We start from the raw sequence: 49,333 nt of genomic DNA, 5'->3' as shown, positions 1-49,333 counted from the left end.
CTTGGGCTTGGGCTTGGGCTTGGGCTTGGGCTTGGGCTTGGGCTTGGGCTTGGGCTTGGGCTTGGGCTTGGGCTTGGGCTTGGGCCAGGGCCAGGCATCAGTATTGTGCCCACGGCTGGGTCCATAGGCCGGGGTCAATCAGGACACCGACTCTCCAGAACCCTTTTGATCAGCTGCCCGGCCCACTCCCGCTGCTCGTGGCCAAAGCTCTCGGTGATACTGTCTGCTCCGAGTATCGATCCTGTAGCCAGTCTCCCCAATAGTGCGACAGGAGGTGAAGCCGATAGAGCCTCGCCCTGTACGGCCACAGACCCTTCTCGCGTCGACGCTCCCAGGCTCTCACTCAAGGGAATGAGCCGTGCTTCGTCCAGCAACTGCCGGATCAATGGTGTGCCGACCTTGCTCAGAATTGGCGACGACAACACGGTATCAATCATGACAGTAGCGAGCATCCGGTCAGCTCCCTTCACCAGCTCCCACCCCTCTTCCACCAGTCTTGTCTCCGGGTCGTCTACGAAGGCGAAAGTGAGGTGTCTTGAACGCAGCAATGCCAGCAGGCACTGTGCATTGTCGACGGGAGGGCCATAGGTGTATCTCTTCATGCGCTCATGCAACTCGACCAGATCGCTGATTGCCTCTACCGACAAACTGGAATGGGAAAACGCTCGAAACATGATCTTCTGCAGATGTCGCCACACCTGCCCCAGGCAGTAGTCGAAACCGGGTGGTTCGAGGCCGCAAGCCATGTCGATAAACAACTGCATGCCATGCTCTGCAGGCAGGTCGCGATCGACGATGAGTTCATGGCGATAGTCTTCATCTCGCAGCCAGCTGACTGCGATGTCGAAGAGCCGGGATGGTGAGTAGTGATCGACGACATCCGGACGAACCCGGAGAAAGACGGCTACCTGTATATGTGAAATCAGATTGATCAGCTGTCTGCAGGCTCTCTTGCCCTCACCATGCTCGGCCAGTATCGAACATTGCTTCTCGAAAAACTGCTCCTGCAGGGAACCGGGCCTGAAACAATCATCCAGGTGACGATTCAGGGGTTTGGGCGCCATGGGCAGTCCATCCAGTGAAAATGGCGCAATTCTCCCCGGTTCCCGACCCGATGGCTCATAGATCATCGTGCGTCTATCGTCATCCGCCACCACAAAGCGACCGCCTCGCCCCTCGGTCAGCCCTTTGACAACATCTATCATCGACAAACCGAACCCACGCAGCGCCACCGTGCATCCCGGGGCGATGGACTCATCCCGCATATGGCTTTCCAGTGGATAAGGCTCTGTGACAAGACGGCAATCGGGATGCTGATCTGCATGTTGCATCCAGGCTCTCATGTCCTTGCCCGGTGCTGTCGGTTGATGTCCAATGGCCAGTACCACTTCGTCGACTCGCGCGACGGCACCTGCAGCATGCTCGATGACATGACATTCAACCGTCGCGTCCCATCGTACCTGCAGAACTTCGGATTCCACGATTGTCAGCCAGCCCGCGCTTTCCAATGGCAAGGCCATGCTGTTGAAGCGAGACTGTAGATAGTGTCCCAGTCTGGCACGTGCAGGATAACGATCCACTCGCTGATTGCCACCTTCTGCATGATCAGCGTCGGCCCACTTCTTGTAGGATGGAAAACCGGCAACTACCTGTCGAGCAATGCGCATGTCAGCTCTTGGGGGAATATCCAGCTCTCTTTCCGGCAAGTTCAGCAGACTTCCGGAAAACTGGTCTGGCGCATAGTTCGGACCACTGCCGCGATAAGTACTGGCTTCGAACAGGATCACCTGCATCCTGGCCGCCAATGCCGAATCAGTCAGAGCAGAGCACAGACTTTCCAGCGCGGCAAGACCTCGGGGACCGCCGCCAATGATTGCCACGCGAAAGTGGTCTTCACGAATTGCACACATGATTGCAACACTCGGCAGACAGGCAACTGGCGTGGACCGAGAGCATGGCCCCAGAAACCGAAACGGCCACTGTCACCTGGTGATAGCGGCCGCCCTTGGACAAATACGCGAACACTGCCTCCCGTTCAGGAGAGACAGATGGCGATCAATACATGTGTTGGCCACCGTTGACAGATACCGTTGAACCGGTAATGAACCCGGCATCATCGGCAACGAGAAACTTCACTGTTCTGGCAATATCTTCAGCCTTGCCCAGACGGCCAACCGGGATCTTGGCAATGATCTTCTCCAGAACCGCTTCCGGTACAGCTCGAACCATGTCGGTGTCTACATAACCGGGAGCAATGGCATTGACCGTAACGTTCTTGCCAGCACCTTCCTGTGCCAACGCCTTGGTAAATCCATGAATACCGGATTTGGCAGCGGCATAGTTGACCTGACCATACTGGCCAGCCTGACCATTGATGGAACCGATATTGACGATACGCCCAAAGCTCTTCTCGCGCATTCCGTCGATGACACAGCGACACATGTTGAAGCAGGATCCGAGATTGGTATCGATGACGGCTTGCCAGGCTTCCTGATCCATGCGATGCAATGTGCCATCACGTGTGATGCCGGCGTTGTTGACCAGCACATCCACGGACCCACCCAGGTCCTCTTCGATTTTCTTTACGCCTGCCTGACAGGCGGCATAGTCCGAGACATCGAATTTGTATACAGCGATACCCGTGGATTCTGAAAAATCTCGCGCTCGCTCGTCATTTCCAGCGTAATTCGCTGCAACATTGTAGCCCGCCTCTTTCAGGCCCTCGGAGATGGCTGCACCAATCCCGCGAGTTCCGCCAGTCACTATTGCAATCTTTGCCATGATCAATCCTTCTCCTGCTGGTTGTTGAGTTTTCTGCTTGAATCCGACGCGCCCACTCGGGCGCATCGATCTATCATCCTGCTGTCAATCACGCTCTACGCACATTGCGATACCCATACCACCGCCAATACACAAAGTGGCCAGGCCTTTCTTTGCATCACGTCTCTGCATCTCATGCAGCAGCGTGATGAGTACGCGAGCACCGGATGCCCCGATGGGATGGCCCAGTGCAATGGCGCCACCATTGACATTGACCTTGTCGGTATCCCAGCCCATGTCATTGTTGACGGCACAGGCCTGTGCAGCAAACGCTTCGTTTGCTTCCACCAGGTCGAGGTCTTCGACAGACCAGCCCGCTTTTTCCAGAGCCGCCCGGCTTGCAGGAATGGGACCTGAACCCATGATTTCAGGCTCTACACCTGAAGTTGCCCAACTGACGACGCGTGCCAGAGGCTTTGCCCCTCGACTGGCCGCTTCATCCGAACTCATGAGGACCAGTGCGGCGGCACCATCGTTCAGACCTGAGGCATTACCGGCCGTGACAGACCCTTCCTTCGAGAATGCTGGACGCAGTTTTGCCAGAGTTTCGGCAGTTGTACCGGGCTTGATGTATTCATCCTTGTCGACAACAATGTCGCCACGACGATTCTTGACCGTGACAGGTACGATTTCCTCTTCGAACTTGCCCGCTGCCTGTGCTGCTTCTGCCTTCTGTTGCGAAGCAGCGGCAAATGCATCCTGTGTTTCACGAGAAATGGTCCATTTCTCGGCAACATTTTCAGCAGTGGTTCCCATGTGATATCCATGAAAGGCATCCCACAGACCGTCCTTGATCATGGTGTCGATGAACTCTGCACTGCCCATCTTGTAGCCACTGCGAAGCGGGGCACAATGGGTTGACAGGCTCATGCTCTCCTGACCACCAGCCACGACAATCTTGCTGTCGCCCGCCTTGATTGCCTGGAAGGCCATGGCCACCGTACGCAGGCCGGAACCGCAGACCTGATTCACCGTGACCGCGGTACGCTCGGCAGGAATGCCGGCTTTCATGGCAGATTGCCTGGCCGGATTCTGACCACTTCCCGCAGTGAGCACCTGTCCGAAGATGACTTCGGAGACGTCTTTCGCTTCGACGCCACTGCGCTTCAGTGCTTCTTCAATGGCGGTCGCTCCCAGATCAACCGCCGACACGCTGGACAGAGCTCCGAGAAAGGAGCCGATGGGAGTCCTGGCTGCGCCAGTAATGACTATGTCGTTCATGATGCGAGATTACCTCTGCTGGGAATTAATGCTTCTTTTTGGGTGGAATGAGATCCGTGATGGTCCCTTCGAACATCTCTGCTGCGAAGTTGACTGTCTCGGACAGAGTGGGGTGCGGATGAATGGTGTGACCGATGTCGGTGGCATCAGCTCCCATCTCGATGGCCAGCGCCACCTCAGCGACGAGGTCGCCCGCGTTGGGTCCGACAATGCCAGCTCCGATGACGCGATCATCCGTCGGATCGAACAACAGCTTGGTGACACCTTCGGAACGACCGAGGCTCAGCGAACGACCTGAAGCCGCCCAGGGAAAGACGCCCTTGCCGACCTTGATGCCCTGTGCCTTCGCTTCCAATTCAGTCATGCCAACCCAGGCGACTTCCGGATCGGTATAGGCTACCGATGGAATGACCCGCGCGTCAAACACTCGTTTCATGCCGGAGCAGACTTCAGCCGCCACCTTGCCTTCATGTACCGCCTTGTGCGCCAACATGGGCTGACCCACGACATCGCCAATGGCGAAGATATGCGGAACGTTGGTTCTCTGCTGATTGTCCACCGCGATGAAACCACGCTCATCCACGGCGACACCAGCCTTGTCCAGACCCAGCGTGGCACCATTGGGACGACGCCCGACAGCCACCAGCACCTTGTCGAACGTGTCGACATGTTCACCATCAGGGCCACTGAATACCACCTTGAGGCCATCCGCCTCAGCCGTGACCCCGGTCACCTTGGTTTTCAGATGGATGTTCTCGTAACGCCCCTTGATGCGATTGTGCAGCGGCTTGACGATATCCTTGTCTGCTCCTGGAATGATCTGATCCATGAGTTCGACCACCGTGACCTTCGAGCCCAGGGCATCATAGACCGTACCCATTTCCAGACCGATGATGCCACCACCCAGAATCAACAGGCGTTTCGGGATATCTTCCAGTTCGAGCGCCCCCGTGGAATCGATGACACGCGGATCATCATGCGGCACGAATGGCAATTTGACAGGTTCTGAACCGGCAGCAACGATGCATTGATCGAAGGTGATCAGGGTCGACTTGTCGCCGTCCGTGACCCGCATCGATTTCGGGCCGTCAAACTCTCCCACACCATTGACCACCTGAACCTTGCGCGCCTTGGCCAGCCCCTGGAGTCCACCGGTCAGCTTGTTGACCACCCCTTGTTTCCAGTCTTTCAATTCAGCGATGTTGACATCGGGTCGGACGAAGGTGAACCCGTGCTCCCCCATCTCCTCGTACTCGGTGATGACTTTTGCCGCGTGTAGCAAGGCCTTTGACGGAATACAGCCAACGTTCAGGCAGACACCACCCAGCTGGCTGTCCTTCTCTACCAGTACCGTTCGCAGACCGAGATCTGCCGCGCGAAAGGCAGCCGTGTAACCCCCGGGACCGGATCCCAGTACCAGCACCTCGGCGTGAATGTCACCATTCAGCGGCGCTGTCGGGCTACCCGCTGCGGCCGGTGCAGCTGACGGCGCTGCCGAGCCTGCAGCCGGTGCCGCCGCAGAGGCTGAAGCCGGCTCCGCTGCGGCTTCCGCCGTTTCGATGGCCATGATCACCGATCCTTCCGAACACAAATCGCCTTCGGCAACATCGATCCGGGTGATCTTGCCTGCCACCGGCGAGGGTACTTCCATCGTGGCCTTGTCGCTTTCCAGCTCGATCAACGGATCTTCCGCGCTGACCTCATCACCCACTGAAACCAGTACCGAGACGACAGGTACATCCGTGAAGTCTCCAATATCAGGGACCTTGATATCCATGTAGTCTACCTCTTAGTGCATCAGACGACGCACGTCGCCCAGCAAGTGTTTTAGAGTGGCTGCAAAGCGCGCTGCGAGTGCTCCGTCAATGGCTCGGTGATCGTAACTGAGCGACATGGGCAACATGTTGCGCGGAACGAACTGTTCACCGTCCCAGACAGGAGCCATTTTCGAGCGAGTCAGACCCAGGATGGCAACCTCAGGTGCGTTGACGATAGGTGTGAAACTTGTTCCACCAATGCCACCGAGTGAAGAGATGGTGAAGGTGGCACCCTGCATGTCAGGGGCCTTGAGCTTGCCTTCGCGAGCCTGAGCCGACAGATCCGCGAGTTCCCTGGAAATTTCGATGATGCCCTTGCGATCAGCATCCTTGATGACCGGAACCATCAGGCCATTCGGGGTGTCTGCGGCAAACCCGATATTGTAATACCCCTTGCGAATCAGCTTGTCGCCATCAGGGTGGATCGACGAGTTGAATTCCCAATGTGCTTTCAGAGCAGACACGCTGGCCTTGACGATGAAGCTCAGCAAGGTCACTCGATATCCTTCGGTCTTGGCCTGGTTGTCCATCTCCTTGCGGTACTTGTCCAGATCCGTGATATCGGCTTCTTCCTGATGCGTGACATGAGGGATGTTCAGCCAGGAGCGGTGCAGAGCCGGACCCGACAGCTTCTTGATACGGGACATCTCCACATCTTCGGTGGGCCCGAACTTGGAGAAATCGACCACGGGAATGGGTGGAATGCCCATGCCGCCGGATGCACCGGCAGGCGCGCCCGAGGCAGCAGCAGCAGGAGCCGTGCCCTTGAACCACTCGGTAACATCTTCACGCAGAATGCGACCACCGCGCCCACTGCCCTTGATCTGGGAAAGATCAGCGCCCAGTTGGCGGGCAAAGGCACGTATGGAGGGTGACGCATGCGCCTTCTTGAAGCCGGACTCGTTGACGTTGGCCACACCCGATTTACTGGCCTGTGTCTCGGCAGGCGGTGCCATACCGACAGGAGCCTTGTCGACGACAGCTGGTGCCGGTGATTCGGCAGGAGCCTGTGCAGCAGGTGCGGCATCTCCAGCGCCTTCGGTTTCGAGGATCAGTACCAGAGACCCCATGGAAACCGTATCACCTTCACTGACCTTGATTTCCTTGACGACACCAGCCACCGGGCTGGGCACTTCCATCGTGGCCTTGTCGCTTTCAAGCTCGATCAAGGGGTCTTCCGCATCAACCGAATCCCCTACTCCCACCAGAATGCTGATGACAGGGATATCCGTGAAATCCCCGATATCTGGAACGGTTACGTCAAGCGCTGACATGTCTTTCTCCTGAATGTCTTGTGTATGGGCGATGATCAGGCACGATCACACCAGCCTCGGATTGGGTTTGTTGCCGTCAATGGAATACTTGGCCATGGCCGCTTCGAGATCACTGCGGCTTACGGCATCCTGCTTGTACAGTTCTACCATCGCTGCGGCAGCGATGTGGTTGGCATCGACTTCGAAGAATCGCCGCAGGTTGACTCGGCTGTCCGATCGACCAAAGCCATCGGTACCCAGCACCGCGTAGGACTGGGGCACGTAGGCACGAATCTGCTCGGCGTAATTCTTCATGTAGTCCGTTGCGGCGATGACGGGACCGCTAGCCTTGGACAATATGTCGGTAACGTAAGGCACGCGTGGGGTTTCCAGCGGATTCAGGCGATTCCAGCGCTCGGCGTCCTGACCATCTCGCGCCAGTTCATTGAACGAGGTGGCAGACCAGATATCGGAGCTGACGTCGAAATCCCGCTTGAGCATCTCGGCCGCGTCCATGACCTGCTTCAGAATCGTTCCCGACCCCATGAGATTGAGATGACGCGCAGCAGGTGTCTCTGCCGACAACTTGTAGAGTCCCTTGATGATTCCTTCTTCGGAACCTTCGGGCATGTCCGGATGAATGTAGTTCTCGTTCATCAGCGTGAGATAGAAGAATACATCTTCCTGGTCGACGTACATCCGCTGCAGTCCATGATGAACAATGACCGCCACCTCGTGGCTGAAGGTCGGGTCGTAACTGATGCAGTTCGGGATGGTGCTGGCAAGAACATGAGAATGGCCGTCCTCGTGCTGCAACCCTTCACCGTTGAGTGTCGTCCGACCAGCGGTGCCGCCCAGCATGAAGCCTCGAGCACGACTGTCACCGGCAGCCCAGGCCAGATCCCCGATACGTTGAAACCCGAACATGGAATAGTAGATATAGAACGGGATCATCGGCACACCGTGAACGCTGTAGGAGGTCGCCGCGGCAATCCAGTCGGCCATGCCTCCCGCTTCGTTGATGCCTTCCTGCAATATCTGACCAGTTTTGCTCTCTTTATAGAACATCATCTGCTCGGCATCTTCCGGCGTGTACATCTGCCCTTTCGGATTGTAGATACCGACCGAACGAAACAGCCCTTCCATCCCGAAGGTGCGCGACTCATCAGGCACGATGGGTACGATCTGCTTGCCGATCTTCTTGTCTCGCAACAAGGTGGTCAGTACTCGCACGAAGGCCATGGTCGTGGAGATTTCGCGTTGACCGGTACTCTTCAGTTGCGCCCCGAATACCGACAGATCCGGAATTTCGAGTTTCGGCGAGTCTTTCCATTTGCGTGCCGGGAATGCACCACCGAGCTCTTTTCTACGCGCTGCAAGATAAGCCTTCTGCTCATCGTCCAGCTTGACGAATGGTGCCGAGCGCAAGTCGGCATCGCTGACCGGAATCTTGAATCGATCACGGAAGGCATGCAGTTGATCTTCCGCCATCTTCTTCTGCTGGTGAGTGATGTTCTGCCCCTCACCGGCGTTACCCATGCCGTACCCCTTGACGGTCTTGATCAGCAGGCAGGTCGGCTGTCCCTTGGTCTCCGATGCATTCTTGAACGCCGTGTAGACCTTTTCCGGATCGTGTCCACCGCGCCGCAGACCGAATATCTGCTCATCGGTCCAGTCCTTGACCAGTGCTGCCGTTTCCGGGTATTTGCCGAAGAAGTGCTCGCGTACATAGGCACCATCCTTCGACTTGAAAGTCTGGTAATCCCCATCAACAGTCTCTTCCATCAAGCGCCGCAACATGCCGCTGGTGTCATTCTCCAGCAGTTCGTCCCAACCCTGGCCCCAGAGAAGCTTGATGACATTCCAGCCGGAACCCCTGAATTCGCCTTCCAGTTCCTGCACGATTTTTCCGTTACCTCGCACCGGGCCGTCGAGCCTCTGCAGGTTGCAGTTGATGACGAATATCAGATTGTCCAGATCCTCTCGCGCTGCAAGAGATATCGCGCCCAGTGATTCGGGCTCATCCATCTCGCCATCACCAAGAAAACACCACACCTTGCGATCGGCCATATCGATATGACCACGGTTGTGCATGTACTTCATGAAGCGCGCCTGGTAGATGGCACACAATGGCCCCAGCCCCATCGATACCGTCGGGAATTGCCAGTAGTCCGGCATCAGCCAGGGATGTGGGTATGAAGACAGACCCTTGCCATCGACTTCGGATCGGAAGTTGAGAAGTTGCTCTTCGGTCAGCCGTCCTTCCATGAAGCTGCGAGCGTAGATGCCGGGTATGACATGTCCCTGAAAGAAGACAAGGTCGCCACCGTGGGACTCACCCTGCGAACGCCAGAAGTGATTCAGGCCGATGTCATACATGACCGCAGATGACGCGAACGAGGCGATATGGCCACCGTATTCGGAACTGATTTTATTGCGGCGCACAACGGTCGCCATCGCATTCCAGCGGTTGATGGTCCGTATACGCCATTCCATTTCGAGGTCGCCCGGGTAGGGCTCCTGCATATCCGCGGGTATCGAGTTCTGGTAACTCGTTGTTGCAGAGAATGGCAGATTGCTACCTTGCTCTCGAGCCTCTTGTACCGTCTTGTCCAGTAGAAAGTGCGCCCGCTCCGTTCCGTCGCGCTCAATGACATCCGCTACCGCGTCTCGCCATTCAGCAGTTTCGATCGGATCGATGTCGTGAATCGGACCATTCATTCAACGTACCTCTTTACGATTTTTGTCATTATGACTCAAGTTGACTGCTGCTTATCAAGTCGATTTTCCAATGCTGCAAGTGCAACAAATGGAAGACGGATAACTTGCAGGAGTAGTAGGACCGACATGAAGCTTTGCGACTGACATGAACTCCTTATTGCAAGGAGTGACTCCTGCAGATTGACCACCGGATGCTGCGCAAATTGCTTCATCATTAATGAGCGTATAGTTTAACCATCAACGTCATGACGAACCATAACAGCACCGATTCATGAATGGTATCCAATCATGGAAGGAAGATACAAGCAGTTGAAATGGAGATCATGGCAACACCGGAAACGCGGCTGTCATTCGCTGCGACAGGCGATGGGCATCGATTGATGAGTGGGTCGAAATCAAGCTGCCAACCTTCCGACCGGTAGAGCAATGGCCCCGGCCAATCCATCGCATCGAAGATGAAGGATGGACTGTTCAGCTTGCCAGCAGAGCACCTGACAGACGTTCGAGCGAATGGCGGATCACCTTGCCCGATGCCCCGACGCCTCTCGGCTCAACCTGGCCGCCACGACACTGCCAGACCTGGTTCGGCTATCGATGAACAACGAGTGAGAAGACCGGGATGGATGTAATCACCAGCCCGAACTGTCGGGCGAGTGGGCAGCTTCAAGCTGCCAGCCTGCAAGCATGGGCCCGAACAGCTTGAGCCGCTCAGCCTCGATCAAACAGTCTGATGCGAACCGATAGCGCGCTGAACGGGAAATGACCGCTGCGCACCGGTGTTGGGTAACCCTGCTGTGATCATTCCTGCCGAGGATAGAGAAAATCAAGCAGGATGTTTCGAACGATGCCATCGTGCAAATCGCGGGCGGCTTGAACATTCCGCCAGAACGATGTGAGCGAGACAGTTAACCTCAATGAGGTCAAGGCAGTTCAGTGGCGCGACTCATCGGCACCGCAACCTGCCCGTACGCCGCGGGGCAGTTATCGCCCCAGACCTCGCAACAGATCTCGCACCCGCACCCCGAGCGCAGATCTCGCACCCTGTCCACGGGCACGGGCACGAGCGCACAAGCACGAGCACGAGCACGAGCACGAGCACGAGCACGAGCACGAGCACGAGCACGAGCACGAGCACGAGCACGAGCACTACAGCTTACGCACCTTTCAAAACCAGCAACAGTACAATCTTGACCCCAAATTACCACAGGAATCATGACAACAGTATGACAAACCAAGGGTGGTAACACTCATGCTATTGCAATTTTGGCCCCTCTCCTCCTCTGGCTCAGCCTCATACGAAAGGCACAACACTGCAATACCGATACAATGCATCGAGGCAGTGAGGCAGTGAGGCAGTGAGACACGAGACACGAGACACGAGACACGAGACACGAGACACGAGACACGAGACACGAGACAGTAAAGCAGCAAGGCGGCGAGACAATGAGGATCGATTGCCCGAAAGCCTCTGCCGCTCGAAAAAAGTGCCGATCGAGGTGCCTTGCACAGGCACCTCTCAAGACCGAATCGGAATTCCTCAGAATTCCTTCTTCAGCCTGTACTCTTCTTCACTCTCCGTCATCAGGCGTTTACCACGGCGCATCATGGCTTCGCCTTCACTGATATTTTCGTTACCATCCTTGATTTGCTCCCGCCCTTTTCGGATCCTTTTCTCGCCTTTGGATACCAGCTTCTGACCATCCGCCCACTTGTCGCTGATGGCACTGTACTGATCCCCTTCACTGGCTACCGAATCGGCAAAATCCGGGGAACGGGTCGCACAGCCGGAAACCACCAACGACAGGGAAAGCGCAAGTGGCATGAGCACCGATGGAGAAAGGAAACGGTGTGAATTCGAGTTGTGTATTTGTGTCTTCATGATGATTGGAAAAACCGAGTAAGCAAACGAATTGCGCTTGCCAAAGGGTGATGTGGACCGGCCCGAGCCGATCCACGTGACGGGATCCAGATGTCGGGATGTAACCTATTTGACGCGGTAACGGACCGCAAGATTGGCCGAGGTCGCTACATCGTCATTGCCTGTATTCGTATTGGGCTTCTCATCCGTATCGATTGCTGCCAACGTCAAGCCGAGGTCGAGTTGGTTGGTCAGGTGATACAGAAACGTGGACGTCAGCAGGTTGGTGGTAAAACCACTATCGTCCGCATCATCGGCGCGCTGAACCGAGAGATCCCAGGCATTGATCCAGTCGATCCTGTCTGACACCTCATGGGAGTAGCTGAGTCGATTGTTCAGATTCTGCACGGTATTGTCTCCGAAGATCGGCTCGTAACTGGCGACATTGATCAGCTGCCCTTTCAAACCATAGGGTTTTGCGTATTCAAGCTGAAAGGTCAACTTGGGATCGTTGTCTGTCAGCCCGGAAAAGTCGCTCGACTGAAATCCGGCACCCGCACGCACCAGCCAACCATGACGTCGCGCGCTGATCGGCTCATCGAACAGGACATCGTCCAGCTCGACAACGGCAAGCGCAGACAACTGTTCATTGACCAGCGCACCGGATTCCACCAGCACCGACTCCATGTCCGAGTACCAGACACCACGGTATTCGCTCGCCCCTTCCCTTGATCGATACTCGGACTCCCGACCGATGATGGCAGCCAGTTGCATCAATGAGTCATCGCTCAATTCGGATCGCAGTAGCGACCTTGATTCGAGAGCTTCCTGAATACGCAGCGCCTTGGCCAGTGGGGTGGCATTCCACACGCGGCCATAGCCGACACCGGTGGTCACTCCGAGATTGTCATCGACTGCGCTGTCCTGATGGGCGAAATCTCCACTGACGAAGTAGAAAAGTGCATCATTGGTTTCGCTGAAGTAGGCATCACGACTTGCTGCTACAGAAAACCCGAAGTCATCGACTGACTCATCAGTGGCATTCGGCCCCCTGGACGCATCCAGATTGCCATCGACCCGCAACCCGATGACGCGTGCTGCGGAACTGTCCCTCTTGTTATAGAAGCCAGTGAGCAGGGCATCGTAGCTTGTCTGATCCTGATTACCGGAATTGGCATTGGCATTGAAATCGACGTATGCCTCATCGAATGCGGTATCCGGATCGGTGAAATCCGTGAGCTCGATCGCCTGGACGCTCAAAGGCAATGAGAACAAGGCTGTCGTTGCAAATGTCTTGAAAGTCATGATGGAAGTTTCCTCTGCTGATGCCGGCTTGTATCAACCAGCTGCCAACAGTATGGAGACGCCCATTCAATAAGAAAAACTATATATAATTGTCGAATTGGATGATATTTTTTATCAGATTCGATGGCTGCGTAATCTGTCCACTCTGCGCAGATGCGCACAGAGCAGATACTGTCCGCCCGCAATGATCGGCTCCGCGACACCCGGATGAAACATATGACAGCATCAGATCACGGCTGAACTCGCCAGTCCCGCTTGTGCCGTCCAGACTGTCACTGCTCGCGCAAGGCTCGCAAGGATTCCTCCCAGGCAGAATCCACTGGTGCCTGCACGGTGATGCGCTCGCCCTGCCAGTCGAAGGCGAGTTCCGAGGAATGCAGAAAGAGGCGTGACAGCCCCGCCTGTCTGAATCGGGTGTTACTGCTGTTGTCCCCATAACGCGTGTCACCCACAATCGGGTGACCACTGTGCCTGGCATGAACGCGAATCTGATGAGTACGTCCCGTATCCAGTTCGACTTCCATCAGCGTGGCCTGCTCGAAGCGCTGACGAATGAAGAACCGGGTGCGCGCTTCCTGCCCCTGGGAATCGACAGTGACCCGCCGCTCACCGGCCTTCTCGACATTCTTCTTGAGGGGAGCATCAACCAGGCGGATGTCATCCGGCCAGCAACCGTCGACCAGTGCAATATAACGCTTGATCACCGTTCTCTGACGAAACAGATCCTGCAGCTGTCGATTGGCCTTCAGGCTTCTGCCTATCAGCAGGCAACCACTGGTCGCCCTGTCCAGGCGATGTGCCAGCTCCAGTTTCGGCTCTTTCAGATGCTGCCTGATGGCGTCGATGAAGCCGAATGCCAGCCCACTGCCACCATGCACGGCAATACCGGCGGGCTTGTTGACCAACAGGAAATCCGGGTGCTCGACGATGATCGCCTTACCGGCCGCTGCCGCCAGCTTGTCGGGGACCGTCACATCCTGCTGTGGCTGCAACTGTATTGCGGGGATGCGTACCTGCTCCCCGGCTACCAGCTTGCGTGTCTGCTTGACCCGCCTGCCATCTACCCGCACCTCACCCTTTCTGATCAGACGATAGACATGGCTACGCGGCACCCCGGTGCACCGCTTGATCAGAAAGTTGTCGATGCGCTGCCCGTCTTCATCAGCCGTGACACGCTCATGACGTGGTCTTGACGCTTCCATGGGTACCGCCTCATCGGACGGTTGCCGACCGCTGGCCATCAGCAAGATCCGCCCTTGCGCCAAACCTGAGTGCTATGCGATTGAATTGACATGCTTTTTGCTAGTGTTCATGTATAGTCGCCCTGCTGACGAAGTGCCGAAAAGGTTAGATGGCACGACAGCGACCGCGACGAGGATTGCCGAATCTCTCAGGCACTGCTATATTGAAGAGTCGGCGCACGAATGGATTCCTTACGCTGACTATTCTGACAGTATCGTTCATTACACGGGTAGTTGCCACTTTCACGACAGGCAGAAACCGCCTTCTCGGCCAGGACTGTACAACGGACCGAACCGATGTGCGGATGCCCGACTGGACAGATACGGAAAACTAGACAGACTTACTCGCTCGATCATCTGAGGCCGGAGGCCCGCCATGATCGCAGAATTGCGAAGTACGCAAAACCAGCGTGCTTCATCAGATAAATAACTAGCACGGATTCCGCCTGTTCGGCCAACGAAATGCTGAGCGCATATATCAAATATTGCCTGTCCCTCCTTTTCTGGTATTGCACCAGCAAGGACGAGGCGTGCGCGCATTCGCCGGATGTTCCGGCCAAGGCAGGGTCCGTCATGGACCAAAACAATAATGAAGAGAATGTTGATCAACGCGACTCACCCAGAGGAGTTGCGTGTTGCCATCGTCGATGGGCAGAAACTGGTTGATCTGGATATAGAACACAAGTCACGCGAACAACGAAAATCCAACATCTACAAAGCCAGAATTACCCGTGTCGAACCCAGCCTCGAAGCGGTTTTCGTTGATTATGGCGCTGATCGCCACGGCTTCCTGCCGTTCAAGGAAATTGCCAAGGAGTTTCTGAACGGCAACGGCAAGAAGTCCGAAAACGGCCGACCCAACATCCGCGATTGCATCAAGGAAGGCCAGGAAATCGTCGTTCAGATCGAAAAGGAAGAACGCAGCAACAAGGGCGCTGCACTGACAACCTTCATCAGCCTTGCCGGTCGATTTCTGGTTCTGATGCCCAACAACCCACGTGCCGGTGGCGTTTCCCGACGAATCGAAGGCGATGACCGTTCAGAGCTGAAAGCGGCCATGTCCGAGGTCGAAGTCCCGGAAGGTATGGGCACCATCGTACGCACGGCAGGCATCGGTCGCACCACCGAGGAATTGCAGTGGGACCTGGACTATCAGGCGGCAATCTGGAAAGCCATCCAGGAAGCAGCCGGAGAGAAGAAAGCCCCCTTTCTCGTCTACCAGGAAAGCAACATCATCGTTCGCGGACTGCGTGACTACTTCCGCGGTGACATCGGCGAAATCATTGCCGATGAACCAGCCACGCATCAGCAGGCCGCCGACTTCATCAAGCTGTACATGCCTCAGAACGAACGCAAACTGAAGCTGTACCAGGACGATGTTCCCTTGTTCAACCGCTACCAGGTGGAGTCGCAGATCGAATCTGCCTTTCGCCGCGAGGTACGCCTCCCATCCGGTGGTGCGCTGGTCATCGACCACACCGAAGCGCTGATATCCATCGATATCAACTCCGCCCGTGCCACCAAGGGTTCGGACATCGAGGAAACGGCAACCAATACCAACCTGGAGGCTGCAGACGAGGTGGCTCGTCAGTTGCGGCTGCGGGACCTCGGCGGCCTGGTTGTCATCGACTTCATCGACATGATGGCCTCCAAGCACCAGCGCGCCGTGGAAAACCGCCTGCGAGACGCCCTCAAGCAGGATCGTGCACGGGTACAGATTGGCCGCATATCCAAATTCGGCCTGCTGGAGATGTCCAGACAACGGCTACGCCCTTCACTGGGCGAATCCTCGGAGAATGTCTGCCCTCGCTGTCAGGGTCACGGCACCATTCGCGGCGTGGAATCCACAGCTCTGTCCATCCTCCGCCTCATGGAAGAGGAAGCCATGAAGGACAATACCGGTCGCGTCATGGCCGATGTTCCCGTGGAGGTCGCGACCTACCTGCTGAACGAAAAGCGCCAGAGCATCACCGAAATCGAAGCGCGCAACAAGGTTGTACTGCTGATCGTTGCCAACCCCACGTTGGAAACGCCCAACTATCACATCGAACGTATCCGCATGACAGAGGCGGAACACGAGATGATGCAGAAAAAGAGCTACGAGCTCGCCTCCGACAACAGCGAGAGCTTCTCCCCGCAGAGCGCTCGGGATGAAAAGATTCCCGAAACGGCAGCCGTCAGCACCGTTACCCCTCTGGCACCGGCTCCAACTCCGGCTCATCGCATGCCGCAGCCCGAACCACAGACGGTTGCCCCCCCTGTAGTGCAGGGACCCGGCGGGTTCCGACGCATCTTCGGTGCCGTCACGTCCCTCTTCGGTGCCCCTGCCGCACCTGCCGTTGCCGATACCGCAGCCGAGTCCAAGGCTGACACCGATTCGAACAGACGATCTGCCCGCAGCGATGCTCAGGAGGAGGAATCCCGGGGTCAGAAGCGAGGCAACAAGCGCTCCGGAAATCGCAATGGTCGGGGCCGCAACCGCAACGATGGCGACAAGAGCGAGGCGGCGTCGGAAAACCGCGGCAATCGCAACAACCAGCGTCGCAGCAAGAACAATGAGGACGGCGCTGAAGGTAGCGAGCGCAAGAACGGCCGAGGACGTGGCAGAGGTCGCAAGCAATCCACCGATGCCACCAACGACGGTAGCAGCGGAAACAACAGGACCGAGCAGGAGACTGCAACCGCGGAGGCAGCGGAAACGACGGCGAAAAAGCCCCGCAATCCGAAGCGAACGAAGGAATCTGTCGACAACAAGGCTGAGACTCCAACAGAGGCAGTCATTGTCGACGCGGAGAGCTCTTCTGGCGAGTCCACAGGAACGGATAACGGAGAAGCGCGCAAGACTGAGGAAGGCGGCCGCAGCCGGGGCCGACGTGGTGGTCGACGCCGTGGTGGCCGCGGACGTGGACGCAACAGCGAACGCAACGAGAAGACAGCGGACAGCACCGAGTCCGACCAGACAGTCGCCAATGCCGACGCCGCCGAAAACAGCTCGCCGACAGAGACCCGGACAGACGCACCGGCAGGAAAGTCAACGGATGACGACAACAAGGACAAGCCGACCCGAAACGTAGCCGCTACCAATGAGTTGCAGCAGGCATCAGAACCTGCAGACAATGTCGCCACGGACAAACCTGCCACAGGTGTCGAACAGGATGCCTCGCAAGGTCGGGAAACCCGTCAGCAACACTCGGATGACGCACAACCTTCCCAGTCCCGCACGGAGAATCTCGATACGACCAGTGCAGAAGCGCCTGCAAAACTCGATGAGCCAGCCACAGTTCGGCAAGAATCCGGCAGCAACAAGACGTCAGTAGCCACCGATACCACTGAAGAACCCGCCGGATTGGCCACACCTGAGCCTGCGCCCGTCCCGACCGGGCAATCGGTCGACACGGCAAGCGCACCCGACGATGACGTGCCTTTCGCCGCAGCATCCGGTGACCGCTCAGCTGTAAATGCTTCGGCAGAGGCGAAAGCTGCCGAGACGCCAGCCTCTGAGCCGCAACCCGAGGAAGCTACGCAGCAGGCGGTTCCAGACGCGCCAGCAGAGAAGAAGACAGCTGATACCGTTTCGGACAACACCACAGCAGCCGCCAGCCAGCCGACCAATGCTGATGAAACGGCAGGTGAAGTTGCCACGGCGGATGTGCCGTCGAACGAGGAGAGCTCGGATGATTCCGACAAACCTCGCAGACGAGGTGGAAGCCGTCGACGTGAACGCGTGAACAGCAAGAAAGCGGCCGCTGCCAAGGCGAGCCCGGTAGACACGACGGTCGATTCAAGCGACGCACTCGCTGAAACGGCGACCGCCAGTGCGGACACCACGGTGTCGGTGGCCCGAGAACAGGCTGCCGAGAAACCCGCTGCATCGGAGATTGCAGATACCGCTGACAAGACGCCCGAACCGCTGCCTACCGTGCGTGAGTCGTCGCCAACAGAGGTCGCTGCCAGTCAGGCCTCTGACAACAAGCAGGAAACCGGAATCAACGGGAGCGGACAGTCCAGCGAGGCCAGGGTATCCCAACGACAGCCCAGTCAGCTGAAGAGCACCGTACGCTCGTTGGCCAACAAGGACGAAGGAGCGTCAGGCGGCATGTCACTGGCTTCCCGGAAGGTACCCGACGTCACCCCTGAAACGGTCGTTGGCGTACAGGCTGACAGCCTGCCAGGCAGCAATCAGTCAGAAGAGAAATCGCCGGAACGGGACGAGCCTCGGGATACCGGCGTGGCAAAGCCTGAAACTGAAATGACCGAAAAGCCGGCTGATCAGTGATGGTCAGCTACTGACTGCCTGCGACAGATGCGGGCAGTCTTGCAGTCACCCTTCCACGCCCCCGCGTGGAGGGATTCGTATCAGGACAGGACGACGCTCATGTAGCTTCGGAATGGCAAGAAAAAACCGGTCATCGACCGGTTTTTTCGGATCTTCAACGGGTCTAACGGCTGGAGACAATGGCTGCACGGTAGCAGCCACTACCCGTGTCAGCCATCCACTCTGTCGGGAAGCTTGCCCGACGGATTGGTGAATTGATCATTGAGCTTCTGCACGAATTCGGAGGCGTGTTCGATGACCTCATCAGTCGTTTTTCTGGATCGACTGTTCCAGCCCACCGGATCCTTGCTGAATACGGAACGAAAGAAGCGCGTATTGAACTTGAATGCCTTCGTATAGGGTTCATCCGGGGTGTTCTTCAAACGGGAAGCCATGAACTGCGTCACCAGTTTGCGTATGAAGAAGTGCACGATGAGAAAAACCAGAAGAATGCCAAGCAGGGTACTCAACATCGCCACCGGATCAGCAAACAGGCTCAGTATGAAGCCCATCAATGACCCCATGGTACCCATCATGATCGCACTACCGAACAGACCCAGAGCCGCAAGCCCGAACACCAGCGCATCAAGTCGCAAGACTCTGCGCGACCAGGTCGCCTTCAATCGAGCAATGGCCGGAATTGCCTGATCACGAATGGTGTAAGCCTGTTTTTCCATGGAGCCGACTATGCGATAGGCTCGCTCGACTTCAACCTGCCGGATACGATCCTCGATTTCCGTCATGTCTGCATCGCGCTTTTCCTCGAACCGGCGCCGGCGAGATTCATCATCGATGGGAATCGACACTTCCTTGTTGTAGATGGTGAAGAACCTGCCTGCCGTCAGCCCTTTCTGCGATAGTGCGCGCTGCCAGGCACCAACAATCTCTTCGGTGTTGTCCTCTCTGGCTGCGGTATCAATCTGATTGAGAATGAACAGAAACTTGCTGCTGTCATTGCGGGCGATGGTGTTCTCGACCAGATGGGTCAGCGTATCCTGCATGGCACCGGGTTCTGGATGACGAGCATCGAAGAACACCAGTACCAGATCCGAGATCTCCATGATGTGATTGGTCAGTTTCAATGTCGAGGTGCGTTGAGCATCGGCATCAAACCCGGGGGAATCGATCAGGATCTTGCCTCGCACGACTTCGGAATCCGTGACCTTGAGCTGCAGATAGGCATCGATCCGGCGCCCCTCTCCTTCGGTGACTTTCTCGATCTCGTCACTGATCCGGTAGAACGGGAATCTCATGTCGGCATCCAGCGCCAGCCCTGGCAGGACACGACCGGCATTCTCCTCGCCATAGCACACGACCGTGAACTTGTCGTCGACCGCCTGATTGCCGGTCTTCTGCAGCTTCTGCCCCAGATAACTGTTGATGAACGAGGACTTTCCGGCAGAAAACACTCCCAGAATGGACACCAGTGGCCACCAGGAGATCTGCATGGCATAGGAATCATCCGTGTCGATCAGGCCAGTCTTGTAACCGATTGCATCGAGTTTGCGAAAACCTGCAATGGCATCAATCAATACCGGGTTCTCACGCTCAAGATGGGTTTTCAGGCTGTCGAAACGTTTGACAATTGATTTGTCGGGTCGGACCATCAGGTTTCAGGGCTCCGGAACATGAAATATCATTGGAAACAGCATATGAGCAAGTGATAGCTGTTCAACAGGGGATCCAGACGCATCTGCCGCGTTCTGGCGACTCGGCAGCAACAGAAGCGGCTGAACATTGCATCAATTCTATCAGTCGCAACCACTTGTACGGCCTATGACCTATGTTTATATGTGTATTGAACGTTATGCATTCACACAAAAGGAGATCAAGACATGTGGTTCATTACCTTGCTTGTACTGGCCGTTGCAGCCGTACTGATCGTCAAAGCGGTCAAGGCACATTCCGAGAGGCAATCCAGCAGCGCTGCTGATCAGGAGCCCACGTCCGGGCTGCACGGCTCGTTGAGACGAACCGAGAACGCCGATCAGACCAGACAGTCACCTCCAGCAGCCGACGACATTCCGGAAAATGTCTCGACAACGACTGCGACGAACACGGCGTCCAGCGAACAGGTAATCGACCAGCCCGATTCTTCGACTACACTCAATGACATTCGGGAAATGATCAAGACTCTCAACCTGACGGACAGTGACTCCGCCCGACTGGGAATCAGCAGTGAAGAATTCAATGCTCTCAGAAATCGCGAGAATGCTGATACATCAACCCTCCCGCTGCCGGACGCCACTACTCAGGCAGATATTGCAGAGCGACTACGACGAATGTTGAATTGAATCCATGAACGGCCTGATTGACTCGCGAAACATACACTCCATCAAACGTGATCTGGCAGGGGTTTGTATTTTCATTGCGATCATCTGGGTCGTCTTTTTTCTCGACCGCTTTCTGCCATTGGAAAATCTGGGTCTGATTCCGCGAACCTTTCGTGGACTCACGGGGATCGTGGCAATGCCCTTTCTGCATGGCGATTTCAAACATCTGCTGGGCAATACCATTCCATTGGCGGTGACCATGTTGCTGATGGCCGGTTCGAGAGCCAATAGCGGTGCAATCGTGGCGATCATTGCGTTGTTGTGTGGTATTGGACTGTGGCTCTTTGGTCGAACCGCTCTGCATATCGGTGCAAGCGGCGTCGTATTCGGCCTGATCACCTTTCACGTGTTCGCTGGAATATTCGAGAAGCGGCTGCAGTCTGTACTGATATCCGTTGTGGTCGGGCTACTCTACGCATCTACCCTGGTACAGGGTGTTGTCCCGTTTCAGCCGGGAGTTTCCTGGGAAGGCCACCTGATCGGGGCATTGTCCGGAGCCCTGGTCGCGTCGCTGGTATCACGCACACTCAAGAAGACACCCACCTCTGCCACCGTCTGAGACGAGCACCGGGACATCAGGAGAATTGAGGTCTTGAGGTCAGCGGCAATGAGCCTGCCAGAACTTGACGGTCAAGGGATCACCGATCAATGAGTCTACCGGTCCCGGCTCCAGCGATGCCTGAATCATCGCCTGATGAATTTCACGATCACTGAACCCCAACCGCTGGTGCTTGTGCTCGGTTCGCAACCGCTCCTCTTGATGTGAGGCGAAGTCCACGATGATCAAGCGCCCCCCAGGCGCCAGCGTACGCGCAGCCTCGGCGATTACCAACCCGGGCTCGAGACTGTAGTGCAGCACCAGGTGCAGAGTAGCGAGATCGATCGATCGATCATCGATGGGCATGTTGTACATATCGCCTTTGCGGACCTGCAGATGCCTGAATTCATCGCGTTCCAGCTGCGTTCTCGCTATCGCCAGCATCTCACTGCTCAGGTCGATGCCCACGCCCCTTTCGATCTGCCTGGCGAACAGTTCCAGTATGCGCCCGGTTCCAGTGCCGATGTCCAGAAAATTGCCGACTGGCTCAGGCCCGACCAACTCTTGCAGACGAGCTTCGACATCAGCCTCGGGCACGTGCAAGGCTCGTATCTTGTTCCATTGCCCGGCGTTTTCCTGAAAATAGTTCTCGGCAAGCTCCGCCCGCTTTTCCCGAATCTTGTCCAGACGCACCAGATCACGGCTGAGCTCGGTGTCGTCATCAGGCAGCAGATCGACCAGCGTTCTCGCCAGATAGGCAGATTCGCCATTTTCGGCAATCCTGTAGAACACCAGCGAACCTTCCCTGAAGCGGGTCAGCAATCCGGCTTCAACCAGCAGCTTCAGATGTCTGGAGACTCGGGGCTGGCTCTGGCCCAGTATCAGGGTCAGTTCCGTCACACTGAGCTCCCCATGCGCACACAACGCCAGAAGTCTCAGGCGCGTGGGCTCACCTGCCGCGCGCAATCCGGCCAGTAACACTTCCATACACGTATAAACATATGTGGATATGACCGGCAGTATGCACCAGCGTGACCGTTACGGGGTCAATCTATCCGATTCCACCGGCGCAGATAACGAATGGCGGAGGGCACGGTAAACAACAACGCAGCGCCGAAGGCCATCACGCTCTGCGACAGACTCAGCAGGGATGAGCCTCGACTGGCATTCATGTAGCTGTCAATCAGGACAAGCAACAGTAGAACCAATGCCGGAAAGTACATGCCGGGACCCGGACGCGGCTCATCGAACGCCCTATCCTCTTCTTCCGGATCCAGAACAGCAGACGATTGCGCGGGACTCGGCGCAGAGCCGCTGATCACCAGCTTTCTGGCTACGCGCAGGGTTTCCAGGTCTGGGAACGACTTGCTGGACAGCTGCTGCAGGGTACTGTTGGGCCAGATTCGGTAGAACTGCACCTGTTCTTCTTCCGTGTGTCCCCTGACATCGACCCGGATGACAAAACCCTGAATGGTACGGCCGGCCAGTCTGGACGCATATGCCCCTGTCTCGATGGCGACCTCTCGCAGGGCATCACCGTCAATGGCATCCACGACATCGATGACGGCAAGCAGTTCTGCGGTATCCGGATCGACGATGACGAACGATGGAGCACGCATGTGCTCGCTCGCCTTGCCAGCCGAACCCAGCAAGTCCAGGTCAAGCACTATGGAGGCTCTCGGGAAGTCCGATTGCAGTAGAAAGCTGTAAATGAGATCGTCCAAGATTTCGCCGCCACACTGTTGTTAATGTGTTGCCGAGAAGAGTACTCAGCAGCACGTCGGACGTCAATATTTTGCCGTATAACGTGAAGTAACACACAATATATTGACACTTGCCACCAATGATAGCAGTGAGCTCATGTCCTTGCCGGATTCCGCTTCTCTACCTCGATAGACTGCGCACATGACCACAACATCAAGCTCCTGAGCTGCCATGCCGTCATCGCTCCGTTCGCACCAGGATCAGCCAGGATGGCAGCCATCGACACAGCCAGTGAGCTATTCGCTAGAATGCTGCGCCATCAAACAGGAAATTGAATCCTCCTGCATGCCCTGTGTCGGGATGACACACGAAACCGGCATTGAGGCTTTGTTCCACTTGAACCGCCTGTGGTGCTGATGTGGAAAAACGAGTCGAAACCGAGTTTTCAATGTGAAAGTTTATGTACATCGAACCAAACGACCTCGAACATGGTTAGATAGTACAAACCAACGTTATTTCATAGGCCTGATCGGCACAGGCCGAACAGGGCACAATGCGTCAGCGTAGTGCCGGTAAAACCAAGCGGATTGCCATGACTAACAAGAATGAATCGAATTCGTCTCCGAAGTCAGGAGCACACAAGTCGTCCGAAGTAGGTAATACAGTGACGGAAAACTCTGTCACTGCAACTAACACCACTCAGGCTGTCGGCAATTTTGGCGGCTCTGGTGGTAACTCTGGTAACAATGGAGGTCAGTCCCCAATGTGGAAAAAAGTAGTCCCGATTGCAGCTGTATTGATCATAGGCTGGATCGGGTTAAATCTTTTCGGCGGCAAGGACGCTGAAGAACCGGTAGCTGATGTAGCAGAAACAGCTCCAGCCGAAGTTTCCGAGGCCACAGATGTTGCTGTGGATTCTGTTGCCGAGGCGACCGATTCCGCCAGTGATACGGCTACCGCTGCGGCGGATGACGTTGAAACTGCGGCCGAATCCGCAACTGATACTGCCAGCGATGCAGTTGATAGCACCGCAGAGGCCGTGAATGACGCGGCATCGTCTACCGAAGAAGCCGCCAGCGATGCGGTTGATGCGGTAGCGGAGACCGCGAGTGACGCAGCGGCTGCTACTGATGAGGCGCTCAGTGATGCCTCGGATTCAGCGTCGGAACTCGCGTCTGATGCCAGCGAAACAGCTGCCGATGCTACAGACGCGGCCGGCGATGCCTTGAGCGACGCCACCGACGCCGTCACCGAGACTGCTTCCGCGGCTGCGGCCGCCGTTGCCGGTGCAGCTGCCACAGCGACTGATGCTGTCGCAGATGTGGCCTCGGATGCCGTCGATGCGGTGACCGATGCGTCCGAAGAGACCGCTGCCGATGCAAGCGAAATGGCTGATGAAGTCGCTGATGCAGCAGCCGATGCTACAGACGCGGCCGCTGAAACTGCCGAAGAAGCCGGTGATGCAGTAGCTGACTCTGCTGATGAAGCCACTGATGCAGCAGCTGATGCCACTGACGCAGCAGCCGAGACTGCTGAAGAAGCAACCGATGCGGTAGCTGAAACTGCTGACGAAGCCACTGACGCTGCGGCTGACGCCGCTGCCGAGACTGCCGAAGAAGCAACCGACGAGGTAGCTGAAACTGCTGACGAAGCCACTGACGCTGCAGCTGATGCGACTGACGCCGCTGCCGAGACTGCCGAAGAAGCAACCGACGCGGTAGCCGAAACCGCTGACGAAGCCACTGACGAAGCCACTGACGCTGATGCTACAGATGCAGCTGCCGAAACTGCCGAAGAAGCAACCGACGCAGTAGCTGAAACTGCTGACGAAGCGACTGACGCGGTAGCAGACTCTGCTGAGGAAGCCACTGATACTGCAGCTGATGCCACTGACGCCGCTGCCGAGACTGCCGAAGAAGCAACCGACGCAGTAGCTGAAACTGCTGACGAAGCGACTGACGCGGTAGCAGACTCTGCTGAGGAAGCCACTGATACTGCAGCTGATGCCACTGACGCCGCTGCCGAGACTGCCGAAGAAGCAACCGACGCAGTAGCTGAAACCGCTGATGAAGCTACAGACGCCGCAGCTGATGCGACTGACGCCGCTGCCGAGACTGCTGAAGAAGCAACCGACGCGGTAGCTGAAACTGCTGACGAAGCCACTGACACCGCAGCCGATGCTACGGATGCAGCAGCCGAGACTGCTGAAGAAGCAACCGACGCGGTAGCTGAAACCGCTGACGAAGCCACTGACGCCGCAGTTGATGCGACCGACGCTGCTGCCGACTCTGCTGATGAAGCCACTGATGCTGTAGCTGAAACTGCTGACGAAGCCACTGACGCGGTAGCCGACTCAGCTGAAGCAGCAACTGACGCGGTAGCTGAAACTGCTGACGAAGCCACTGATGCAGTAGCCGACTCAGCTGAAGAAGCAACTGACGCGGTAGCTGAAACTGCTGATGAAGCCACTGACGCTGCAGCTGATGCGACTGACGCCGCTGCCGAGACTGCCGATGAAGCAACTGATTCCGTTGCCGACTCTGCTGAAGAAGCAACTGACGAGGTAGCTGAAACTGCTGATGAAGCCACTGACGCTGCAGCTGATGCGACTGACGCCGCTGCCGAGACTGCCGATGAAGCAACTGACACCGCTGCCGAGACTGCTGAAGAAGCAACCGACGCGGTAGCTGAAAACGTTGACGAAGCCACTGACGCTGCAGCCGATGCAACTGACGCCGCTGCCGAGACTGCTGGAGAAGCAACCGACGCGGTAGCTGAAACCGCTGACGAAGCCACTGACGCCGCAGTTGATGCGACCGACGCCGCTGCCGACTCTGCTGACGAAGCCACTGACGCCGCAGTTGATGCGACCGACGCCGCTGCCGACTCTGCTGACGAAGCCACTGATGCAGTAGCCGACTCAGCTGAAGAAGCAACTGACGCGGTAGCTGAAACTGCTGACGAAGCAACTGACGCTGCAGCTGATGCGACTGACGCCGCTGCCGAGACTGCTGAAGAAGCAACCGACGCAGTAGCTGAAACTGCTGAGGAAGCGACTGATGCCGCTGCCGAAGCCACCGACGCAGCTGCCGAGACTGCCGAAGAGGCAACTGATGCAGTAGCTGAAACAGCCGACGAAGCTCCGGCCGCGATGACAACTGCCGAGCGTGGCTCGTTCAGCCTGGCCGGAATCAGTCGGAAACTGGGCGGCGTTATCGGAACGGCAACGACCGTACTTGGCAACGTGGAAGACGAAGAGTCAGCGCAGAAAGCTCTGCCACGTCTCGAGAGTGCCAGTGCGACTCTGACGGAAGTGGCAGAAACCTATGCCAACGTTCCTGAAGCGGCAAAGGTGCCACTGGGCAAGGTCATCTCCAGGGGTCTGGCACGCCTGAAGCCGATGGCCGACACTACCTTGACCAAGGAAGGCGTGGGCTCGGTACTGACCCCGGTCATTGCTCCCATGCTCGACACGCTGCAAGGCATGATCGACTGAGCAAGTCGTGATACAACGGTTGCCGACTGACTGTTCGGCAACCGTAGACCAGAAAAAGGCGCCCTTGAGGCGCCTTTTTTCATGGAGCCATCCGCGACTCCCTGATCGGTCTGCCCGGTCTCACCTGACAGACTCGGTTCGGCAAGAGTGCCACTACATGATTACAGAACGGCGTGGCGTCCCATGGCATTGTCAATGGCCGTGATGATCTGATCGATATCGGCTTCATTGCAGATCAATGCCGGACTCAGACAGATCGTGTTGTTGAACCCTGTCAGACTACGATTGGTACGCCCGATCACGACTCCTTGCTCCATACAATCCGCAGCGATAGCCATCAGCATCTGCTCTTCCACCGGCTCCTTTGTCTGTCTGTCCTTCACCAGCTCCATGCCGCAGAACAACCCCTTGCCTCGAACATCACCGACCACCTTGTACTTGTTCTGTAGACCACGCATTTTCTCCATGAGGTATTCCCCCATGCGAGTCGTGTTCTCCAGCAGGTTTTCATCCTCGATGATTCGCATGGTTTCCAGAGCTGCCGCGGGACCTGCCGCGCAACCACCAAACGTACTGATGTCACGAAAATAGTCCATCGTGTCATCACTGTCCTTGAACTGATTGAAGACCTCTTCCGTGGTTACCGTGCAGGCGATGGCAGCATAACCACTGGCAACGCCCTTGGCCATGGTGACGATATCCGGCTTGATGCCGTAATGCTGGTAACCGAACCACTTGCCCGTCCGACCCAGACCGCAGACCACCTCATCGATGTGCAGCAATATGCCGTACCGAGTGCAGATCTCCTGCACGGTTTCCCAATAGCCTTCGGGCGGTGTAATCACCCCGCCCCCTGCCGTCACTGGCTCCAGCACAATGGAACCCACCGTATCCGGATCTTCCTTCTGGATGATCGCCTCGATTTCACGTGCGATTCGGACACCGTACTCCGACTCATCCGGAAACTGGCTTCGATACTCGCAACAGTGAGGCACCTCGACGAAACCGGGAGTGAACGGACCATACTGATCCTTGCGTTCATTCTGTCCACACGATGACAGTGCCGTGATGGATGTGCCATGGTAATCACGGTCGCGGTAGAGAATCTTGTGTTTCTTGCCATCATGCTTCATGGCAGAAATCTGGCGTACCATCTTGTAGCCTTTTTCATTCGCTTCCGTACCTGAATTGGAAAAGTACACCCGGCTCATGCCCGGCATTTTCGAAATCAGACGCTCGGCATACTGGATGGCTGGCAGATTGCCCGCGGAGCCAGCGAAGTAGCACATCTCGACCAACTGGTCTCGCACTGCATTGGCGATACTCTCTCGCCCATAACCGAGGTTGACTGTCCATACCGCGCCCGATACCGCATCGAGATGCTCCTTGCCATGCTGATCCCAGATACGCATGCCATCGCCCTTGACGATGATCATGGGATCCTTTGTCTCCAGCGGCTTGTGCTGAGTAAGGTGGTGCCAGACATGGGCCCGGTCCATTTCGACCAGATCTTTCATATTGACGTTTTCAGTCGGTTTGTTCATGGATATGACTCCTGCAATTGCCCTGGCAACGCTTGCGTGCCATCTGGCGAATGTACTCATGAAAGCGGCAACCCCAACCGAGGCTGTCCGATCGAACGTGGCACCCGTCGGTGTCGACTCCTCGGAGTGAGTGATTTAATGGCAAACTATGGAACAGCTGTTCCCTTGCAAACAGAACCAGCAAAAAGACTAACGTGATACCAGATAATCTTCCATTGGGCCAGCCTGACGGCTGGATTGGTCAACAACTCAATCGGCCGGAGTGTGTTCTGGCACATGAGTCCGGGTTGCTGTTGGTGCCCAACTGGTCGGAAAATGGCGGCATCAGCTTGATCGACCGGACCGGCACGCGTCACGTTTCATCTCGCCACCCTTTTCCGCTTCGTCCGAATGGCATTGCACTTGAAAGCGGGGGTACTGTCCTGCTGGCTCACATGGGTGACACGGAGGGCGGCATCTATCGCCTGCACGCCGACGGCGACGTCGATCCCGTTGTCATGACGGTGGCGGGAGATCCCATGCCTCCCACCAATTTCGTGGTCAAGGACCATCACGATCGCATCTGGATCACCGTCAGCACACGGTTGACGCCTCGGGCCGCAGACTATCGCGCTTCGGCCAATACCGGCTTCATCGCGATGGCAGAACCCGGAGAGAGTAATGCTCGTATTGTCGCGGATGGACTTGGCTATACCAACGAATGCGTGATTGATGAAGTCAGAGGGCAGGTATGGGTGAACGAAACCTTTGGCAGAAGGCTGACCAGATTCAAGCTGCACGATACCGGACAGCTCAGGCTCGATGGCGCAGAAGTGGTGTGTCAGTTCGATGCAGCCACCTACCCCGATGGCCTGGCGCTTGATGAAGACGGTCACGTCTGGATAACCAGCATTGTCAGCAACCGGATCATCCGCGTTTCCCCGACAGGGACAATTCAGCTCATGTTCGAGGACGCCGAAGAAGCACACCTTGCCTGGACAGAGGCAGCCTACCGCAATGATTCACTGGGCAGAGAACATCTCGACAATGCTGGCGGTGAGGTGATGAGAAACCTGTCGAATCTGGCCTTTGGCGGACCCGACAGACAGCGCATGTATGTCGGCAACCTTCTGGGAGATTCACTGCCGTGGTTCGACACCGAATTCACAGGCGTCGCCATGCCTCACTGGAGCGTCAACCTGGGAAGTCTGGCAGCCGACTGACAGGCTATTCCAGCGGTACTCCGGCTCTGGCGGCGAAATACACCGCTTCGGTGCGGTTGCGTGCGCCCAGGGTTCGAAAGATTGCCGACAGATGAGCCTTGACCGTGTTCTGTGAAATATCCATGTTGTTCGAGATCGTCTTGTTCGGCTTGCCCTGCAGCAGATAGGTCAGCACTTCCCGCTGACGATCTGACAGCGATGCCAGCAACGCCACGTCGCTACGTTCACCGTGCTGATTGACATGCAGGCCGTTGATCATGGCATCCCGAGGCAGGTACACACCACCCGATACGATCAACCGGATGGCATTGAGCAGCTCATCATGGGTCGTCGACTTCGTGATGAAGCCCATGGCACCATTATCGATGCAGCGATGGATGACGCTGGGATCCTGTTCACCCGAGAGCACCACAATGGTCGTATCGGGAGCCTCCTTGCGAAGCACAAGCAGGGAATCGACTCCGACTGCATCGCTGAGTTTCAGATCCAGCAGAACCAGATCGATGTCGGAGTGCTCGGCAAGCAGTTCTCGGGCGCGATGCAGATCTTCGGATTCGACCACCACCGGCGTTGGTGAGAGGCTTTGCAGCAAATGCACCATTCCGCTCCGAAAGAGCGTGTGGTCATCCACAATCAGGATCTTCATTTCATGCGCACCTCGCCGTCACGACAACGATATCGCCGGCCGATTACCTAGAAAAAGTCAAGTGTGTCTCCATTACGGTCGCGTTGTCAAACCAGACTATGTCAGGTCGCCGAACTGCTCTACAATGGCAGGCTGCCCCACTGATCACAAGATTGACCGCATTGTCCAGACAGCCTCCATTGACCAAACGCCTGCAACGCCAATGCGCCCGGGCAGTCACAGACTTCAACCTCATCGAGGCCGAAGATCGCATCATGGTGTGCCTCTCGGGCGGCAAGGACAGCTATGCCATGCTGGACCTGCTGCGACATCTGCAACGGGTTGCGCCCGTCGACTTTTCCCTGATTGCCGTCAACCTGGATCAGAAGCAGCCCGGCTTTCCCCAGCACGTATTGCCCGATTACCTGACGTCTCTGGGGGTGGAGTATCGCATCATCGAGGAAGACACCTACAGCATCGTCAAGGACAAGATCCCTGAAGGCAAGACGACCTGCGGACTATGCTCTCGGCTGCGTCGCGGAATACTCTACCGTGTGGCTGACGAGCTGGGTGCCACCAAGATCGCACTGGGCCACCATGCTGATGATCTACTGGAAACCCTGTTGCTGAACCTGTTTCACGGTGGGGCGATAAAGACCATGCCTCCCAAACTGCATGCGGACAATGGCAACAACATCGTCATCAGACCACTGGCCTACTGTCGCGAAAAGGATCTCGAGGCATTCAGCGCGATACAGCAATACCCCATCATCCCGTGCAATCTGTGTGGATCGCAACCGAACCTGCAGCGCCAGAACATGAAGCAGCTTCTGTCAGCCTGGGAGGCCGAAAACCCGGAACGAATCGCCTCCATGCTGACAGCACTGGGCAACGTGACCCCGTCACATCTGCTGGACAGAACGCTGTACGACTTTGACGGCAACGAGCGCGTATCGAGCTATCCCTTGCTCACTACCACGGAATTTCCTCTCCGTCGTATGCAATGAAGCGGCCGCTTGGCCGATCATGCAGACACTCGATCTGCTCGATCAGCAAGCGGGCTGTCTTCGCAGGTGAAAACAGTTTTCCTGCGGGCACATTGCGCTGAAAAGGCATGGACAGAGCCGTGTCGGTCGTGCCCGGGTGCAAGGCCGCAACACGCACATTACTGGCCGAGCGTGCCCATTCGATAGCCAGACACTTCAATGACATGTTCAGCGCAGCCTTGGAGCTGCGATAGCTGTACCAGCCGCCCAAAGCGTTATCCTCGATGCTGCCAACTCGCGCAGAAATACTCGCGAATACCGCCGCCGGTGACTGGCGCAAGGCTGGCAGCGCATGCTTGCCCAGCAAGAGTGTCGGCAACGTATTGACCTGCATGCTGCGCAGGAAGTGTTGCGGATCGAGCTGGCCAATGGACTTCTCGGGCCTGGCATTGTCATCGTGCAGCAATCCCACACAATTGATCAGCCAATCGACAGAACCCAGGCCCTTCACCCAGGACTCGACTGCCGATTCATCGGTCGCGTCAAACAGTGTCCAGCGTAGCCTGCCGGTATTCTTCTCGTCTGCCGCGGCAATACCGGCGCTGTCGGGAACACGGCGGCGAGCACTGGCATGGATCAGCGCGATATCATCACGGGCGAGCAACTGCTCGATCAGGGCGGCACCGATGCCGCCACTGCCTCCCATGATGGCCACCGACTTCATGGCCATAGCCAGCCGGCAGCGCAGCCCTGGCGCTTGCGCTGCACTACTTCAGACTGCCGAAGGCCTTGGTGAAACCCGTCAGGGAGATCGTTGCAATGACTTCGCCCTGATTGATCGCGATCACGGAAACCTGTGCCTGACTGCCACGCTTGAGTCTGGCCACCAGATCTCCGTCAATGGGCTCACGCACCAGACAACCCTGCTCCGTGCAGACCTGAAAGGGCGCAGATTCCTGCCGGCCGTCATCGATCTTCAGTGACAATCCCTCAGGCAGAACCACACCCAGAGGTGTGATGACGTCCAGTACGGCAATCGCCGTTCTTTCACCCACTTCCAGAGGTTCATCCAGCTGTCGGATCACCATTTCGAGTACGGGTGTACCCTCGCTGTCGTTACCGATCTGTACCATGGCGCACTGATTGCCCTCGGCATTGCAGGCAACATCCCAGTCACCGTGTCGTACCGCATTTCCGCTGATATTGGGCGTGTCCGCCGAACGATTGGGCTGAGGCGGTGGAGCTTCCCGTTCCACAGGTGGTGCGGCACCGAGATCCAGTTTTTCCGAAGACTCATCCGGTGCCCCCAACTTGAGCCCGCCTGACTGCGCCCAGGCGGAACTGACGGACATGGTGAGGGTCAGCGCTGCTGCCATCAGCAGTGTGGCCAATCGTTCAATCACATTGATTCCCTGTAGATTCGTTGAAAGATGCATTGATCAATCCGACAAGTGTAGGTATCGAAAGGTCCAGTCGCAAGATGTAACAACATGACAAGCCGGACTGACGCCCATGTGCTGTGCTCGCTGCAGAAAAGTGCTGCGCGCGGCCACTCACATCGTTGGCAGGATCATGCCCACACCGTAAACTACCTGCATTCAGCTCCGCGTTCCCACGCGCGGCAACAGAACCCATGGAAAAGCTCCCCGACATGATACGTATCGAATCCGACCATTGGCGCCTGTGGTGTAATCCTGACAGGGGCGTCGAGTGGCTGGCAGCCGAAGTGCAACGACAGCAGCAATGGCAGGCTGTTGTGCCGGACTGTCGTGAGACGGTTCCTGCCGAATCACTGGTGAATGGCCTGCCTGCCGGCCAGGCACTCGATGCGCCGCTGCCGGCGGCCAGCTTTCACATGCTGCCCTACAGCAATCGCATTCGGGACGGACGATTCCAGTTCGAGCAGGAAACGATACAACTGGCACATGGCGATGTACACGCCATTCACGGAGCACTGCGCAAACTGCCGTGGCGTGTGCTGTCAAGCGATGCCAGCTCCTTGCGATGTGCCATCAGCTCAACGGACCACGATGGGCTGAACTGGCCCTGGGCCTTCGATGCCGAAATCACCCACAGAATCGAGGGCGACACCCTGTCCAGCACCCTGGTGATGAGCAATCGTGACACTCGCAACATGCCTGCTGGATTTGGCTGGCACCCGTATTTCGTGCGACAGGTAGCCGGCGCACAACCGATACTGACCCTGCCGGTGGAGACAGTGTTCCCGGATGAAAACGGGGACTGCCTGCCAGATGGCCCTGCCGTGCCCTTGCCTGTCGAGCTGGATTTCAGGCAAGCACGTGCGCTGGACCCTGACCAGCGAATCGACTGCTGCATGGCCGGATTGAATGGCAACTGCGTCATCGACTGGCAGGAGGCAGGCATCCGATTGCACATGACGGCCGACGAGATCTGCCGATATCTGATCCTGTACAACCCCGACATGCCACACTTTGCCGTCGAACCGGTCACCAATGCCAATGATGCATTCAATCTGTCACACCAGGGAATCGATTCGGGCATGCAGGTACTCAGCCCCGGAGAGTCACTCGAAGCCACCATGTCATTGAGACTCGAGACGAGCTGAACACAGTCGTGACCGTGGATGCCGATGCCTGACGCGTCCTGCCTGCGGTTCCTTTGCCGAGACAGGAGAGCCCGCTGTCAGGGTTGCTGACGTGTCGGACGCAGTGTGACACCCAGCGGACCACGCAGCATGTCGGTAGTCAGCGTCTGGCCATCTCGTTCGAAGACCAGTTGAACACTCTCACTGCGTGAGCCCGAGCGGGTGGCCTGTTGCAGATCTCTCACTGCAAAGGTTCGTTCTCCGGAGTAGCTGATGATCAGATCGCCCGCCTGCAAACCCGCCTGCGCAGCGGCAGAACCTGAAATGACGGAATCGATGGCGATTCGATTCGCATCACCGGTCTCGTACAGGTATTGATCATAGAGACTGTCACCCAGCTCCTCTCGCAAGTCCGGCCGGCTTTGCTGAAGATCATCGAGACTGTCTCTCAATCGATCGCTGCCATCCCAGCCTTCGCGCGCAGCCTGGTCCAACAGCTCCAGCCTCGACAGCTGATATTGATCATTGCGGCGCTGCAGGTCTCTGGCGCTCTGCTCGTCAAGACCTGCCGCCAGCAGGTCCTCGAATTGCCTCTCGGAGGGATCATTGCGAAAACCGGCCTGCGACGCGCTATCCTCCGTCGGCATGACAGCCGCATCGGCATGCACGACACCGCCGCTCACATCCTCGAAAGATACGCCCTGTTCACTCAGGCTCGTGACACGCTCTTCCAGTTCCAGCAATTGCCGATTGAGTCTCACCACCGTTGCCGACAACTGCGCTCGCTCTTCCACCGCGGTTTGCAGCGCTTCCCGCAGTTCGGCAACCGTAGCGACATCTGCCGATGGAGCCGGAACAGACAAGCCAGGGTCAGGCGGTGACCGACCGGAGTCGGTTACCGAGCCGCCCGCCAGATCCGCCTTGCCAGAATCAGCCGGTGGCATGTCCCGCAGGCTCGGGCCATGCGTTAACATGAGTATCACAATGCAGCTCAAGGCGCCTGCAACGAGCGATATCACCACATTGGGCAGCAGATTTCCTGCTTGTTGCTCTTTCATGTCAAGTGCGGCTCCCCACAGTAGTACCGGAACCGCCGGCAAGCCGGCCAGCCCTTATCGTGACAGATTCAGATTCCACCAGTCATGAGTGATCAATTGCAATGAACGATGGTCAACTACCCGATACCACTCTGTCAATAGATGTCTACGCCCATCGTGGGAGCACGGTGCTTGCACCGGAGAACACGATGAGGGCTTTCGAACTTGCCCTGGGCCTGGGCGCTGATGTGCTGGAAATCGATGTTCGCCTGAGTCGTGATGCCCAGGTCATCGTCACCCATGACGCACGGGTGGATCGGACCTGCAACCACAGTGGCGCCGTGGCTGACATGACACTCGGACAGCTGAAACGACTGGATGCGGCCTATCACTTCTGTGATCTGCAGGGTCGAGCCCATCGAGGTCAGGGTGTCGGCCTGATCACGCTCGATGAGTTGTTCGAACGCTTTCCCGGTACCCGCATCAATATCGACATCAAGGACAATGCCCCACAGGCGGCTCAGGCAGTTGCCAACAGTATCGACAGGGCCAGCGCACGGGACCGGGTCAATGTCGGCAGCTTTCACGCACCGGCTCTCCGGCATTTCCGAAGGCAGGCTCCCGAGGTGAGCACCGCAGCCAGCCAGCAGGAGGTTGCACAGTTGTATTTCTTCGGAAAAAGGCGGGCTCATCCACTGGCCTACCAGTATCTGCAGATTCCAACCAGCTACTACGGCATACCACTTGCTGCTCCCGGTTTCATGCAGCGAGCACGCCAACGCAACATCAACCTCGTTTACTGGACCATCAATGACACCGCAACCATGGCACACCTGGTGGAGCGAGGTGCGCATGGCATTGTCACCGACCGGGTTGATCTGGCCTGCAGCCTTCTGGGAAAATCGAAGCTGGACAATCCGACCTGAAACCCAGCTGCAAGGCAGTCACGGTGCCTTGCTGGCTGGACAGACCTCCGCGGGTGCGCGCTGAACAGGCGATCGAATCAGGCCGCTTCCTGATCCTCGCATCCCAGGCTGGCCGCAAACAGATCCAGCAATGCCCGTTCGGCCCTTGCCACATAGCCGTCATGCTGCACGATCTCCAGACAATGCTGCACGAAAGCCTGTCGAATGGGCTTGGGTTGCACGTACAGTGTCTGAAACGCCGCTTCGAGTTCCTTGATGATACCGCCTTCACGAGCGGTCCGACGCGGATAGCGTGTTTGCGTATAGCATTTGAGCACGCGCTCGAATTCTGCATCGAGTACTGACGGTGGCGCACCGGATGTCTCCACCATCAGCGACAACAACAAGGCAAATTCGCTGCCCATGGCGTCGAACGACTTGACACGTCGCGCATCGGCCAATGGCGCGTGTTGGCCGGCGATGTTCTCCAGTACCGGAAAGTCCACGTCCAGCCTGCGCCTGATCAACTGCAGTGTGGCGTAATTCATCAGCGTGCATTCACCGGTATCGTTCAGCACCTTTTCCAGTTTCAGCAGGATTCGCTGACGATTTTTCCGCATGATGCTGCGTCCGAGAACGCTTGTTGCATGCTCGACGAGTCCCAACTGATCGTTTCGCAGCTCATCGGGAATCAACTCTGCCACGGCTTTCACCCGCATCCTGAACTTCTCGTTGAAGGCTTTGGCCAGTGCATCGAAGTAGATCTGTCGCCTGACTGGATCCGTGTGCGCGAACAGCGCGAACAGGGCTGCCAGACAACTGCTTTCATCCGGCAGCAACAGCAGTATGCGATCGGATAGTGCACCATGGCCGACATCACGGGCGATGACTTTCCTGCCTGTCGAGGACCTGTCAGACGATCCCTTGCCGACGGTACTGCCAATGCTTGAGCCAACGATATGTGCCACCGCACCGAAGGAGCCCACAACGGCCTGCGAACCGTCTGGCGCGCCGGAATTCTGCCCTTCCGCCAGCGTCTTCGACTTGCGCCGCTTCACATCGAAGTGCGGCTCGATGGCATCGATACGCAGCTGGATATCGGGATGACTGGAAAACAGTCGCTTGTACCAGGGGGGCTTGCGACCTGACTGGAAACACAGATGCGCCAATTCCTGCGCATGCAGTCCATGCAACAACGGTTCATCGTCATGTTGTCGAATGATATCCAGCGCCGATGCCATGGCAAGCGGATTACGGGTGAACTGTACGGCACTGGCATCGGCCAGATATTCTCGTTGCCTCGAGAACGCTGAGCGGAGCAATTGTCCGGCAAGGACTCCGACACAGCCCAGACCTCGCAGGATGTACCCCACAATGACCCCCGGGTGAAACGAGATTGGCTCATCCCGTGAGACGGAGGCGTCACCGATCAGTAGTCGGCCCACCTCATCGATCGCCATCAGTCCACCCAGGGCGATGAGCAGGCGCATGTTCAACGGCAGGTCACCATTGGCGATATGACCGAACTCATGCGCAATCACGGCTTGCAGTTCTGCTCGATCAAACGCATCCAGTGCACCCTGTGTCATGACCAGTACATGCCGTCCCTCTTCCGCACCGAAAACCATGGCGTTGATGCTGCTCTCGGTGCGCAGTACGAAAACATCGGGCTGAGGAGTACTTGAGGCGATGGCGATTTCCGCCACCACGTTCAGGAGGCGTTGCTCATGGTGAAATCGCGATCTGTCCGATGCCCTGACCGCCCCGAAACGTCGCGCCAGAACGGCACCGCCACCCCGTACATCGAGAAAACGAAAGAAGCCACCGGCCAGCATGGTGAGCCACACGAGCGCAATCAATCCCAACGCCGGCCGCGAGGGCTGCAACAGGCTGCTGTCCTCGCCCAGCAGCATGGACAAGCCGACGACCACGACATGTATCAGGCCACCCATCAACAACAGCGCCAGCACGAAGCAGGCGAGCAGAATGAGCGACTGCCGCCGCCTGGCGGACTGCTGATCCAGAAAGTTCATGACACCCCTTGCTCAGGTCCGTACGATACGACTGGACCGATCAGGCAAATGACACCTTGACGGCCTGCTGCATGGCAGGTTCTGCTATCTCGAACAGATCGGCCTCCTTGAAGGAAAATGCGGCAGCCACAAGCACAGCCGGAAATTGTTCGCGCGCGGTGTTGTATTGCATGACAGCATCACTATAGGCCTGCCTGGCAAAGGCCACGCGATTCTCGGTGGATGTCAGCTCTTCCTGCAGAGCGAGCATCTGCGTGTCAGCCTTGAGCTCCGGATAGTTTTCCATTACCAGGTTCAACCGCCCCATGGCATTGCTGAGCCTGCCTTCTGCAGCTGCCAGAGCTCCCACCAGCCCCGCATCGGCAGGATCGGCAGACGCCGCCTCACAAGTCCTCGAGGCGGTGTTGCGGGCCTCGGTAACAGCAGTCAACGTATCGCTTTCGTGTTTCAGATAAGCCCTGGCTGTCTCCACCAGGTTCGGAATCAGTTCATAGCGGCGTTGCAATTGCACATCGATCTGCGAGAATCCGTTGAGAAATCGGTTTTTCAGCGTAACCAGGCGGTTGTAGAAGTAGATGGCTGCAACAATGACGATGACCGCAATGGCCAGACTGAGCGTACTCATTATCTGAAAGATCTCCGGTATCCCTGCTGGAGATATCGGCAATGCCCATCACGTCTTTATCAAATCCTCAGGCGGAGCGTGCCAGTTCGAACTGATCGAGATTTTCGCCGCTCAATCGATAGGCCTTGCCAAACCCTACCACCAGTTGGCCACGCTGTGGTATCAGCCGGAACAGCACGAAATCGGGAAGCTGCCGCAGCAGACCGACCATCTTGCCATGGCGCTGTTCATACCTGTCCAGCAGAATATCGTAGTCTTCCGAATCTCTGGGCACGACTTCCGCCAGACACTGATAGCTGACACGGCTGCGTGCAAAGATCTGCGAGGAACTGGATTCATCACTGATGATCATGACCGATACCCGTGGATCGGCCAGCAGATCGCGCGTGTGCAAAGCCAGCTGACTGACAAACACGATGAGTTGATGATTCTCCATCAGAAAGGGTGTATAGCCCATATGGGGTTCGCCATCTTCACCCACGGTGGCCAGCTGTACGCTCTGCATGCTGGCCTGCAGTTCGGCCAGCGCATCGGCCGCAATCTGTTCGTCGCTCATGATTGATATTCCGCGTCGGTCAGGTGAAATGGATCCGAATCTATGATAAACCACTGCCCATGAACATACGATCTTTCGAATCTCGCGATACCGACGCCGTCATTGCCCTGTGGCAGGCTTGCGATCTTACCCGCCCATGGAACAATCCTGCTCTGGACATCCAGCGCAAATGCGCTGTCGGGGATGATCTCTTTCTGGTCTGCGAGGAGGATGGGCAGATCACGGGCTCTGTCATGGCTGGCTACGAAGGCCACCGAGGCTGGATCAATTATCTCGCCGTAGCGCCAGGCCTCCGCAACAGCGGCCTGGGGCGGCGGCTCATGGAGGAAGTGGAGCGCCGCTTGCTGGCACTGGGCTGTCCGAAGATCAACCTGCAGGTTCGCCAGGGCAACGATGCGGTGATCGCGTTCTACGAAGCCATCGGCTTCAGTGACGATCACTGTACCAGCCTGGGCAAACGACTGATTCCGGACAACTGAGAGCTGGCCGGAGAAATCGATTGACCCGATTGCCGCTGCCGTTTACCGCTGGCCGGGGGTTGCCCCCGTTCAACGCAGCTGGCGTGCCAGAGCCGGCAGGTCGCCGGCGGTTCCCATCGCGTAGCGCATGACCAGAGACTTCAATGGCCCGGCACGATCGGCCATGTTCAGGGCGGCTGAACGCAGACTGCGAACTCCACCGGGCTGTGGCTTGAACGCATGGTAAAAGCCATCGAGAATGGAAATCATCATTGCATTCTCGCCTCGTCGCCAGCGTTCATAACGACGCAAGCGGCGCCGTTGTCCGGCATCCCGCGTACCGGCGCCACCATCGAGAATGACTTCTGCCAGGGCGGCTGCGTCGAGCATGCCCAGATTGACACCCTGGCCGGCAAGCGGATGTACCGTATGAGCCGCATCGCCGACCAGCGCCACACGCTCAGCGACATACTGTCGAGCATGGGCCTTCACGATCGGAAAACTGCCACGTTCCAGCACGCCTCGGATGCCGCCCAGTTCGGCAGGAAAGCTCGCCTGCAGGGCCTCGATGAACGCCTCATCGCTCAGCGCCTTGAGTTGCCTGACATGCTCCTCATCGTGGTACCAGACCAGTGATGCGCGATGACCACACAAGGGCAGCATGGCCTCCGGTCCTGTGGGCTGAAATCGCTGCCAGGTGATGTCCTGCTGCCCCAGTTCGGTGTCGACGGTTGCCACAAGGGCATGATGCGGATAGCTGGAATGCTCGAGTTCGATACCCGCCAGCTCACGGACCGTAGAGCGAGCCCCATCAGCGCCAACCAGCAAACGTGCCGTCACCGTGGAGCGCCCGTCGCTCAATTCACAGATTACCCTGTCCTTGCCCTGTCGATACCCGACAAGGCTGGCCGGACAGAGATAGTCGACCGTCCGTGCTGCCTTGATGGTATCCAGCAAGGCCAGCTGCAGCACCCGGTTTTCCACGATATGCCCCAGCTCCGGTGCACCGATATCATCAGCCCGGAAATGTGTACTGCCATCCGCCTCACCGTCCCAGACCTTCATCTGCCTGAAAGGACAGGCACGCCTGTCGAGAATGCCTTGCCAGGCTCCCACATTGTTCAGCATGCGCTGCGTGGCGATACTCAGGGCAGAGACTCGAACATCATAGGGGGGTTGGGTACCGGGGACAAAAGGCTCTGGCTCCCGCTGCTCGAGAACCGCAATCTTCAACACGCCGTCCAAGGCAAGTGCTGCAGCCAACAGACTGCCGACCATGCCACCACCGACGATGATCACATCGTAGTCGACACTGGCGTCTGCTGAAGTATCTGAGTGCGCATTCATGCGGTGTGGTCTCGACGATCGGTGAACTTGCGAACTGACAGCATTCGCCCGTCTCGTCATGATACGGAATCCCGCGCAGTCCGGGCCAACGTATCGATGATCAACCCGAATTTTTCAACGACCGCGAGGCACAGTGCATCGATCCTCGGCAGGCAGCTGTCTGACAGTGCCTGTCCGGACAATCCGTACAGCCATCGACGGTCGGCTCAATGCGTGTATTCGATCCGCTTCCAGCCCTCTTCCAGACGTCGCACCTCGAAGGTCGGCCAGAAATGGTATTCCGGCTGCACGGTCACGATCTGCTTGCGACCACTCATGGTGATCACGGTCAGCCGTGTCACCTGATCCTGTTGTCGCTGCGTCACCTGCGCCAGCAGATCATCCAGATCTTCCACCGGTTCGCCATCAATGGCTACCACGAAGCGGTTACGGTACAGCCCATCCCACAAGGCTGGCGAACCGTCCTCGGTATCAGCGATATACACCCCGGGAAAGTCGACTGCCTTCTGGTAGGCGATGTCCGAGAAAGGATTCTCGAAGGTAGCACCGGCCCAGCTGACAATCCTGCGGGTACCCTGAGCATCCAGTTTCGACGGCCGCAATGCCACATCGACAAGCTGCCCTGCCCGCAGCACGGTCAGCACCATTTCTTCTTTCTGCGACAGGGTCTCTGCACTCAGCAGATCGGACACCAGCATCTGGTCGATCGCCAGGATGACATCACCCGAGGCCAGTTTCTCCTCGGCATCGGTGCCGGGAACCACCTGGTCGACATGCAATACGCGTCGTTTATCGGCAGGCAGGCGATTGAACCTCAGCAACCAGTCATCCGGAAGTCCATAGCGACGCGCCAGTGCAAGAGGTTTGTAGGACAGGCTGATATCCAGGGAATGGTAGGGCTCACTGGAGCGATACAGTCGCAGTGCTTCCAGAATGACCGCAGCGGGCATGCCCCATTCTCGCTGACGTATCTCGCGATCCTCTTCGTAGGCGAAGCTCATGTACACCGCATGCACGTCGCCCTTTTCATCCACCAGGGGACCGCCCAGTGACGGCGGTACATTCGGCACACCATAAACATCCATGGCCGCCTGCTGGAATCGTGGCAAGCCCGGTGGTCCGAAGCCGATGGTCAAGTGACTGGCATCATTCACTTCATGACGCCGGAACGTACCGTCTGCCCGGTAGCCGATCATCGTCAATTCAGATGGCAATGTGGTGTCGGCATCCACGAGTCGCAGCGCTTCGAAATCGGCAGTGGTCAGCTGGCTGGCATCGTACTGCAGCAATGCCACGTTGTGCCGAGGATGCAGGAACACGACCTTGCCGGGCATTTCCAGTGAACCGAAGAAGGTCAGATCCACATCTCCCAGTGCGACCGGTACGGTGTTCCTGTCGACGGCTACCAGACCTTCCACCTTGTCTATCACGATACCGACACCCTTGTAGTGTCGGGCATACACATTGTCCGATGAGTAAGGGATGGCAAAGTCGACCAGCACCATGGCCGGCGCCACCTTGCTCAACAATGCGTCGTCGTAGCGCGGCACATTGACCAGAGTCTCAGCGGCATCACTGTCAGGCTCTGGCAGGACAACCTTCTGGCAACCCCAGAATCGGGCATCGTCAACTCGGCGACAGACACGATTACCGAACCAGCGATCATCCACCTCGAACTGCGTCAGCACGGAATTGAACTCTCGACCCGGCACAATGAAACGCATGCTCCGTTTGGTGCTGCCGGCCGACGTTTGCAGTATGCCGATGAAATCATCGATATCGCGTACCGCCTTGCCATCGACTTCGGTGATCAGCGCACTCTGAGGCACATTGGCTGCCGAAAACACGAAACCGGGATGCATGACGACCACGCCCTCTTGCTGACGGTTCATGGCCCGTGCATGCTGAATGGACATATCCTGCAAGATCGAATCGCCCAACTCCAGAAACCTGTCAGGAGCCAGTGCGTTGAGATCGGCAACCCCGATATCGATAAGCACTTGAGTCCCCTGCCTGATCAACACCACCGGCAAGGTCTGACCAATGGCTGCATCCAGCGTCGCTTCAAGGGTAATGTAGTCCGTCATCAGCCGGTCTGCTATGGATACCAGGATGTCACCCGGCTGCAACACACCGTCAGCGACGCCTCCGGGAATCACCTGTCCGACGGTCATCATGCCGGTAATCCCCTCTTGACTCTCGCGCACCGTTGCCTCGGTCTGTGCATCCAGGCCCAGGCGGCGCAACTCCCTGAAGGGCTGGTGATCGAACAAGGTCTGGAAGCCCCCTCTGTCAATCGCTTCGTCAGCCTGCAGTTTCTGCAGTGCATGCAGGATCCGGGGCAGAGGCAGAAAGAAGCTGCTGGCCGTTCTGGTGTTGGCCGCCGCATTCAATGCAACCACGTCCCCATCGAAATCGATCACGGGAGAACCGGAACTCCCACCCGAGGTTCCTGATGCGGCCTGCAGATAAAAGGTATTGAAATCGTTGTAGCCATAACGCCCATACGTCGGGACTTCACGGTCGAGCCGGGCGATGGTACCGGGCAGGATGGACAGCTGCTCTCCACCATCGCTGCCGATGACACGGATGTTCATGCCGGTACTGACCTTGTCGGGACGCAGATTCAGGGACCGAGGCCGGGAATAGCGGAGGTCCTGCGGATCGTAGCGGATGAAGCCGAAGTCATGGATGGGATCGCGGTACAGGGGAACCGCATCCACCTGCTCCTGATTCTGGAAAGTGGCCGAGATGCGAATGGGACCGGAACCCACCACATGCCGGTTGGTCAGGATGATGCCTCGCTGGGCATCGACCACGAATCCGGTGGCGGTACTGCCGCCCTGCTCCGAGTCATCGAAATTGCGCAATTGAGACAGCTGCAGCGATACCACCGAATCGGCTGCCCGAGACACGGTTCTGGCCCAGCTGTCTTCCTCGGGGGCGGCGCTGGCCAGCATCGGCTGCCAACCGGCACAGAGCCCCAGCAGCATACCGACCAGCAGCCGTTGGTAGCCGAACAGGCGGCGATTCTGTCTACGGGCACTACAGGGACTCGGGCGATCTGACACTGCTTCTATCTCCAGTCGTGTACGCAATGCTGCGCAACAAGTGTTCCATAACGGCCACCGCGCAATGCACAGGCGGTTTACTATAGTGTGCAATACGCGAATTCGCATTCTGTTCGCATTCAGGCAACGGTTATTACTGTATTCAATGAGCAATCAGACCTACGGCACCGATGAGGCCATCAACTGGTTTCGGGCCGCTTCACCCTATATCAATGCTCACCGAGGCAAGACACTGGTACTGGCGCTGCCGGGCAGCACCCTGAAAAGCGATCTCCTGCCAACGCTGACTCACGATCTGACACTGTTGAGCCATATTGGTTTACGACTTGTGCTCTGTTTCGGTATTCGTGATCAGGTAGATCATGAGCTGGCACAGACCAGAACCCCCAGCCATATCGTGGATGGGCGCCGTGTCACCGATTCGCTTGCCCTGTCCACGATCATTGCGGCCACCGGCCTGGCACGCAATGACCTGGAAGCGCGCCTGTCCATGGGATTGCCGAACACGCCAATGGCCGGCGCCAGACTCGCCGTGACGTCGGGCAATTTCGTAACGGCTCAGCCCTTCGGAATTCATGAGGGTATCGACTTCCAGCACACCGGCTCGGTACGCGAAGTTCACCATCAAGCCATTCAGAGTCTGCTGGATGCCGGCCATCTGGTTCTCCTGCCGCCGCTGGGCTATTCGCTCACGGGTGAGGTGTTCAATGTCACGGTCACCGAGGTCGCAACCGCTGCCGCCATAGCCCTGAAAGCCGACAAACTGGCTTTCCTGGTCGATGCACTACCGCGCGACGAGGACGACTCCGTGCTGCGTCAGGCCAGTGCCAACCGGATCGAGAGACTTTATGGTGCTGCCGGTGAATTTCACATGGCCAAGGATGATGCCACACCCGATCTGAGCCTCGAACAGATTCTGCCCAATGCCGTAACAGCCTGCCGCAACGGTGTGGAGCGCGTACACCTGCTGCAGAATGATGATCCCAATGCGCTGTTGCGGGAACTGTTCACTCGTGATGGCAGTGGCACACTGATCACGGCCGAACGCTGGGAACACATCAGACCGGCCACCATCTCGGACGTCGGCGGAATCATCGAACTGATCACCCCACTGCAGGCCAGTGGCACGCTGGTGAGCCGTTCCCGAGAAGCGCTGGAACTGGATATCGATCGCTTCGTAGTCAGCGAACGCGATGGCACCATCGTCGCCTGTGCCGCACTGTACCTGGAAGATGATTCCTCCACGGCGGAGATTGCCTGCATTGCCACACACCCGGACTACCGGGGACAGGGCCGTGCCGATCAGTTGCTGACCCATCTGGAACAGGAGGCACGGCGACGTGCATTCCGCTACGCCAGAATTCTGAGCACGCATACCGGGCACTGGTTCATTGCGCGAGGCTACAGCGAAATGTCGCTCGACGATCTGCCCGCCAGTCGCCGTGCCAGCTACAACCAGGCGCGCAATTCCAAGATCTATCAAAAATCCCTGTAAGGCGCGCAGTATCGGAAACGATCGGCAACCCCTGTCAGTTGCGTCGGTGTGGTCTGACCTCACCGTAGGCACGTCCTTGCGTTACATACCGGGCAGCAAGCCTGTCTGATGATCAGGTCGGGCGTTCGGCAATTTCGATCTGCAGAGCTCTGAGGGCATTCAGCCGTTCGTGATTGCTTTCCATCTGCAGCAATTCGTACTTGGCCTCACTTGCCAGCGGCAACACTTCCAGCAACCGGTGACTGACCCAGTCGGCATCATCCAGCCTCATCTGCTCGAAGTGAATATCTGTTTCCAGATAGCTCAGAATCAGATCCAGCTTCTTGGCCAATAACTCGAATTCCGGCAACATGGGTGTGGGTGGCCGCGCAGCAAAGACTTCCACTTCACCGACCAGCAAGCCTGAATCCGCGGTGACATACGTCAGCAAGCGGAATTCCTCCTCTCCCTTGACGGTGATATGCAGCAGACCATCCGACCCCTGATCGAAATCGACAATGGATACCCGGGTGCCCAGAGGATAGGGTTCCGCCACCCCGCCGGCTTCTCTTCCGGACTTGATCAGACAGACGCCAAAACCGGAATCGTTGCGAAAGCAATCCTTGATCATGTCGATGTAACGTCGTTCGAACAGACGCAGCGGCATGAGCCCATCGGGCAGGACGATGCTGGACAGCGGAAACAGAGGTAGTTGCATAAGTGATGAACCAGTGCGAACTGTTCGGATTAGCGAATGGACACCTCAGCCTTCATCAATTCCCCAGCGTGGCATCAGGGTCTGTTTGACTCCGAGCTGGTCCATGATGCGAGCCACAACGAAATCTATCAGCTCGTCGACACTTTTCGGCAGATTGTAGAAAGCGGGATTGGGCGGCATGATCACCGCGCCCGCACGGGCAAGTCGCGACATGTTTTCCAGATGTATCAGGGAAAACGGCATTTCTCGAGGCATGACGATCAGCTGTCGGCCTTCCTTCAGCACGACATCCGCAGCCCGCTCCAGCAGATTGTTGCAGGTACCCGCGGCCACGGATGCCAGTGTCCCTGTGGTACACGGGCAGATGACCATCGCATCGGGAACCCCGGAGCCGCTGGCCACCGGCGCGGTCCATTCTTCCTGACCAAAGGCTTTCAGCTGCCCTTCTCGTGCCCCGAACATCTGCGAGAATTGTGACTGCACCTGTGCCGTTCGCGCGGGCACCGGTATCTCTGTATCCATGCCCATGACGATTCTTGCCGGCTTGGACATCAGAACATATACCTCGCAATTGGCCTGCACCAGGCATTCAATCAGCCGCAGGGCGTACTGAATGCCTGATGCCCCCGTCATCGCGACACAGATGGTCTTGTCGAAGGCGACGTCGGTTGCCGGTTCGGATACCTGCCCCGTATCGATATCGATGACGTTATCGGTATCCGTGTCGGTACTCAAGGTTGAACAACCAGCTCCACTCGACGATTCAGCGCTCGACCTTCCCGGGTGTTGTTGGGCGCGACAGGTCGCTGTGAACCATAGCCGGTGGCTGACAGCCGCTCGGCCTCGACCCCGGCTTGTGACTCCAGAAAGTTCACGGTATTGGCAGCCCGTGCAACTGACAGTTCCCAGTTGCTCGGGAAGTAGGCCAACAGCTCACCGGTAACCGGAATGCTATCGGTGTGACCTTCCACGACGATATCGTTGTCGAGATCTTCCAGCGCTGCGGCTACCTTGGTCATCAGGGTACGACCCGCGGCACTCAGGCGAGCTCTGCCGGACAGAAACAGGGCACCGCTGGGCAGATTGACTTCAATGCCATTGTCATCTCGTACTCTGACCGTGACGCCTTCCACCTCATTGGCAGTCAGTCTCGCCTCGATGGTGTCACGCAATGATTGGGCGCTCTGCTGCTCGCTCTGTGTCACGCCTTGCAGGTCGGCCAGTTTCGCAGCCAGGTTTTCAGCCAGAGACAATTGCTCTGCCGCGCCGCGATTGCTCTCCGCCAGTTGCTCACGCAGGTCGGCAGAGGCTGTTTCCGCATCGGCCAATCGTGCTTCCAGATCTTCCTTGGCAGCACTCAACTCGCTCAACTGGGTATCCAGCCCTTCTCTGGTTGTCTGCAGATCGGCCAGCGTCGCCTCGATTCCTGCCTTCTCTTCGCTGAGACTGCCCTGTTGCGTTTCCAGCTCGGACACTCTGGCCTGCAGTCCACTGACATCAGACTCCAGAGATGCTCGTGCCTCAAGCGCTGCCTGCAACTGGCCCTCGAGATCGGCCTTTTCGACTTCCAGCGTCGCAATCTGCTGGCTCAGGGCGCCGGTGTCCGACTCGAGTGTGGAGCGCAGAGTCTGAACCTGCAAACCGGTATCACCCAGCTCTGACTGAGCATTGGCCAACTCTGTTTCGAGACTCTCACGCTGAGCACTGGCTTCGGCCAGCTGTGACTCGAGCCCCTCTCGTTGTGCGTTTGCTTCTGCCAGCTGCGACTCCAGACCTTCTCGTTGGGTACCTGCCTCACCCAACTGCGTTTCCAGGCCTTCGCGTTGAGCATTGGCCTCGGCCAATTGCGACTCGAGCCCTTCTCGTTGCGCATTTGCCTCGGCCAGCTGTGACTCCAGACCTTCACGTTGGGTACCTGCCTCGCTCAACTGAGTTTCAAGGTTTTCACGTTGAGCATTGGCCTCGGCCAGTTGCGTCTCGAGATCACTGATCTGTGCGCTGGCAGTATCCAGCTGCGCCTGCAGATCATTGATCCGAGCTTCGGCGTCAGTCAACTGCTGCTCCAGTGCCGCCTTCTCTTCGGTTGCACTATCCAGTGATTGCTGTACCTCTGCCATGGCAGTGGATGTGGCAGCTGAGGCTTCATTGGCCGCAGCCAGTTCTGCTTCCAGGCTTTCCACTTGCGCCTGTACCGAAGTCAGCTCGCTCTGCAGACTCTCGATGGTGCCGGCATCGCTGTCTCGCGTTTCGTTGGCAACAGACAACTGCGCTTCCAGATCTCCCACCAGTGCACCCAGTTCGACAACTTCGCTCTCCAGTCCATCACGATTGCTGGTGAGTTCTGCCAGTTGTGCCTGCAGCCCCTCGACTTCTGCCTGAACGGCGCCGCTGGCGTCAGCCGCCTCGCTCGCTTCGGACGTTGCACTCTCCAGTTGCGCCTGCAGAACGGTTCTTTCCGTACTCAGGGAAGCCAGCTGTCCGTCCATCTCTGCCTTGTCTTCCTCGAGCGAGAGAACTTTCTCGGTCAGTACCGCATTGCCGTTTTCCAGATCGACAAGCTGCTGGTTGAGGGCTGCCTGTTCGGTTTCCAGGATGTTGAGTTGCTCCATCGCAGCATCACGCTCTGCCCGCAGCGTATCTACCCGGTCCTTGACCAGACCGTTGGCATCCTGCAGGTTTTCATAGCTTGCCAGCAACTCTTCGTTCTTCGCCGTGAGTTCTGCATTGGCAGTCTCGAGTTCCTCGCGCGCGGCTGTCAGCGACTCCACCTCTTCGCTGGTCTGGCCAGCACTGGCATCGAACAGGCCCTGGATCTCGCTGACGCGAGCTTCCAGTGCCGCTTTCTCGGATTGCAGTTCTGACAGGGCAGCACTGTCGACGTTGGCAGTGCTGGCATCCATCAGCTGACTTTCCAGTATCGTCACCTGGGTGGCCATTCTTGCCCGTTCGACATCCAGATCACTGGCACGAGCTCGCAATTCGGCAATCGCCGGCTTTTGCAGGTCGATGGTCGAATGCAGCTCGGCAATCTCTGCATCCTTGCCGGCAATGGCCTCTTCGAGTGATGCGCTGCGGGTACGCAATTCGGTCAATGCAGCTTCCTGCTCGGCAACCGTTGCCTGCAGTTCATCGATCCGCCCCTGGCGGGCGGCCAACTCTTCTTCCAGTGAACTGCTTCGACTCCGCAACTCGCTGATCACAGGGACCTGCAAGTCGATGGTGGACTGCAGCTCTTCGGCTTCAGAGCGTCGCGCAGCCAGCTCGTTCTCCAGAGCCTCACTGCGACTGCGCAATTCCGCGATGGCAGGAACCTGCAGGTCGATGGTGGACTGCAATTCGCCGATCTCGGACTGGCGTGCGGCCAGTTCGTCTTCCAGGGAGGCACTACGCTGACGCAGCTCCGCGATAACCGGTACCTGAAGATCGATCGTGGCCTGCAGTTCCTCTGCAGCCGCCTGGGCAGCCACCAATTCTTCGTTCTGCTCTCCGCTGACATCCTCGAGTTGAGCCTGCAGGGAATTGACGTTCATGGCCATCTGGGCACGCTGCTCGTCCAGGGCAGAA

General features: G+C 57.4%; 35 protein-coding genes (1 of these 35 only partly in view). 10 read left to right on the top strand and 25 right to left on the bottom strand.

Annotated elements, in window-relative coordinates; genetic code table 11:
• Positions 1-134 precede the first annotated feature (134 nt).
• The 9 genes from ACUNV4_RS06755 to ACUNV4_RS06715 all read right to left on the bottom strand — a co-directional run bounded on the left by ACUNV4_RS06755 (position 135) and on the right by ACUNV4_RS06715 (position 14,236).
• Positions 135-1,910, bottom strand: coding sequence for an FAD/NAD(P)-binding protein (locus ACUNV4_RS06755; RefSeq protein ID WP_430877742.1), 1,776 nt, complete (start codon positions 1,908-1,910; stop codon positions 135-137).
• A 145-nt stretch (positions 1,911-2,055) separates the two neighbouring features.
• Positions 2,056-2,781: an acetoacetyl-CoA reductase gene (gene phbB / locus ACUNV4_RS06750; RefSeq protein ID WP_430877741.1), complete on the bottom strand. Its 726-nt coding sequence runs from the start codon at positions 2,779-2,781 to the stop codon at positions 2,056-2,058.
• A gap of 84 nt (positions 2,782-2,865) precedes the next feature.
• A complete protein-coding gene (locus tag ACUNV4_RS06745; RefSeq protein WP_430878295.1) occupies positions 2,866-4,044 on the bottom strand; it encodes an acetyl-CoA C-acetyltransferase in 1,179 nt (392 codons plus the stop codon).
• Positions 4,045-4,066: 22 nt separating this feature from the next.
• Positions 4,067-5,818 carry a dihydrolipoyl dehydrogenase gene (lpdA, locus tag ACUNV4_RS06740; RefSeq protein ID WP_430877740.1) on the bottom strand — a complete coding sequence of 584 codons (1,752 nt, stop codon included), beginning with the start codon at positions 5,816-5,818 and terminating at the stop codon, positions 4,067-4,069.
• A gap of 12 nt (positions 5,819-5,830) precedes the next feature.
• Complete coding sequence (gene aceF / locus ACUNV4_RS06735) at positions 5,831-7,132, bottom strand: dihydrolipoyllysine-residue acetyltransferase (protein WP_430877739.1); 1,302 nt, start codon at positions 7,130-7,132, stop codon at positions 5,831-5,833.
• 45 nt (positions 7,133-7,177) lie between these two features.
• Positions 7,178-9,832 carry a pyruvate dehydrogenase (acetyl-transferring), homodimeric type gene (gene aceE / locus ACUNV4_RS06730; RefSeq protein ID WP_430877738.1) on the bottom strand — a complete coding sequence of 885 codons (2,655 nt, stop codon included), beginning with the start codon at positions 9,830-9,832 and terminating at the stop codon, positions 7,178-7,180.
• A 1,537-nt stretch (positions 9,833-11,369) separates the two neighbouring features.
• Positions 11,370-11,711 carry a hypothetical protein gene (locus ACUNV4_RS06725; protein ID WP_430877737.1) on the bottom strand — a complete coding sequence of 114 codons (342 nt, stop codon included), beginning with the start codon at positions 11,709-11,711 and terminating at the stop codon, positions 11,370-11,372.
• A gap of 105 nt (positions 11,712-11,816) precedes the next feature.
• Positions 11,817-12,995 carry a hypothetical protein gene (locus ACUNV4_RS06720; RefSeq protein ID WP_430877736.1) on the bottom strand — a complete coding sequence of 393 codons (1,179 nt, stop codon included), beginning with the start codon at positions 12,993-12,995 and terminating at the stop codon, positions 11,817-11,819.
• A 272-nt stretch (positions 12,996-13,267) separates the two neighbouring features.
• A complete protein-coding gene (locus ACUNV4_RS06715; RefSeq protein WP_430877735.1) occupies positions 13,268-14,236 on the bottom strand; it encodes an RluA family pseudouridine synthase in 969 nt (322 codons plus the stop codon).
• Positions 14,237-14,825: 589 nt separating this feature from the next.
• On the opposite strand from ACUNV4_RS06715, the gene ACUNV4_RS06710 reads away from it, so the two are divergent.
• Positions 14,826-18,512 carry an Rne/Rng family ribonuclease gene (locus ACUNV4_RS06710; RefSeq protein WP_430877734.1) on the top strand — a complete coding sequence of 1,229 codons (3,687 nt, stop codon included), beginning with the start codon at positions 14,826-14,828 and terminating at the stop codon, positions 18,510-18,512.
• 209 nt (positions 18,513-18,721) lie between these two features.
• Here the strand turns inward: ACUNV4_RS06710 and ACUNV4_RS06705 are convergent, their stop codons facing one another.
• Positions 18,722-20,158 carry a dynamin family protein gene (locus tag ACUNV4_RS06705; RefSeq protein ID WP_430877733.1) on the bottom strand — a complete coding sequence of 479 codons (1,437 nt, stop codon included), beginning with the start codon at positions 20,156-20,158 and terminating at the stop codon, positions 18,722-18,724.
• 228 nt (positions 20,159-20,386) lie between these two features.
• On the opposite strand from ACUNV4_RS06705, the gene ACUNV4_RS06700 reads away from it, so the two are divergent.
• Together ACUNV4_RS06700 and ACUNV4_RS06695 are read left to right on the top strand one after the other, a co-directional pair.
• Entirely contained in the window at positions 20,387-20,845 is a 459-nt protein-coding gene (locus ACUNV4_RS06700; RefSeq protein ID WP_430877732.1) for a hypothetical protein, read from the top strand.
• A 4-nt stretch (positions 20,846-20,849) separates the two neighbouring features.
• A complete protein-coding gene (locus tag ACUNV4_RS06695) occupies positions 20,850-21,443 on the top strand; it encodes a rhomboid family intramembrane serine protease (protein ID WP_430877731.1) in 594 nt (197 codons plus the stop codon).
• 39 nt (positions 21,444-21,482) lie between these two features.
• Here the strand turns inward: ACUNV4_RS06695 and ACUNV4_RS06690 are convergent, their stop codons facing one another.
• Positions 21,483-22,409 carry an ArsR/SmtB family transcription factor gene (locus ACUNV4_RS06690; protein WP_430877730.1) on the bottom strand — a complete coding sequence of 309 codons (927 nt, stop codon included), beginning with the start codon at positions 22,407-22,409 and terminating at the stop codon, positions 21,483-21,485.
• Positions 22,410-22,468: 59 nt separating this feature from the next.
• On the bottom strand, positions 22,469-23,146 hold the full coding sequence (locus tag ACUNV4_RS06685; protein ID WP_430877729.1) for a hypothetical protein: 678 nt from the start codon (positions 23,144-23,146) through the stop codon (positions 22,469-22,471).
• 890 nt (positions 23,147-24,036) lie between these two features.
• Between ACUNV4_RS06685 and ACUNV4_RS06680 the strand changes: the two genes are divergently transcribed.
• Complete coding sequence (locus ACUNV4_RS06680; RefSeq protein ID WP_430877728.1) at positions 24,037-26,622, top strand: hypothetical protein; 2,586 nt, start codon at positions 24,037-24,039, stop codon at positions 26,620-26,622.
• A 161-nt stretch (positions 26,623-26,783) separates the two neighbouring features.
• On the opposite strand, the gene ACUNV4_RS06675 is transcribed toward ACUNV4_RS06680, so the two are convergent.
• On the bottom strand, positions 26,784-28,166 hold the full coding sequence (locus tag ACUNV4_RS06675) for an aminotransferase family protein (RefSeq protein ID WP_430877727.1): 1,383 nt from the start codon (positions 28,164-28,166) through the stop codon (positions 26,784-26,786).
• 215 nt (positions 28,167-28,381) lie between these two features.
• Here ACUNV4_RS06675 and ACUNV4_RS06670 point away from each other — a divergent pair, with 215 nt between their 5' ends.
• On the top strand, positions 28,382-29,368 hold the full coding sequence (locus ACUNV4_RS06670) for an SMP-30/gluconolactonase/LRE family protein (protein ID WP_430877726.1): 987 nt from the start codon (positions 28,382-28,384) through the stop codon (positions 29,366-29,368).
• Between the two features lie 4 nt (positions 29,369-29,372).
• Here ACUNV4_RS06670 and ACUNV4_RS06665 read toward each other — a convergent pair whose 3' ends face one another.
• Positions 29,373-30,014, bottom strand: a complete 642-nt coding sequence (locus ACUNV4_RS06665; protein WP_430877725.1) for a response regulator — start codon at positions 30,012-30,014, stop codon at positions 29,373-29,375.
• A 161-nt stretch (positions 30,015-30,175) separates the two neighbouring features.
• On the opposite strand from ACUNV4_RS06665, the gene ttcA reads away from it, so the two are divergent.
• Positions 30,176-31,000, top strand: a complete 825-nt coding sequence (gene ttcA / locus ACUNV4_RS06660; protein ID WP_430877724.1) for a tRNA 2-thiocytidine(32) synthetase TtcA — start codon at positions 30,176-30,178, stop codon at positions 30,998-31,000.
• Here the strand turns inward: ttcA and ACUNV4_RS06655 are convergent.
• Positions 30,966-31,703 (bottom strand): SDR family NAD(P)-dependent oxidoreductase, encoded by a 738-nt coding sequence (locus tag ACUNV4_RS06655; protein WP_430877723.1) that lies wholly within the window; start codon positions 31,701-31,703, stop codon positions 30,966-30,968. The genes ttcA and ACUNV4_RS06655 overlap by 35 nt on opposite strands.
• A gap of 43 nt (positions 31,704-31,746) precedes the next feature.
• Positions 31,747-32,415: an invasion associated locus B family protein gene (locus tag ACUNV4_RS06650; protein WP_430877722.1), complete on the bottom strand. Its 669-nt coding sequence runs from the start codon at positions 32,413-32,415 to the stop codon at positions 31,747-31,749.
• 197 nt (positions 32,416-32,612) lie between these two features.
• Between ACUNV4_RS06650 and ACUNV4_RS06645 the strand changes: the two genes are divergently transcribed.
• Complete coding sequence (locus ACUNV4_RS06645) at positions 32,613-33,566, top strand: aldose epimerase family protein (protein WP_430877721.1); 954 nt, start codon at positions 32,613-32,615, stop codon at positions 33,564-33,566.
• Positions 33,567-33,643: 77 nt separating this feature from the next.
• On the opposite strand, the gene ACUNV4_RS06640 is transcribed toward ACUNV4_RS06645, so the two are convergent.
• Positions 33,644-34,603: a PDZ domain-containing protein gene (locus tag ACUNV4_RS06640; protein WP_430877720.1), complete on the bottom strand. Its 960-nt coding sequence runs from the start codon at positions 34,601-34,603 to the stop codon at positions 33,644-33,646.
• A 101-nt stretch (positions 34,604-34,704) separates the two neighbouring features.
• Here ACUNV4_RS06640 and ACUNV4_RS06635 point away from each other — a divergent pair, with 101 nt between their 5' ends.
• Complete coding sequence (locus ACUNV4_RS06635; RefSeq protein ID WP_430877719.1) at positions 34,705-35,508, top strand: glycerophosphodiester phosphodiesterase; 804 nt, start codon at positions 34,705-34,707, stop codon at positions 35,506-35,508.
• Between the two features lie 77 nt (positions 35,509-35,585).
• On the opposite strand, the gene ACUNV4_RS06630 is transcribed toward ACUNV4_RS06635, so the two are convergent.
• The 3 genes from ACUNV4_RS06630 to ACUNV4_RS06620 all read right to left on the bottom strand — a co-directional run bounded on the left by ACUNV4_RS06630 (position 35,586) and on the right by ACUNV4_RS06620 (position 38,701).
• On the bottom strand, positions 35,586-37,520 hold the full coding sequence (locus ACUNV4_RS06630; RefSeq protein ID WP_430877718.1) for a M48 family metalloprotease: 1,935 nt from the start codon (positions 37,518-37,520) through the stop codon (positions 35,586-35,588).
• A gap of 40 nt (positions 37,521-37,560) precedes the next feature.
• Positions 37,561-38,145 (bottom strand): LemA family protein, encoded by a 585-nt coding sequence (locus ACUNV4_RS06625; protein WP_430877717.1) that lies wholly within the window; start codon positions 38,143-38,145, stop codon positions 37,561-37,563.
• Positions 38,146-38,212: 67 nt separating this feature from the next.
• Entirely contained in the window at positions 38,213-38,701 is a 489-nt protein-coding gene (locus tag ACUNV4_RS06620) for a HugZ family pyridoxamine 5'-phosphate oxidase (RefSeq protein ID WP_430877716.1), read from the bottom strand.
• Positions 38,702-38,760: 59 nt separating this feature from the next.
• Between ACUNV4_RS06620 and ACUNV4_RS06615 the strand changes: the two genes are divergently transcribed.
• The gene (locus tag ACUNV4_RS06615; RefSeq protein WP_430877715.1) at positions 38,761-39,180 is read left to right on the top strand and encodes a GNAT family acetyltransferase; all 420 of its coding nucleotides are present in this window, start codon (positions 38,761-38,763) and stop codon (positions 39,178-39,180) included.
• Positions 39,181-39,249: 69 nt separating this feature from the next.
• Here the strand turns inward: ACUNV4_RS06615 and ACUNV4_RS06610 are convergent, their stop codons facing one another.
• Entirely contained in the window at positions 39,250-40,506 is a 1,257-nt protein-coding gene (locus ACUNV4_RS06610; RefSeq protein WP_430877714.1) for a UbiH/UbiF/VisC/COQ6 family ubiquinone biosynthesis hydroxylase, read from the bottom strand.
• A 206-nt stretch (positions 40,507-40,712) separates the two neighbouring features.
• Complete coding sequence (locus ACUNV4_RS06605; protein WP_430877713.1) at positions 40,713-43,577, bottom strand: trypsin-like peptidase domain-containing protein; 2,865 nt, start codon at positions 43,575-43,577, stop codon at positions 40,713-40,715.
• 145 nt (positions 43,578-43,722) lie between these two features.
• On the opposite strand from ACUNV4_RS06605, the gene argA reads away from it, so the two are divergent.
• Entirely contained in the window at positions 43,723-45,072 is a 1,350-nt protein-coding gene (argA, locus tag ACUNV4_RS06600) for an amino-acid N-acetyltransferase (RefSeq protein ID WP_430877712.1), read from the top strand.
• Positions 45,073-45,184: 112 nt separating this feature from the next.
• Here argA and ACUNV4_RS06595 read toward each other — a convergent pair whose 3' ends face one another.
• The 3 genes in view from ACUNV4_RS06595 to ACUNV4_RS06585 are tightly spaced (at most 45 nt apart) and all read right to left on the bottom strand, a layout consistent with a single transcriptional unit that may run on beyond the window.
• Positions 45,185-45,769 carry an LON peptidase substrate-binding domain-containing protein gene (locus ACUNV4_RS06595; RefSeq protein WP_430877711.1) on the bottom strand — a complete coding sequence of 195 codons (585 nt, stop codon included), beginning with the start codon at positions 45,767-45,769 and terminating at the stop codon, positions 45,185-45,187.
• A gap of 45 nt (positions 45,770-45,814) precedes the next feature.
• Positions 45,815-46,468 (bottom strand): flavin prenyltransferase UbiX, encoded by a 654-nt coding sequence (locus ACUNV4_RS06590; protein ID WP_430878294.1) that lies wholly within the window; start codon positions 46,466-46,468, stop codon positions 45,815-45,817.
• Between the two features lie 32 nt (positions 46,469-46,500).
• A protein-coding gene (locus ACUNV4_RS06585) for an OmpA family protein (protein WP_430877710.1) crosses the window boundary here: on the bottom strand, positions 46,501-49,333 show its 3' portion. 2,117 nt of this gene lie beyond the right edge of the window; 2,833 of the gene's 4,950 nt are visible here — the last part of the coding sequence; its start codon lies off the right edge, out of view; its stop codon occupies positions 46,501-46,503.

This window comes from Granulosicoccus sp. 3-233, assembly GCF_052681095.1.
The sequence above is the reverse complement of the archived record's forward strand: the minus strand, read 5'-3'. Positions and strand labels throughout refer to the sequence as shown.

Excerpts from the sequence above, each read along its gene's own strand:
- ACUNV4_RS06755 (WP_430877742.1), bottom strand. The coding sequence starts at position 1,910 with ATGTGTGCAATTCGTGAAGACCACTTTCGCGTGGCAATCATTGGCGGC.
- phbB (WP_430877741.1), bottom strand. The coding sequence starts at position 2,781 with ATGGCAAAGATTGCAATAGTGACTGGCGGAACTCGCGGGATTGGTGCA.
- lpdA (WP_430877740.1), bottom strand. The coding sequence starts at position 5,818 with ATGGATATCAAGGTCCCTGATATTGGAGACTTCACGGATGTACCTGTC.
- aceF (WP_430877739.1), bottom strand. The coding sequence starts at position 7,132 with ATGTCAGCGCTTGACGTAACCGTTCCAGATATCGGGGATTTCACGGAT.
- aceE (WP_430877738.1), bottom strand. The coding sequence starts at position 9,832 with ATGAATGGTCCGATTCACGACATCGATCCGATCGAAACTGCTGAATGG.
- ACUNV4_RS06725 (WP_430877737.1), bottom strand. The coding sequence starts at position 11,711 with ATGAAGACACAAATACACAACTCGAATTCACACCGTTTCCTTTCTCCA.
- ACUNV4_RS06720 (WP_430877736.1), bottom strand. The coding sequence starts at position 12,995 with ATGACTTTCAAGACATTTGCAACGACAGCCTTGTTCTCATTGCCTTTG.
- ACUNV4_RS06715 (WP_430877735.1), bottom strand. The coding sequence starts at position 14,236 with ATGGCCAGCGGTCGGCAACCGTCCGATGAGGCGGTACCCATGGAAGCG.
- ACUNV4_RS06710 (WP_430877734.1), top strand. The coding sequence starts at position 14,826 with ATGAAGAGAATGTTGATCAACGCGACTCACCCAGAGGAGTTGCGTGTT.
- ACUNV4_RS06705 (WP_430877733.1), bottom strand. The coding sequence starts at position 20,158 with ATGGTCCGACCCGACAAATCAATTGTCAAACGTTTCGACAGCCTGAAA.
- ACUNV4_RS06700 (WP_430877732.1), top strand. The coding sequence starts at position 20,387 with ATGTGGTTCATTACCTTGCTTGTACTGGCCGTTGCAGCCGTACTGATC.
- ACUNV4_RS06695 (WP_430877731.1), top strand. The coding sequence starts at position 20,850 with ATGAACGGCCTGATTGACTCGCGAAACATACACTCCATCAAACGTGAT.
- ACUNV4_RS06690 (WP_430877730.1), bottom strand. The coding sequence starts at position 22,409 with ATGGAAGTGTTACTGGCCGGATTGCGCGCGGCAGGTGAGCCCACGCGC.
- ACUNV4_RS06675 (WP_430877727.1), bottom strand. The coding sequence starts at position 28,166 with ATGAACAAACCGACTGAAAACGTCAATATGAAAGATCTGGTCGAAATG.
- ACUNV4_RS06665 (WP_430877725.1), bottom strand. The coding sequence starts at position 30,014 with ATGAAGATCCTGATTGTGGATGACCACACGCTCTTTCGGAGCGGAATG.
- ACUNV4_RS06655 (WP_430877723.1), bottom strand. The coding sequence starts at position 31,703 with ATGAAGTCGGTGGCCATCATGGGAGGCAGTGGCGGCATCGGTGCCGCC.
- ACUNV4_RS06650 (WP_430877722.1), bottom strand. The coding sequence starts at position 32,415 with ATGCATCTTTCAACGAATCTACAGGGAATCAATGTGATTGAACGATTG.
- ACUNV4_RS06645 (WP_430877721.1), top strand. The coding sequence starts at position 32,613 with ATGGAAAAGCTCCCCGACATGATACGTATCGAATCCGACCATTGGCGC.
- ACUNV4_RS06640 (WP_430877720.1), bottom strand. The coding sequence starts at position 34,603 with ATGAAAGAGCAACAAGCAGGAAATCTGCTGCCCAATGTGGTGATATCG.
- ACUNV4_RS06635 (WP_430877719.1), top strand. The coding sequence starts at position 34,705 with ATGAACGATGGTCAACTACCCGATACCACTCTGTCAATAGATGTCTAC.
- ACUNV4_RS06630 (WP_430877718.1), bottom strand. The coding sequence starts at position 37,520 with ATGAACTTTCTGGATCAGCAGTCCGCCAGGCGGCGGCAGTCGCTCATT.
- ACUNV4_RS06625 (WP_430877717.1), bottom strand. The coding sequence starts at position 38,145 with ATGAGTACGCTCAGTCTGGCCATTGCGGTCATCGTCATTGTTGCAGCC.
- ACUNV4_RS06620 (WP_430877716.1), bottom strand. The coding sequence starts at position 38,701 with ATGAGCGACGAACAGATTGCGGCCGATGCGCTGGCCGAACTGCAGGCC.
- ACUNV4_RS06615 (WP_430877715.1), top strand. The coding sequence starts at position 38,761 with ATGAACATACGATCTTTCGAATCTCGCGATACCGACGCCGTCATTGCC.
- ACUNV4_RS06610 (WP_430877714.1), bottom strand. The coding sequence starts at position 40,506 with ATGAATGCGCACTCAGATACTTCAGCAGACGCCAGTGTCGACTACGAT.
- argA (WP_430877712.1), top strand. The coding sequence starts at position 43,723 with ATGAGCAATCAGACCTACGGCACCGATGAGGCCATCAACTGGTTTCGG.
- ACUNV4_RS06595 (WP_430877711.1), bottom strand. The coding sequence starts at position 45,769 with ATGCAACTACCTCTGTTTCCGCTGTCCAGCATCGTCCTGCCCGATGGG.